This is a genomic window from Brevibacterium sp. ACRRH (genome assembly GCF_022346365.1).
Lineage (GTDB): Bacteria > Actinomycetota > Actinomycetes > Actinomycetales > Brevibacteriaceae > Brevibacterium > Brevibacterium paucivorans.
The window spans coordinates 229,904-286,339 of sequence record NZ_JAKRMN010000002.1; the positions used below are offsets into that span (position 1 = coordinate 229,904).

The 56,436-nt window shown below is 60.9% G+C and carries 58 protein-coding genes and 1 pseudogene (2 of these 59 only partly in view); 32 read left to right on the forward strand and 27 right to left on the reverse strand.

Translation table 11 applies throughout. The features are described 5' to 3' along the window. Positions 1 to 479: the 3' portion of a hypothetical protein gene (locus MHX53_RS03290; protein WP_005882727.1), read on the forward strand. It extends 640 nt beyond the left edge of the window; 479 of the gene's 1,119 nt are visible here — the last part of the coding sequence; its start codon lies beyond the left edge, outside the window; it ends in the stop codon at positions 477 to 479. Positions 480 to 510: 31 nt separating this feature from the next. Here MHX53_RS03290 and MHX53_RS03295 read toward each other — a convergent pair whose 3' ends face one another. Together MHX53_RS03295 and MHX53_RS03300 are read right to left on the reverse strand one after the other, a co-directional pair. Further along, positions 511 to 1,008, reverse strand: a complete 498-nt coding sequence (locus MHX53_RS03295) for a DUF1772 domain-containing protein (protein WP_005882729.1) — start codon at positions 1,006 to 1,008, stop codon at positions 511 to 513. Further along, positions 1,005 to 1,874 carry an NmrA family NAD(P)-binding protein gene (locus MHX53_RS03300; RefSeq protein ID WP_040347804.1) on the reverse strand — a complete coding sequence of 290 codons (870 nt, stop codon included), beginning with the start codon at positions 1,872 to 1,874 and terminating at the stop codon, positions 1,005 to 1,007. Before MHX53_RS03300 ends, MHX53_RS03295 begins: the two co-directional genes overlap by 4 nt. A gap of 145 nt (positions 1,875 to 2,019) precedes the next feature. On the opposite strand from MHX53_RS03300, the gene MHX53_RS03305 reads away from it, so the two are divergent. Beyond that, positions 2,020 to 2,976: an AraC family transcriptional regulator gene (locus MHX53_RS03305; RefSeq protein WP_005882732.1), complete on the forward strand. Its 957-nt coding sequence runs from the start codon at positions 2,020 to 2,022 to the stop codon at positions 2,974 to 2,976. A 15-nt stretch (positions 2,977 to 2,991) separates the two neighbouring features. Here the strand turns inward: MHX53_RS03305 and MHX53_RS03310 are convergent, their stop codons facing one another. Both MHX53_RS03310 and MHX53_RS03315 read right to left on the reverse strand, forming a co-directional pair. Beyond that, positions 2,992 to 3,573: a CDP-alcohol phosphatidyltransferase family protein gene (locus MHX53_RS03310; RefSeq protein WP_005882733.1), complete on the reverse strand. Its 582-nt coding sequence runs from the start codon at positions 3,571 to 3,573 to the stop codon at positions 2,992 to 2,994. Then, entirely contained in the window at positions 3,570 to 4,178 is a 609-nt protein-coding gene (locus tag MHX53_RS03315; RefSeq protein WP_005882734.1) for a VTT domain-containing protein, read from the reverse strand. The genes MHX53_RS03310 and MHX53_RS03315 overlap by 4 nt, the downstream gene beginning before the upstream one ends. A gap of 108 nt (positions 4,179 to 4,286) precedes the next feature. On the opposite strand from MHX53_RS03315, the gene MHX53_RS03320 reads away from it, so the two are divergent. Together MHX53_RS03320 and MHX53_RS03325 are read left to right on the forward strand one after the other, a co-directional pair. Continuing rightward, positions 4,287 to 5,708, forward strand: coding sequence for a histidine kinase (locus MHX53_RS03320; protein WP_239271272.1), 1,422 nt, complete (start codon positions 4,287 to 4,289; stop codon positions 5,706 to 5,708). Continuing rightward, positions 5,705 to 6,382, forward strand: coding sequence for a response regulator transcription factor (locus MHX53_RS03325; protein ID WP_005882736.1), 678 nt, complete (start codon positions 5,705 to 5,707; stop codon positions 6,380 to 6,382). Before MHX53_RS03320 ends, MHX53_RS03325 begins: the two co-directional genes overlap by 4 nt. A 764-nt stretch (positions 6,383 to 7,146) precedes the next feature. Here MHX53_RS03325 and tet(33) read toward each other — a convergent pair. After that, positions 7,147 to 8,370, reverse strand: a complete 1,224-nt coding sequence (gene tet(33) / locus MHX53_RS03330) for a tetracycline efflux MFS transporter Tet(33) (RefSeq protein ID WP_074436872.1) — start codon at positions 8,368 to 8,370, stop codon at positions 7,147 to 7,149. 38 nt (positions 8,371 to 8,408) lie between these two features. Between tet(33) and MHX53_RS03335 the strand changes: the two genes are divergently transcribed. Next, positions 8,409 to 8,978, forward strand: coding sequence for a TetR/AcrR family transcriptional regulator C-terminal domain-containing protein (locus MHX53_RS03335; RefSeq protein WP_005882738.1), 570 nt, complete (start codon positions 8,409 to 8,411; stop codon positions 8,976 to 8,978). 320 nt (positions 8,979 to 9,298) lie between these two features. On the opposite strand, the gene MHX53_RS03340 is transcribed toward MHX53_RS03335, so the two are convergent. Further along, a complete protein-coding gene (locus MHX53_RS03340; protein ID WP_165489949.1) occupies positions 9,299 to 9,565 on the reverse strand; it encodes a hypothetical protein in 267 nt (88 codons plus the stop codon). A gap of 55 nt (positions 9,566 to 9,620) precedes the next feature. Between MHX53_RS03340 and mobF the strand changes: the two genes are divergently transcribed. After that, a complete protein-coding gene (mobF, locus tag MHX53_RS03345) occupies positions 9,621 to 12,170 on the forward strand; it encodes a MobF family relaxase (RefSeq protein WP_005882740.1) in 2,550 nt (849 codons plus the stop codon). 56 nt (positions 12,171 to 12,226) lie between these two features. Next, a complete protein-coding gene (locus MHX53_RS03350) occupies positions 12,227 to 12,643 on the forward strand; it encodes a recombinase family protein (protein WP_005882741.1) in 417 nt (138 codons plus the stop codon). Here the strand turns inward: MHX53_RS03350 and MHX53_RS03355 are convergent. Both MHX53_RS03355 and MHX53_RS03360 read right to left on the reverse strand, forming a co-directional pair. Continuing rightward, complete coding sequence (locus MHX53_RS03355) at positions 12,632 to 13,633, reverse strand: IS481 family transposase (protein ID WP_040347806.1); 1,002 nt, start codon at positions 13,631 to 13,633, stop codon at positions 12,632 to 12,634. The genes MHX53_RS03350 and MHX53_RS03355 overlap by 12 nt on opposite strands. Beyond that, on the reverse strand, positions 13,630 to 14,805 hold the full coding sequence (locus tag MHX53_RS03360; protein WP_239271273.1) for a Cmx/CmrA family chloramphenicol efflux MFS transporter: 1,176 nt from the start codon (positions 14,803 to 14,805) through the stop codon (positions 13,630 to 13,632). The genes MHX53_RS03355 and MHX53_RS03360 overlap by 4 nt, the downstream gene beginning before the upstream one ends. Before the next feature lie 251 nt (positions 14,806 to 15,056). On the opposite strand from MHX53_RS03360, the pseudogene MHX53_RS03365 reads away from it, so the two are divergent. From MHX53_RS03365 to mmsB, 3 genes and pseudogenes are all read left to right on the forward strand, one after another. After that, positions 15,057 to 15,497 (forward strand): annotated as a pseudogene (locus MHX53_RS03365) (MFS transporter); the annotation flags it as partial. 166 nt (positions 15,498 to 15,663) lie between these two features. Next, a complete protein-coding gene (locus tag MHX53_RS03370; protein ID WP_005882745.1) occupies positions 15,664 to 16,548 on the forward strand; it encodes a LysR family transcriptional regulator in 885 nt (294 codons plus the stop codon). A gap of 70 nt (positions 16,549 to 16,618) precedes the next feature. Then, a complete protein-coding gene (gene mmsB, locus MHX53_RS03375; protein ID WP_239271274.1) occupies positions 16,619 to 17,527 on the forward strand; it encodes a 3-hydroxyisobutyrate dehydrogenase in 909 nt (302 codons plus the stop codon). Positions 17,528 to 17,542: 15 nt separating this feature from the next. Here mmsB and MHX53_RS03380 read toward each other — a convergent pair whose 3' ends face one another. The 5 genes from MHX53_RS03380 to moaA all read right to left on the reverse strand — a co-directional run bounded on the left by MHX53_RS03380 (position 17,543) and on the right by moaA (position 21,885). Further along, on the reverse strand, positions 17,543 to 18,259 hold the full coding sequence (locus MHX53_RS03380) for a YggS family pyridoxal phosphate-dependent enzyme (RefSeq protein ID WP_005882747.1): 717 nt from the start codon (positions 18,257 to 18,259) through the stop codon (positions 17,543 to 17,545). Further along, a complete protein-coding gene (locus MHX53_RS03385) occupies positions 18,256 to 19,533 on the reverse strand; it encodes an aminotransferase class I/II-fold pyridoxal phosphate-dependent enzyme (protein ID WP_005882748.1) in 1,278 nt (425 codons plus the stop codon). The genes MHX53_RS03380 and MHX53_RS03385 overlap by 4 nt, the downstream gene beginning before the upstream one ends. Further along, complete coding sequence (locus MHX53_RS03390) at positions 19,530 to 20,375, reverse strand: fumarylacetoacetate hydrolase family protein (protein ID WP_005882749.1); 846 nt, start codon at positions 20,373 to 20,375, stop codon at positions 19,530 to 19,532. Before MHX53_RS03390 ends, MHX53_RS03385 begins: the two co-directional genes overlap by 4 nt. 72 nt (positions 20,376 to 20,447) lie before the next feature. Then, a complete protein-coding gene (locus MHX53_RS03395; protein WP_343212351.1) occupies positions 20,448 to 20,717 on the reverse strand; it encodes a MoaD/ThiS family protein in 270 nt (89 codons plus the stop codon). A 25-nt stretch (positions 20,718 to 20,742) separates the two neighbouring features. Further along, positions 20,743 to 21,885: a GTP 3',8-cyclase MoaA gene (moaA, locus tag MHX53_RS03400; protein WP_239271276.1), complete on the reverse strand. Its 1,143-nt coding sequence runs from the start codon at positions 21,883 to 21,885 to the stop codon at positions 20,743 to 20,745. Positions 21,886 to 21,924: 39 nt separating this feature from the next. On the opposite strand from moaA, the gene MHX53_RS03405 reads away from it, so the two are divergent. Next, on the forward strand, positions 21,925 to 22,908 hold the full coding sequence (locus MHX53_RS03405; RefSeq protein WP_239271277.1) for a molybdenum cofactor biosynthesis protein MoaE: 984 nt from the start codon (positions 21,925 to 21,927) through the stop codon (positions 22,906 to 22,908). Further along, positions 22,905 to 24,110 (forward strand): ThiF family adenylyltransferase, encoded by a 1,206-nt coding sequence (locus MHX53_RS03410; protein ID WP_239271278.1) that lies wholly within the window; start codon positions 22,905 to 22,907, stop codon positions 24,108 to 24,110. Before MHX53_RS03405 ends, MHX53_RS03410 begins: the two co-directional genes overlap by 4 nt. Here the strand turns inward: MHX53_RS03410 and MHX53_RS03415 are convergent. Genes MHX53_RS03415 through MHX53_RS03440 form a run of 6 tightly spaced genes read right to left on the reverse strand, consistent with a single transcriptional unit; the run spans position 24,107 to position 28,667 of the window. After that, entirely contained in the window at positions 24,107 to 24,766 is a 660-nt protein-coding gene (locus MHX53_RS03415; protein WP_239271279.1) for an ATP-binding cassette domain-containing protein, read from the reverse strand. The genes MHX53_RS03410 and MHX53_RS03415 overlap by 4 nt on opposite strands. Beyond that, complete coding sequence (locus MHX53_RS03420) at positions 24,763 to 25,578, reverse strand: ABC transporter permease (RefSeq protein ID WP_239271280.1); 816 nt, start codon at positions 25,576 to 25,578, stop codon at positions 24,763 to 24,765. The genes MHX53_RS03415 and MHX53_RS03420 overlap by 4 nt, the downstream gene beginning before the upstream one ends. Then, positions 25,575 to 26,324, reverse strand: coding sequence for a molybdate ABC transporter substrate-binding protein (gene modA / locus MHX53_RS03425; protein ID WP_204515151.1), 750 nt, complete (start codon positions 26,322 to 26,324; stop codon positions 25,575 to 25,577). Before modA ends, MHX53_RS03420 begins: the two co-directional genes overlap by 4 nt. Positions 26,325 to 26,363: 39 nt before the next feature. After that, positions 26,364 to 26,765 carry a TOBE domain-containing protein gene (locus MHX53_RS03430; protein WP_204515150.1) on the reverse strand — a complete coding sequence of 134 codons (402 nt, stop codon included), beginning with the start codon at positions 26,763 to 26,765 and terminating at the stop codon, positions 26,364 to 26,366. Next, on the reverse strand, positions 26,758 to 27,306 hold the full coding sequence (moaC, locus tag MHX53_RS03435; RefSeq protein ID WP_239271281.1) for a cyclic pyranopterin monophosphate synthase MoaC: 549 nt from the start codon (positions 27,304 to 27,306) through the stop codon (positions 26,758 to 26,760). The genes MHX53_RS03430 and moaC overlap by 8 nt, the downstream gene beginning before the upstream one ends. Positions 27,307 to 27,350: 44 nt before the next feature. Further along, positions 27,351 to 28,667 carry a molybdopterin molybdotransferase MoeA gene (locus tag MHX53_RS03440; protein ID WP_239271282.1) on the reverse strand — a complete coding sequence of 439 codons (1,317 nt, stop codon included), beginning with the start codon at positions 28,665 to 28,667 and terminating at the stop codon, positions 27,351 to 27,353. Positions 28,668 to 28,789: 122 nt separating this feature from the next. Here MHX53_RS03440 and MHX53_RS03445 point away from each other — a divergent pair, with 122 nt between their 5' ends. After that, on the forward strand, positions 28,790 to 30,706 hold the full coding sequence (locus MHX53_RS03445) for an NHL domain-containing thioredoxin family protein (protein WP_239271283.1): 1,917 nt from the start codon (positions 28,790 to 28,792) through the stop codon (positions 30,704 to 30,706). Between the two features lie 43 nt (positions 30,707 to 30,749). On the opposite strand, the gene MHX53_RS03450 is transcribed toward MHX53_RS03445, so the two are convergent. Next, positions 30,750 to 31,703 (reverse strand): hypothetical protein, encoded by a 954-nt coding sequence (locus tag MHX53_RS03450; RefSeq protein WP_239271284.1) that lies wholly within the window; start codon positions 31,701 to 31,703, stop codon positions 30,750 to 30,752. Positions 31,704 to 31,812: 109 nt separating this feature from the next. On the opposite strand from MHX53_RS03450, the gene MHX53_RS03455 reads away from it, so the two are divergent. Beyond that, positions 31,813 to 32,832 carry an acyl-CoA thioester hydrolase/BAAT C-terminal domain-containing protein gene (locus MHX53_RS03455; protein ID WP_239271285.1) on the forward strand — a complete coding sequence of 340 codons (1,020 nt, stop codon included), beginning with the start codon at positions 31,813 to 31,815 and terminating at the stop codon, positions 32,830 to 32,832. Positions 32,833 to 32,844: 12 nt separating this feature from the next. Here MHX53_RS03455 and MHX53_RS03460 read toward each other — a convergent pair whose 3' ends face one another. Beyond that, positions 32,845 to 33,873, reverse strand: coding sequence for a hypothetical protein (locus MHX53_RS03460; protein WP_239271286.1), 1,029 nt, complete (start codon positions 33,871 to 33,873; stop codon positions 32,845 to 32,847). Positions 33,874 to 33,880: 7 nt separating this feature from the next. Then, entirely contained in the window at positions 33,881 to 35,908 is a 2,028-nt protein-coding gene (locus MHX53_RS03465) for an LPXTG cell wall anchor domain-containing protein (protein ID WP_239271287.1), read from the reverse strand. Positions 35,909 to 36,083: 175 nt separating this feature from the next. On the opposite strand from MHX53_RS03465, the gene dcd reads away from it, so the two are divergent. The 16 genes from dcd (at position 36,084) to MHX53_RS03545 (ending at position 50,871) form a co-directional block, all read left to right on the forward strand. Further along, the gene (gene dcd, locus MHX53_RS03470) at positions 36,084 to 36,674 is read left to right on the forward strand and encodes a dCTP deaminase (RefSeq protein ID WP_102239500.1); all 591 of its coding nucleotides are present in this window, start codon (positions 36,084 to 36,086) and stop codon (positions 36,672 to 36,674) included. Beyond that, entirely contained in the window at positions 36,671 to 37,537 is an 867-nt protein-coding gene (locus MHX53_RS03475; RefSeq protein ID WP_239271288.1) for a hypothetical protein, read from the forward strand. The genes dcd and MHX53_RS03475 overlap by 4 nt, the downstream gene beginning before the upstream one ends. 113 nt (positions 37,538 to 37,650) lie before the next feature. Then, positions 37,651 to 40,677 (forward strand): Na+/H+ antiporter subunit A, encoded by a 3,027-nt coding sequence (locus MHX53_RS03480; protein ID WP_239271289.1) that lies wholly within the window; start codon positions 37,651 to 37,653, stop codon positions 40,675 to 40,677. Then, positions 40,674 to 41,174 carry a Na(+)/H(+) antiporter subunit C gene (locus tag MHX53_RS03485; protein WP_204515140.1) on the forward strand — a complete coding sequence of 167 codons (501 nt, stop codon included), beginning with the start codon at positions 40,674 to 40,676 and terminating at the stop codon, positions 41,172 to 41,174. Before MHX53_RS03480 ends, MHX53_RS03485 begins: the two co-directional genes overlap by 4 nt. Next, positions 41,171 to 42,748 carry a Na+/H+ antiporter subunit D gene (locus MHX53_RS03490; protein ID WP_204515139.1) on the forward strand — a complete coding sequence of 526 codons (1,578 nt, stop codon included), beginning with the start codon at positions 41,171 to 41,173 and terminating at the stop codon, positions 42,746 to 42,748. The genes MHX53_RS03485 and MHX53_RS03490 overlap by 4 nt, the downstream gene beginning before the upstream one ends. Then, positions 42,748 to 43,347, forward strand: a complete 600-nt coding sequence (locus MHX53_RS03495) for a Na+/H+ antiporter subunit E (RefSeq protein ID WP_204515138.1) — start codon at positions 42,748 to 42,750, stop codon at positions 43,345 to 43,347. Before MHX53_RS03490 ends, MHX53_RS03495 begins: the two co-directional genes overlap by 1 nt. After that, positions 43,344 to 43,745: a monovalent cation/H+ antiporter complex subunit F gene (locus tag MHX53_RS03500; RefSeq protein ID WP_204515137.1), complete on the forward strand. Its 402-nt coding sequence runs from the start codon at positions 43,344 to 43,346 to the stop codon at positions 43,743 to 43,745. The genes MHX53_RS03495 and MHX53_RS03500 overlap by 4 nt, the downstream gene beginning before the upstream one ends. Positions 43,746 to 43,756: 11 nt before the next feature. Continuing rightward, on the forward strand, positions 43,757 to 44,149 hold the full coding sequence (gene mnhG / locus MHX53_RS03505; RefSeq protein ID WP_338028627.1) for a monovalent cation/H(+) antiporter subunit G: 393 nt from the start codon (positions 43,757 to 43,759) through the stop codon (positions 44,147 to 44,149). Next, entirely contained in the window at positions 44,146 to 44,877 is a 732-nt protein-coding gene (locus MHX53_RS03510; RefSeq protein ID WP_102239508.1) for a response regulator transcription factor, read from the forward strand. Before mnhG ends, MHX53_RS03510 begins: the two co-directional genes overlap by 4 nt. An 8-nt stretch (positions 44,878 to 44,885) precedes the next feature. Continuing rightward, positions 44,886 to 46,352 (forward strand): HAMP domain-containing sensor histidine kinase, encoded by a 1,467-nt coding sequence (locus MHX53_RS03515; protein WP_204515136.1) that lies wholly within the window; start codon positions 44,886 to 44,888, stop codon positions 46,350 to 46,352. Then, positions 46,349 to 47,026 carry a hypothetical protein gene (locus MHX53_RS03520; RefSeq protein ID WP_239271290.1) on the forward strand — a complete coding sequence of 226 codons (678 nt, stop codon included), beginning with the start codon at positions 46,349 to 46,351 and terminating at the stop codon, positions 47,024 to 47,026. Before MHX53_RS03515 ends, MHX53_RS03520 begins: the two co-directional genes overlap by 4 nt. Before the next feature lie 12 nt (positions 47,027 to 47,038). Beyond that, on the forward strand, positions 47,039 to 47,428 hold the full coding sequence (locus tag MHX53_RS03525) for an isochorismatase family protein (protein WP_204515134.1): 390 nt from the start codon (positions 47,039 to 47,041) through the stop codon (positions 47,426 to 47,428). Positions 47,429 to 47,496: 68 nt separating this feature from the next. Further along, complete coding sequence (locus MHX53_RS03530) at positions 47,497 to 48,066, forward strand: hypothetical protein (RefSeq protein ID WP_239271291.1); 570 nt, start codon at positions 47,497 to 47,499, stop codon at positions 48,064 to 48,066. Further along, complete coding sequence (locus MHX53_RS03535) at positions 48,029 to 48,778, forward strand: copper chaperone PCu(A)C (protein ID WP_239271292.1); 750 nt, start codon at positions 48,029 to 48,031, stop codon at positions 48,776 to 48,778. Before MHX53_RS03530 ends, MHX53_RS03535 begins: the two co-directional genes overlap by 38 nt. Beyond that, positions 48,771 to 50,039, forward strand: a complete 1,269-nt coding sequence (locus tag MHX53_RS03540) for a Dyp-type peroxidase (RefSeq protein ID WP_239271293.1) — start codon at positions 48,771 to 48,773, stop codon at positions 50,037 to 50,039. Before MHX53_RS03535 ends, MHX53_RS03540 begins: the two co-directional genes overlap by 8 nt. Positions 50,040 to 50,064: 25 nt before the next feature. Beyond that, on the forward strand, positions 50,065 to 50,871 hold the full coding sequence (locus tag MHX53_RS03545; RefSeq protein ID WP_239271294.1) for a type I 3-dehydroquinate dehydratase: 807 nt from the start codon (positions 50,065 to 50,067) through the stop codon (positions 50,869 to 50,871). On the opposite strand, the gene MHX53_RS03550 is transcribed toward MHX53_RS03545, so the two are convergent. From MHX53_RS03550 to MHX53_RS03560, 3 genes are all read right to left on the reverse strand, one after another. Then, a complete protein-coding gene (locus MHX53_RS03550; RefSeq protein WP_102239516.1) occupies positions 50,868 to 51,164 on the reverse strand; it encodes a DUF4235 domain-containing protein in 297 nt (98 codons plus the stop codon). The two genes, MHX53_RS03545 and MHX53_RS03550, sit on opposite strands and share 4 nt — an antisense overlap. Positions 51,165 to 51,215: 51 nt before the next feature. Continuing rightward, on the reverse strand, positions 51,216 to 52,115 hold the full coding sequence (locus tag MHX53_RS03555) for an aminotransferase class IV (RefSeq protein WP_239271295.1): 900 nt from the start codon (positions 52,113 to 52,115) through the stop codon (positions 51,216 to 51,218). 247 nt (positions 52,116 to 52,362) lie between these two features. Then, a complete protein-coding gene (locus tag MHX53_RS03560) occupies positions 52,363 to 53,436 on the reverse strand; it encodes a VIT1/CCC1 transporter family protein (RefSeq protein WP_239271296.1) in 1,074 nt (357 codons plus the stop codon). Between the two features lie 125 nt (positions 53,437 to 53,561). Here MHX53_RS03560 and MHX53_RS03565 point away from each other — a divergent pair, with 125 nt between their 5' ends. Beyond that, entirely contained in the window at positions 53,562 to 54,014 is a 453-nt protein-coding gene (locus MHX53_RS03565) for a DUF3817 domain-containing protein (protein ID WP_204515127.1), read from the forward strand. Positions 54,015 to 54,075: 61 nt separating this feature from the next. Further along, positions 54,076 to 54,570, forward strand: a complete 495-nt coding sequence (locus tag MHX53_RS03570; RefSeq protein WP_239271297.1) for a hypothetical protein — start codon at positions 54,076 to 54,078, stop codon at positions 54,568 to 54,570. 64 nt (positions 54,571 to 54,634) lie between these two features. On the opposite strand, the gene menC is transcribed toward MHX53_RS03570, so the two are convergent. Both menC and MHX53_RS03580 read right to left on the reverse strand, forming a co-directional pair. Beyond that, positions 54,635 to 55,759 carry an o-succinylbenzoate synthase gene (gene menC, locus MHX53_RS03575; protein ID WP_239271298.1) on the reverse strand — a complete coding sequence of 375 codons (1,125 nt, stop codon included), beginning with the start codon at positions 55,757 to 55,759 and terminating at the stop codon, positions 54,635 to 54,637. Positions 55,760 to 55,828: 69 nt separating this feature from the next. Next, a protein-coding gene (locus MHX53_RS03580) for a M20 family metallopeptidase (protein WP_239271299.1) crosses the window boundary here: on the reverse strand, positions 55,829 to 56,436 show its 3' portion. It continues 526 nt past the right edge of the window; 608 of the gene's 1,134 nt are visible here — the last part of the coding sequence; its start codon lies beyond the right edge, outside the window — the gene reads right to left on this strand; it ends in the stop codon at positions 55,829 to 55,831.

Here is a 56,436-nt window from a genome sequence, read left to right on the forward strand (position 1 = left end):
GGCTCGACCCCGAGCAGTGGTCGGGACTGGCGCTCGGGATGGGGCTCGAACGGGCGCTCATGCTGCGCAAGGCGATCCCGGACATCCGCTATCTGCGAGCCGCCGACCCGAGGATAGCCGAGCAGATGCTGACCCTGGAACCGTGGCAACATGTATCCTCGCTGCCACCGGCCCGACGTGATATCTCCGTAGTCGTCACGGACGAAGAGGACGAGGAGACCCTTGGCGATCGCATACGCACGGCGCTCGGTGACGACACTGACCTGATCGAGACCGTCGCAGTGCTCAGCCGTACCGAGCATGAGAACCTACCCGAGACCGCACGAGCGCGGTTGGGGACGCGGCCGGGGCAGGTCAATGTGCTGCTGCGGATCGTGCTTCGCCCGATCGACCGCACACTCACCGCAGATCAGGCCAACTCGATCCGCAACACGATCTACCGCGCCGTCCACGAGGGGCCGGTGATGGAACTCATCTGAACCCGATATGCCTGCGTTGCGAAGGCTCCCTTCAACTCTGACCGGATGCGGCGATCACCAGCGTTACGAGTGCGCCAGTGCTCAAGACGGTTCGGGTGTGGTTCCATCTGTTCCAGGGAGCCTCGAAACCCTTGCGCGTGTCGCGGAGCCGCTGTGCCGTGTCTGCGGGTGCCCGGTCGAGCGCGCGGTTCAGCGGCACGTTCCCGGCGGCAGTGATGCCGAAGGAGAGCACCGAGCAGGCAGCGCCCACGACGAGCCATCCGAAAGCCGAGACGTCCTCTCGGCCGACGGCCAGGATCGCGCCTGCGACGGCAGTGAGTGGTGCGACGAGGAAAACGCTGAGGAACCAGCCGTTCAGGATTACCCCGTTGATGGCGCGAAAGGCTCCGACGTAGCTGCGATCGTCGATGTGTCGGAAGCCGGGGTTGATCGCACAGGAGAACGCGAAGAACACCCCGGCCAGCAGTCCGTTGGTGACGACACCGGCGACAAGCACGGACGTGAAAATACAGTCGAACACAATCGTCACCCCAAGCCGGAGGTGAGCAGACGATCGATCGTGACCTCGAGGCTCGACTCCCCACGGATAATGCGGTCTCCGCGCGGGGCAAGCAACCCTTGCTCGTCAGCCCGGTACAGTTCGGCGAGACTCTCGGCAATATGCGGACGGAATCCCGCATTGACCAGTACCTCGATCCAGGTGTCCTCGGGCATCGTCGCAACGTGCAGCTCGCGCCCGAGGGCGGTACCGAGCACCCTGGCGACATCGCGTTCCGAGTAGGCAGGGCCGACGATATCGACGCTCTCGCTGCGAGCTGGCGGGGAGAGCAGCATCTGGGCCGCGGCGACACCGATGTCGCGAGTGGCGATCATGGGAATCGGCGCCTCGGCTGACGCTGCGAACACCGGGTAGACGCCACTGTCACGAGCGACGCCGACCACGTCGACGACCTTCTCCTGGAAGTGCCCCGAACGCAGGGCCGTCACCACGGCACCAGTGGTGAGCAGCGCCCGCTCGAGCCGATGCAACCCCACGATCGGACCGGTACCCTCGGCCAGATCCGCCCCGCCCGAGGACAGCATGACGACGTGCGGAACCCGTCGATTCACGACCGCGCCGCTGATCGAAGCGATCAGGGCATCGGCGTGCGCATCGAGGTCGTCGGCGGTCAGATCGAACGGCAGCAGCGCGAAGACCCCGGTCGCTCCCTCAAGCGCGTCGCTCAACGCCGTCTGGTCGCTCAGCTCCACGACGCGGGTCTCGGCACCCTGCGCTGTCCACGCTTCCGCATCTATCTGGCGGCGCACCAGAACACGCACGTCGGCACCGGCATCCAGCAGCCTTCGTGCAGTGACCGATCCGACCCTTCCTGTGACCCCAGCGATGATGTACATGTTGTTTCCTCCTGTGAGCATCGATTGATTGTTCTTCGACGCTATGCGGCTCCATGCGGCAGGAGCATGCTTATATATCCAGATTTCTTGCTCATTCGTCCGATTCAGTGAGCGTATTTGCTCAGAGGTGTGACACGATTGCAACATGGAGGTCATCCCACGCTTCGAACACCAGGCTCGGGTGGCGCGCGTGCTCCACACGCTGCGGATGCGCAGCACCTTCTACTGCCACGCCGAACTCTCGGAGCCTTGGGCATTGGAAATGCCCGCGATCGCCGACTCAGTGAGCTTCCACGTCGTCACGGCAGGGACTTGCTGGCTGCGCCTGCCCGAGGCCAACTCAATCGAGCTGCGCGCCGGAGACCTCGCACTCGTGCCGCACGGCCTCGGCCACCACCTGCTGAGCGAAGCCGATGCGCGTCGTGGCCCAAGAGTCGACCTTTTGCCCCAGGAGTACCTGAGCACCAACTACTCGATCCTCCAGCACGGAGGCGGTGGTCGAACAGCGCAGCTGATCTGTGGTGTCGTGTCTTTCGACGAACCCGCCGCACGAGAGTTGATGCGCACGCTTCCCGCCGTGATGTTCATCGGTGGCGACACGCTCTCGGCTGCGTCCTCGATCAAAGACACGCTGCGCCTCATGGCCGGCGAGCTCGGCCACCCGCAGATCGGCGGCGAGGCCATTGCGACCAGACTTGCCGATGTTCTCGTCGTACAGGCGATCCGCTCCTGGCTCATCAGCGACGCGACGGCCCCCACAGGCTGGTTGCGCGCACTCGAAGACGACAGGATCGGTCGCGCACTCGAAGCGATCCACCAAAACCCCGGCGACGACTGGAACCTCGGTCGTCTCGCCAAGGTCGCCACAATGTCCAGATCGTCATTCAGCAGCCGCTTCACCGCACTGACCGGTGAAGCACCGATCGCCTACCTCACCCGCTGGCGCATGAGCATCGCCTCATCACGGCTGCGCGAAGAAGACATCACCATAGCCCGCCTCGCCTCCGAACTCGGCTACCAGTCCGAGGCCGCATTCAACCGCGCCTTCACCCGGCTCAACGGCCAGCCCCCAGGCTCTCAGCGTGGACGCCGGAGAAGATAGTTGAACAACCTGAGCTCACATATCGGGCGGATCTGTGTGGCTGTCACGGAGGAGAGCACGGACATAGCCAAACCCTGCGACGGCGTGGAGGAACGCTCCTATGACGCAAAGGATTCTGCCTGCGGTTCCGACTGGAAGGAGCGCGGGGACCAGGCTGAGTCCGATGAGCGCGAGGCCTGACATGAGCACCGCGGTACGTACCTTGCCGACGCGGGAGACCTTCGGCGCTCGTGCAGGACGAGTCACCAGGTAGGTGACGGCGAGTGCAGCGTCGACGGCTGCGATGGTGAGAACGACTCCGAGGGAGAGATGCCCTGCTACGGCGAGGGCGAGTGCGATCATCGCAACGCCGATGCGGTCTGCGACAGGATCGAGTACCGCTCCCGTGGCACTGACCTGGTTCAGGGCGCGAGCGAGATAGCCGTCGATCCAGTCGCTTGCGCCGAAGACCGCCAGGAGTACGACAGTGAGGACGGGCTGGGCATGGTTGAGGACGAGGATGACAATCGGAACCACGAACCCAAGCCGCAGCAAGGTGATGAGATTGGGCAGAGTCGCCCAGTCGGGGTGCGGGTGTGCCGAGGACATGCGGTTCATGCGCGCACCCCCCGCTTGTGGCGTGCGAAGAGCCAAAGGACGAGTGCAGCGGCCACGACGATGAGTGCGGGCAGAGTGTAGCGCTCAACGACATCGAGCAGTGCGTTGCCGATGAGCGCACCACCCACGACCCAAAGCCCCGCCCAAAGCAACGCCGCAACACTACAAGCGGTTGCGAACCGCGAGTATGGCACCGCTGAGGCGCCAGCTGCAGCAGCGACGAGGGTGCGGATACCCGGAAGCAGACGGGCGAGGATCACGATCCAGAATCGGCCGGCAACGTAATATCGTGCCTTCTCCCAGCGATCCCGACCCAGGCGCTTGATCAGTCTGGTGTCGCCGAGGCGGGCTCCAAGACCGCGTCCGACCGCGAACCCCACATGGTCTCCGAGAAATGCGCCCAGCGCAGCGACGAACACGCCGGCGGCGAGCAGCTCGGCACGGTCAGAGAGCGTAACCGCGGCCAGGACGATGCCCGTTTCCCCTGGGAGGACAGCACCGATACCGAGGGCTGCGTCAACGGCCGCGAACAGGAGCATGCAGGCGAGCACGAGCGTGACGTGCTCGCCTGCCTGTGCAAGGAACATGCGGAGAAGATCGACCATGCATACGACGGTAGATTCATGGGTCAACGTGCCGATATTGCCGAATGCCCATTCATGACCTAACGATCGTGAGTTCACCGGTTGGAGCCGCGCGCATAGATTGGGAGTATGAGTGGTAGCTCCAATGATCCTGCGGCACTCCGCCGTCGGCAGACCATCGTTGGATGCGTCGTCGCGATCAGCGGCGGCATGTCGACGCGTTGGTTGCCCGATGCTCCCGTGCTGGTGCTGAGCCTTATTGCGACTGCTGCGATCGTGCTCATGTTCGCAACCCCGGCTGCGCGGGTGTGCGTGGTCCTTGCCGGTTCCGTACTCGCCGCTACCGTCGTCAGACTCCCCGAACTGCGAGTTGAGGAGATCGTCGAGGGCCTCGTGTATGGTCTGCTGACCGCCCTGGTGCTCGCCGCACCGCTGACCACGCGGCGCGCGGTGTCGCAGCGGCGAGAGTTTCACCGCCGGGGCTGGGAGCTTGCCGCGATCGAATCCAGACGACGAGCAAGCCAGACCCGTGAGATCCTGCAACGAGAGCGGATGAACCTTGCCGCGGAGATGCACGACGGCCTCGGCCACTCCTTGACGCTCATCGCCGTCCGGCTCGGACAGCTCTCCCTCACGCCCACGCTTCCGGATACCGACCGAGCAGAGGTCTCCGGTATCCGCACGATCGCAGCGGACGCGGCGGATCAGCTCGGCCTCGCCGTTCGACTGCTGCGCCAGTCCGAAGACCCGGCTGCCGGATGGAGCGCCCCGAGCATCGACGAAGCAGTGATCGGTGCTCGTCAGGCCGAGATGCACGTGGAAACGCACATCGCCGCAGATCTGACTGACCGACTCAGCGATGAAGCGCTCAACACTGTCGCGCGGGTGGTGCAGGAAGGACTCACCAACGCGTCCAAGCACGCTCCTGGGCAACCGGTCACCGTGCGCGTCGAGGTCGAGGGCGATACTGTCACTGCGATCGTTTGCAATCCGCGTGACGAGGAGGCGTCCTCAGCCCATCCGCTCGATGGTGGATTCGGACTGCATGGCCTGCGGCATCGCGCCGCGATGCTGGGCGGCGCCCTCACCGTCCATCAGATGCCGACCCAGTTCGCACTGACTCTCACCCTTCCGGCGCACGCACGCCCATCTGCGGACAGCGCAGCATCTGATGGCGACATCGTCGCCGCCGAGGACGATGCCGCGACCCTTCGATCCCGCGCCACGCGTGCTGCCATCGCCGTTCCCTCAGCCATCCTCGGCGCACTCGTGTTCATCGCGGTCGCTTACTTCGTGCTCGCCAACACGCTATCGGTGATGACCACGGCACAGTTTGCGGACATCTCCGTCGGAGACACCCAGGAGACGGTCGAGCGTTCCCTCCCCGCCCTGGAGATGCTCGATCCTCCACGCGATGAGTTCCCGCCTCGCCCCGACGAGACCTGCCACTATTACGAGGCGGAAATCAGCTTCTTCGAACGAGTCGACGTCCACGTCGTCTGCTTCGCCTCCGACCAGGTCAGCAGGATCGGAACGGTTCCTGCGCCATGACCCCGGAGGATCGCACCGACACCCCACCGATCCGTGTCCTGATCGCGGATGACGACCAGCTCGTCCGCACCGGCGTCGCCGCTATTCTCGCCTCCGCCACTGACCTTGACATCACCGCCCTCGCCAGCAACGGCCACGAGGCCGTCGACGCCGCGGCAACACACCGCGTCGACGTCGCACTGCTGGATATCCAGATGCCACGACTCGACGGCATCGGAGCTCTCCGTGAGATCCGGCACCGACAGCCCGAGCTTCCGATCGCCATGCTCACCACCTTTTCCGACGACCATCTCATCGCCGATGCGATCAACGCCGGCGCCCTCGGTTTCCTCCTCAAATCCGACGAGCCTCAGCAGCTTATTGCCGGCGTCAGGGCCCTCGCGCACGGCGGCGGCGCGTTCTCCCCCCGAGTCGCCCGCTGGCTCGCCACCGAGCAACAGGCGGGCCACCGCACCCGAACCGCGCGAGACGAACTCACTGCCCTGCTCACCGAGCGCCAGATCGAGCTCCTCACCCACATCGCTCGCGGACTCTCCAATGCCCAGATCGGCCGGGCCATGCACCTCTCCGAAGGCACCGTCAAGCAGTACGTCTCCCAGCTCTTCAACACCCTCGGCATCGACAACCGTGTCCACGCCGCCATCACCGCCTACCGACACGGACTCATCACCTGAAGCCGACCCTGACCGCGCTAATGCTGGGTAGTGGAACACTCGAGAGCACGGTCACCGTCGGGATCCAGATGGCGGTCGTCTACAGCGGCGCAATCTTTCAACCAGAGTGGACAGCGCGTTCGCAATCAGTTCCCGCTCACCTGACCTCGAAGGCAGTGGCGTCGTGACGGTTTCGATGCGCGTGATGATCGCGAGGGATGGCTACTAGCACCTTCTGCGCACGGTCGCGGCTCAAAAGCAGTTGCGTTTCGATCGGGTGGTTTCTGCGGTTCCTAGATTACGGACTCAAGAGTCGCTCATGCTGTCCACAGAGGCCTTAGCCAACCTACGTCTCGATACAGTAGCTTCGCAGTTCTGCGAACATCGCGGTCTTCGGGTGCTAGACGAAGCGGAACGCATGGCTGAAACGGACGTGCCTTCCTACAGACTCGAGGTATCCATCGTAGGAAGCGCGTCGTCCGTGGGCGATGACCGAAATGACTTCCACCCGCTCGGGAGGACGGCGGGCGCACCTCTCGGGCTGCACTGGGGCCGCTGTGTGTGGATTTCTCGATGAGCGTCCAGCTCATGTCATCGGCAAGCTACTCGGAGAGGGCCTCCGGCTCTCCCTTGGCCTTCTCCGCGATCGGCACGCACACTTCAATGGGTCTTTAGACTCCCAGCTGACCTATCCTTGGCAGATGATGCCGAGTTGCCCGGTGGCACCGACTCGCTCGTCGGCCGTGGCGAAGACGTGTCGCCGTCATGTTGCTCCTGCTCACAACTCACATCGAGTCGCCGCTCGCCCATGAGCCGAACTTCGGGGACGCCGCTGTACCACGCACGATGAGAATCACGCAGGGCACGTAGAGTGCTGCGGCGCAGAGCCAGAGGAAGCCGTCGGCGTTGATGTAGGTGAACGCGAAGATCGTTGTGAAAGCGACCGGTCCGAAGATCGATGTGACGCTGTTGATGCTGGCGAGCACACCCTGGAGGCGCCCTTGCCGCTGTTCATCGACGCGCTGGGAGAGAAGGGTTTGCAGAGCGGGGAGGCCGATGCCACCGATCCCCAATGCCGCCAAGATAGGCGCCATGGACAATCCGTCAGTGACTATCGCCAGGCCTACGAGACCCAAGGCGTCGGTAACACACCCGATGATGACTGTTTTTGCCTCACCGATCCACTCCACGATGCGGCCAGTAAGGAGGGCCTGCACGAGAACCTGTACGATCCCGAAGACGGACAGGGAGATTCCAACTTCGACGGGACTCCAGTCGAGGCGGTGTTCAGTAAACAGCACCCAGGTCGCACCTGGAGCCTGCCCAATGAATTGAACAAGGCCGAATGCGACTAATAGGAAGGTAATCCCAGGCACCGCGCTGAGGCCGGGGCGACCACGATGCTGAGCGAGCGACGCAGAGCGCGCAGGGGAATCAGGACGGGTCTCGCGTAACAGGATAAAGGTGAGTGCCAGATTGCTCGCTGAGAGAAGAGCAGCGAGCAAAAACGGCAGATGTGGCGAGATGGCACCGAACAGTCCACCCATGGCTGGCCCCGCGATCATTCCGCCGCCATAGCAGGCACTGAGTAAACCGAAACGCTTGGCGCGCTGGTGGGGTGGCGTGATGTCGGCGATCACGGTGGCGGTGACCGCATTGGTCGCTCCGGTTATCCCAGCCACTGCGCGGGCGATATAGAACACCGACAGAGCGGACGTCGTGGCGAGCACGAGATAGTCGACGGTCGCACCGGCTAGGGAAACAAGCAGCACCCGGCGGCGGCCGAATCGGTCCGACAGCGTTCCCAGTACGGGGGCAAAGATGAACTGCATTACCGCGTAGAGCGCGATCAGCACTCCGACGTTCAGCGGAACCGCATCAGCGGTGACCCCTGCCTCGTGTAGCAGTGCGGGAAGAATCGGCATCACCAGGCCCATGCCGGCGGCGTCGAGGCTAGCCGTGATGAGGACCGTGGCCAACGAGCCACGAGCGGAAGTGAGAAATGACACCTTATCAACGATAAAGTTATCGATGATAAAGTGCAAGCATGGCTCAGAAACAAGCGCGACTCGATCGTGCAGCAGTCTTGCGCGGTGCGAGGCATGTGCTCAATAACACGGGGATCGACGGTTTCACCACGCGGGCGCTGGCTGCGCATCTGCGGGTGCAGCAGCCAGCGCTCTACTGGCACTTTCGGACAAAGGCCCACCTGCTCGGATCGCTCGCAGCTGATGTGCTTGATCGCGAACACCACGCCTCACTCCCAGAGTCAGGGGAGCGCTGGGACGACTTTCTCCTGCGCAACGCGCGGAGCTTCCGGACAGCGCTTCTGGCAGTCCGGGATGGAGCACGGCTGCACGCAGAGTTTCACCGTCAAAAGAGTGACCAGATGCCAGCGGGCTCGGATGCCCCCGAAAGTCAGATCGAGTTTCTCGTGTCCGAAGGATTCGCTGAGGGCTCTGCGGTCCGAGCTCTCATGGCTATCAGCCGCTATACGGTCGGTTTCGTACTAGAAGAACAAACAGCGCTCGACAACGGATGTGAGCCTGTCGATCAAGACCTAGATTTCGAGTTCGGGTTAGTTGCAATGGTTGAAGGGCTGGCATCAAAGCGATGAGGGATGCTCGCACTTTGGGTCTCTGCGTCAGTAAGGTCAATCCTTTCCCGCTCCCGCAGCACCTCCTCCGCGATACTGACGATTCGCTCATGGCTACGGGGCTCACAAACGAGCAAATCAGGGACCGTGTGTATGTCGCGTCGCGATCGCGGAACGGCACATCAGCAGCATCTTCACCATGCTCGACCTTAACGAGCGCACAGGGAACAAGCGCGTCATCGCCGTCCTCGAGTACCTCAAGAACTAAGCGTCGAGTGCGCGACCGGCGCGATGACCATAGGTAACGGCGGTTTAGCATCGGTGCCGCATCTTGACCCGACTCAATCCGCGACAGCTAACCTCCGCATATGGAGTTCGACGGAATGGAGATCCCCGACGATATCGAGGTCACGGTCTGGGGGAGCAACGAGCACCGGCTCTGTAACGTCTGCCGCGCAGAATGCGACCCCGAGCCGAGCGGCGCCGACGGGTACGGCGTGCGAATCATCTACGTCTGCCGCGACCACGGACTCCAATCCGTCGTGGACCCATTCGAGCATCTCCGTTGAAGCGCGCTCTTCGCTATCTCCCTGCATTGACGCAAACATCGCGCTCTCCGCCTTCCGAGGGTAGATCCCAAGATCTGCGGCGCACCTGCCCAGTGTGACGATTTCGATCAGGGTCATGACCGCTGGGGACGGGTACCGGTACCTGCTGAACGCAGTTGTCGCTGGCGACGGGGATCGCGATGCGTCGTCAGCGCTGACAAGGTACTACCTTGAAGCAGGAACGCCTCCCGGCATCTGGCTCGGGGCCGGCCTCCCAGGACTCGCCGGAGAGATCGCCGTCGGTGCCTCGGTGAGCGAGGAGCAGTTACGGCGCCTCATGGGGCACGGGCAGGATCCGAACAGTGGCGAGCAACTGGGGCGCCCGTACCGGAAGTTCGCGACCGCGGGCGAGCGGACGCAGCGCCGCCTCGATCAGCTCCCGAAGTCCCTCACCGCAGGTGAGCGTGCCGCGCAGCAAGCGCTGATCGAGGCGGAGGAGGCACAGAAGCCGACCAATGCGCCGGTCGCGGGGTTCGACCTCACGTTCTCGGTGCCGAAGTCCGTGTCGACCCTCTGGGCAGTTGCCGATGGCGGAACTCAGGCACTCGTCGCTCAAGCCCATCACGCCGCGATCCGAGACGTGATCGCCCTGCTTGAGCGCGACGTCGCGATGACCAGGGTCGGCGCGAAAGGGCCGCGCGGAGCTGTCGCGCAAGTCGACGTGCGGGGTGTGATTGCGACCGCCTACGATCATTACGATTCCCGCGCCGCGGATCCGCAACTCCACACGCACGTCGTGATCGCCAACCGCGTCCAAGCCGTCGATGACGGGAAGTGGCGCACGCTCGATTCCCGCGCTATCCACGCCGCCGTCACGGGCCTATCGGAGCATTACAACGCCGTCCTCTCCGACCATCTCACCCAGATCCTCGGCGTCGGGTGGGAAGCCCGCGACCGCGGAGCCGGACGCTCCACTGCGTGGGAGATCGTCGGCGTGCCGCAAGAGCTGATGGATGAGTTCTCTTCCCGCACACGCGATATCGAGCAGGTCAAAGACCGGCTGGTCGACGAGTACGTCTCGAAGCATGGCAGGCAGCCATCCCCGAAGCTGGTGTGGCAGTTCCGGCAGCAGGCCACGCTCGAGACCCGGCCCCCGAAGCAGCAGCACTCCCTCAGCGACCTCACCTCCCAGTGGCGAGAACGCGCGACCACGTTGCTGGGTGAGGACGCGCCAACCTGGGCGTCGGCACTGCTCGCCGGTAGTGAGCAGGAACCGTTGCTGCGGGCGGACGATATCCCGTTGGAAGATCTCGAGCAGGTCGCCGAGGTTGTGGTGCAGCAGGTAGGTGACCGGCGGGCGACGTGGAAACGGTGGAACCTTCACGCGGAGGCGATACGGCAGACGATGGATCTTCGCTTCGCGTCCGCGAACGACCGGGACGCTATCACCCAGCAGATCGTCGATGCCGCTGAACGGGTCTCGCTGCGTCTCACCCCGCCCGAGCTCGCGACGAGTTCATCGCGGTTTCGCCGTGCGGACGGGTCGAGCGTGTTCCGACCCAAAGGCGGAACGGTGTTCTCCTCCGAGCAGGTGCTCGCGGCAGAAGACCGGCTCCTTGCCGCGTCGAATGATCGATCGGCGCCGACCGTGCCGCTGGCATGGATTGAGGACGCCGCCAGAACGAAGAACCGCGACGGGCACACCCTGTCGGTGGATCAGGAGCAGGCGATCGCGAAGATCGGCGTCTCCGGCCGCGTCCTCGACGTCCTCGTCGGCCCCGCAGGGACCGGGAAGACCACGACGATGCGTGCCCTGCGCCGCGCCTGGGAGCGACGCTACGGGCAGGGCTCGGTGACCGGGCTCGCACCCTCTGCCGCTGCCGCCGACGTCCTCGCCGGGGATCTGGAGATCGGTACGGAGAACACGGCGAAGTGGCTGCATGAGCATCGCCTCGGGAAATGGAACCTCACGCGCGGGCAGCTCGTCATCATCGACGAAGCCTCGCTCGGTGGCACGTTCGCGCTCGACGCCATCACCAGCCACGCCCAGCAGGTCGGCGCGAAAGTGCTGCTCGTGGGCGATTGGGCGCAACTCGCCGCCGTCGACGCGGGCGGCGCGTTCGGGATGCTCGTGCGTGATCGCGGCGACGCCCCGGAACTGGTCGATGTGCGCCGCTTCAAGAACGACTGGGAGAAGCAGGCGTCCCTGCAGTTGCGGATCGGCGACACCGACGTCATCGATACCTACATTGCGCACGAGCGCGTTACGCCGGGCGGATATGACGAGATCCTCGAAGCCGCCTACCAAGCCTGGCGCACAGACCTCGCAGCGGGAAAGAGTACGGTGCTGATCGCGGAAACCCTCGACACGGTCTCCGCGCTCAACACCCGCGCCCGCACCGACCGAATCCTCCAGGGCGACGTCGCCGTGGACGGTATCAAGCTTCACGACGGCAATGAGGCGTCTCGCGGAGATCTCATCATCACACGGGAGAACAATCGGCGCCTCTCGCTCGGGCGAAGCTGGGTGAAAAACGGCGACCGCTGGAACGTCGCCCATGCGAACGACGACGGATCCCTCACCGTACGGCGGGCAGGGTCACGGCGTCGCACCACGATCACGCTGCCCGCGAGCTACGTCGTCGAGCACGTCGACCTGGGCTAGCCGAGGTTCCCTAAACGCACCTACCTCTCACACGAGTAGGAAGGTGGGGCCGAAGCATGGGCCACAACAAGCAAGAACAAACCACGGAGCCTTTGCGGGCAGTGGTGTACGTCAGGATCAGCGACGATCCCGAGGGTAGCGAGCGTGGCGTTGACCGGCAGGAGGTCGACTGTCGCGCTTACGCCGCTGCGCACGGGTGGGAAGTAGCGGCGGTGTTTCGTGAGAACGACACGTCAGCGTTCAAGCAGCGTACGATCACGTTGCCGTCGGGTGAGCGGGTGCGGCGAGTGATCCGGCCCCAGTTCCGCGCCATGCTCAAACACTTGGGCACTGGTGAGGCGCAGGTGATGGTCGCCTACGACCTGGATCGTGCGGTACGCGACCCGAGAGACTTGGAGGACTTGATCGACGCGAAAGTCCTCGGCGGGTTCACTGTCCGCTCGGTAACCGGCTCACTACGGTTAGATGTATGAGGCCAGGACGTTGTTGACGCGTAATGGTGTCGCGGATGCGGGCGGCTTCCCGTCATGCACACCGTGGGGCCGGTGGTAGTTGTAGTGCAGGTTCCAGGTTTCCAGCGCTTTCTCGCGCTGGTCTTCTGAGTTCCAGGTCCTTGCGTACAGGAACTCTTCAGCGAGGATGCGGTTGTAGCGTTCGACTTTCCCGTTGTGCTTGGGCGTGTAGGGCTTCGTACGGCGGTGCTCCGCGCCATTCAGAGCGGCGGCGAATGCCGCGGAGCGGTAGCAAGCGCCATTGTCGGTGATGATTCGCTCGATCCGGGTGATGCCGTGAGCGGCGAACCACACCCGGGCGCGGTTCAGGAACGAGACGGCGGTGGTGGCCCGTTCGTTCTCGAGCGATTCAGTGTATGCCAGGCGGGTGTGCCCGTCGATTGCGGAATGGAGGTAGGCGTACCCGGCGCGTGCCCCGCGGGTTCTCGCTCGGGCGGCGGCACGAGCCTCAGGGCTGCCTTTGCCATGAGCCCGCCAACCACCGCCGTTGGGGATGCGTCCGACTTTCTTGACGTCGAGATGCACCATGTGCCCGGGATGCTTTGCCGTGATCGTCTGCACTTGCCGGTTCGTCTCGCCGTTTGGGTCGATGAATCGACGGCGGTTCAGGCCGAGCTCGGCTAGGTGCCGAGTGACGGTGCGCCGACTGATCGCAACGCCATCTCCATGCAGTTCGAAGGTGATGCGGGATGCTGACCACTTGTGCTCGCGCCGTAGTTCCTCGATTCGCGCTAGCGTCTCGCCAGGTGTCGCGCTTGGCTGCCGGATTGGAGCAGATGAGCGGTCAAGCAGGCCGAGTTGACCGAACTTGCGGTACCGGGTTACCCACTTCGATGCGGTTGCGCGGGAGATGCCCATCTCTGCGGCGACATGCGCGAGGGGTCGAGAGCGGCAGCGCTCAATGAGTCGGCGACGGCCTTCGACTGTCAAGGGCGAGTTAGCGTGCGTCACTTGACCACTTCGCTCTCGGCGGGCGCGATCAGCCGGAGAAGGGGAATGGTGAGCAGCAATGCCGCTGCGGTCGTGGTGACGGCCACCCAAACGGGCCCGAGCGCACCGGGTATCACGCCGAGCGCGGCAGCGGCAAGTATGGGACCGACTGCTGCGCCGACGTTGAGTGCCGCGGTCGCGTACGAACCCGCCATGGTGGGTGCACCCGCCGCCGCATAGAGCACTCGCGTGATCAGCGTGCTGCCGACAGCGAAGCCCAACACTCCCTGAGCGAAAACGAGACCGAGCAGGGCAACGGGGTTCGTCGCGAAGAGCGCCAAGGCGACCCAGCCGAGTACAAGGACGCTTCCACCGCCCATGATGACGACGCGAGGTCGGGCGTCAGCGAGCCGTCCCGCAACGGTGACGCCGATGAAGGAACCGACGCCGAAGAGCACAAGCGCCACCGACACCCACCACTGGCTCAGGTCGGCGGTTCCCGTAACGATCGGCGCAAGGAAGGTCAGCGTTGCGAAGGTGCCGGCATTCACCAGGGCAGCCAGCATCATCGTCAGAACGAGGCGCGGAGAGGCAAGCTGCGCCAACTCCATCCGCAGCGAGGACGAATCCTTCTCGGACGTGTCGCCAGCTTGAGTGGTGAAGCCCGCGGCAATGCCGATCGCAGCGGGGACGCAGAGAAAAGCGATCGCCCAGAACGTCGACTGCCAACCGAGTGCCGTACCAAGCAGAGCGCCCGCGGGGACACCGGCGACGGTGGCGACGGTGGTACCCGCCAGCAGAACCGCCACGGCCCGACCTTTGGCGTTGGGTGCCACGAGTTGCGTCGCCGCTCCCAGCGCGACCGCCAAAAAGCCCGCATTGACGATCGCGGCGATCACGCGCGTGACGAACAGAACAGTGAAGTCCGGCGTGAGTGCGCCTACGACATGGGACAGCGCGAACACGATCACGCAACCCAGGAGTGTCCCGTTCACGGGGAGGCGACGAGTGAGCGCGGCCATCGCAGGTGCGCCGATCACCATGCCCGCGGCGAATGCCGAGGTCAGGAGACCAGCTGTCCCCACGGGAACGCCGAAGTATGTGGAAATGTCGGGCACGAGGCCAGCGAGCATGAACTCGGAAGTACCCATGGCGAAGACCACCAGGGCAAGAAGATAGAGAGAGAAAGGCATCGAGATAGCTCCGAAGCGAGAGTACGAACAAGAGAACGTCTCGTCACCACGGTCAGCGCCCGAAGAAACACCCGAATGTCGTGCTGCACACAGCACAGGGCAGCAGAGAGCTGAGGGCTCAGCGAAGGTGAGGGGCTGACGGCGTGACCGAAAGCCCCTGAGTGTCCGATTCAGGGCTCGACATACGGCTCAGCTTACCCGTCTGCGCCGCAGTTCCCAAGAAACGTCAACAACCTCATGGCCAGCAACACCTAGCTGACATCTTTGGCCGTAAACCTCCGTACTTCATCGGGATCGTGTTGACGGCAACTTGGGGCTTTTTCGCCTTCCCACTGTATGACACTGGGCAGCCACTCAACATCTTCATTGCCCTGGTGATCGGCCTGTTGTTCCACGCTCTGATGTACTCGGGCCAGCCTGCAATCATGGCGGAAATGTTCCCCACCCGCATGCGCAACTCAGGTGTGTCCACGGGCTATCAGGTCACGTCGATTGTTGCGGGATCCTTCGCCCCCATCATTGCGACGTTCCTGTTGCGCGAATTTGAATCGTCCGTACCTATTGCGGTTTATCTGCTTATCGCCTGTGCAATCTCCATCGTGGCGTTGGTATTCACACGTGAAACCCGAGGTGTCGACTTTGCTGAGATTGACGCCGCAGACCGGGAAAACCGTGAGGTGCGAATCGGATGACCGGTAGCCGACCTCAACGGATCGGCACATTCGATTGACGGGGGTTGGGTCGCACAGTAGTCGGCACGTAAACATGCGCCCAGCAGGCGGCAAGGCACGTACGTCATACACGCGGAAGGCACTTGCTAGGCCACAGTTCGAGCCACCGTGCCGATAAACTTTGGGCATGATCAGCGCTCGCAGTCGGATTGCTCCCGACGACCTTCTCACCCTGTTGACTGTGGCCCGTTTGGGCAAGTACACGGCTGCTGCTCAAGTGCTGGGAGTGAATCACACCACCGTGTCTCGGCGCATTGCGGCGCTGGAAAAATCGGTTGGCGAGCCTGTGTTGGCAAGTTCGCCTGACGGGTGGGAAGTCACCCAGGCGGGGGAGCAGTTGATTTCCGCGGCCGAGGCCGTTGAGACCGCCCTGGAAGAGGCCGGCAAAGTGCGTGGAATGTCGGGGGTGAGCGGTGTTGTTCGGATCGCTGCCCCGGAAGGGTTCGTGGATTATGGGGGCTTTGATCGAATCATGGCCCTGCAGAAGGCGTATCCGGATGTGCAGATCGACTTGGTGACGGCCACGCAACGAGCCAGTAAGTACAGGTCGGGTGTTGATATTGAGATTGTGGTGGGAGAACCGTCTGCGCCTCACTCGCAGTTACAACGGATGGGCAATTATTCGTTGGGGCTATACGTCTCCCAGGAATATGCGCGTGAGCGAGGAGTCCCTGAAACGATCGAGGACTTAAGCCAGCACCGGTTTGTGTTTTATCCGGAGCACTCCTTGGGTGTTGAGGGGCTCGAAGGGGCACCGGCGGAATTTCCACGACCGGCCGGGTTCTTCCGGTCGAATTCGGTGCGGCTGCACGTGGCCGCCACCCGAGCTGGAATCGGTGTGGGTCTGCTCCCGGACTTCGCATCTCAGGGTCTGGTGCGGGTCGTTTCCGAGTTTTCCGCGCCTATGGAATATTGGGCGGTTGTGCGGAATGAATCGGCGCGGCGCCAGGTGGTCGTCGAGGTGGTTCGTGCACTTGCGCACACACGTAGTGCGCAAGTTCCGCCGGCCTGATAAGTCCCAGGGTGTGACCTACGGCATAAGGTAGTCGTCAAAAGAAGAAAGTCACTGCAAGGAGGCAATCATGGCAGTAATCGGATGGATCGGTCTGGGGCGCATGGGTGGTCCTATGACCAACAACTTAATCGCTGCAGGTCACACGGTAAACGGGTTCGATGTTGTCCCAGCTGCGGTTGAAGCGGCTGCTGGTCACGGTGTTGTGGCCAAGAGTTCAATCGCAGAAGCCGTTGAAGGCGCAGATATTGTTTTTTCGATGTTGCCCAAGGGTGAACACGCCAAGACCGTGTACCTAGGTGAGGGCGGCGTTTTTGACAACGCGTCAACATCGACGTTGCTCGTTGACTCGTCCACGATCGACTTCGACACTGCGACCGAACTGCACCAAGCCGCACGTGACCGTGGCTTCAAGTTCGTCGACGGACCAGTGTCCGGTGGCGTTTCGGGTGCGGCTGCCGGAACTCTGACGTTCATGCTCGGTGGGGATGACGTCGACGTTGAAAACGCTAAGACCTTCATTGAACCGATGGCCGGAAACATCTTCCACGCAGGCGGTGAAGGCGCTGGTCAGGCAGCCAAGATTGTAAATAACATGCTTTTGGCAATCAGCCTACAAGGTGTTGTCGAAGGTGCCGTTCTGGCGCAGCGCTTTGGTCTTAAGCCAGAAGTGTTCTACGACATTGCAAAGGTTTCATCGGGTGACTCCTGGCCACTGCGCACCTGGTACCCAGTGCCGGGCGTGGTCGACACGGCCGCTGCAAACAACAACTTCGAGGCCGGGTTCTCCACCATGCTCATGCACAAGGACGTGGGCTTGGCGCTCGACGGTGCGAAGACCCAGGGCGTCACCTTGTCAGCAGCTGAACTGGTCTACAGCCGACTCCAGCAGCTCATTGACGACGGAAACGGCGACCTCGACTGCTCCGCGATTATCGGGCTGGTCGACGAGAACGCTGAAGGCCTGCCCCAGGACTAAACCGTGTGCGCGGGCTTAGGCCCGCGCACCAAAAACACTCGAGCCAATCCGCACCATGGTGGCGCCTTCGGCAATCGCAAGCTCGAAGTCGTTGCTCATGCCCATGGACAGTTCGGTCGCGTGTTCTGGTAGAAGCCCGGAATCAAGGTGGGTGTCGCGGAGGTTCCGAAGGTCGGCATACGACGGACGCACCTCGGCCTCGGTTGACCCTGGTAGCCCAATCGTCATGAGCCCGCGCAACCGAATCCGCTCTAACGGCGCAATCTCCGTGAGCAATTCGCCCAGCTGCTCCGGCGCCACCCCTGATTTGGTGTCCTCACGACTGGTGTTGACCTGCACAAACGCCTCGACGGTCTGGTCTAAAAGCTCCAAACGGTTGTGAATCTTGGTGGCGAGCTTCATCGAATCGATCGACTGAATACACGACGCTTGACCCAGCGTGTGGTTGACCTTGTTGCGCTGTAACGGGCCAATGAGGTGCGTTTCGTGCGGGATATCCGCCAGATCATCGAACTTCTCGTTGAGTTCCTGCACCCGGTTCTCACCAATCAACGTGAACCCGTGCTCCAACGCAACCCGGATTTTGCTCGCCGGCTGCGTTTTCGTGGCCAGCAGGATCTGCACGCGGTCGACGTGTTTCGACGCTTCACTCGCCGCCCGCACACGCTCTGCCACATCGTCTAGTTTGCTCCGAATCTGCTCAGCTTCGTGGGCACTTACCGGCTCACTCACGCGGACCCCTCCCCAGCGTCCCCAGCCTGACCGGCCTCGGAACCGTCTGCCACCTCGGCCACGGAACCAACCGGCGCAACTGGGGTGCCGGCGACAGCCGCGCCCAGTCGCTCCACAATCTCTTCCAGGATTGGAAGCGACGTCCCCATGTTGAGTCGGATGAAGCCTCGGCCAGCTTCTCCACACAACGCCCCGTCAATGATGGACACGCGCGCCCGGTCCACAAAGAACGACGTCAGGTCATCGCCCAGGTCGTAGGCACTCAGGTCAATCCAGGCCAGATACGTCCCCTCTGGTGGTTCGTACACGGCCTGTGGCAGGTGGCGTTCCAAAAGGCCGGGCAGTGCGTCGCGGTTGCGTTCTAAGTACGCCGAGGTGTCCGCCAGCCAGTCTCGCGAGTCACGGTAGGCGGCCACGGCTGCCAGCAGCCCGGGGTTGGCCGCCGATTTTCCGGTGAACATGCCGTGCGTGGCCCATATGGCGAAATCGGCTTCGTTGGAGAAGATGATCTGCGCGCATTTGAGCCCGGGGGTGTTGAAGCTCTTGGAGTGCGAGGTGACCGTGACGGTGTGGTTCGCGGCTGCCTCGTTGATGGACGCATAGGGCACGTGGGTGTGGCCGGTGAAGGTCAGTGGCGCGTGGATTTCATCGGAGAACACACGGGCCCCGTGTTTTTCAACAATGCGGGACAGTTCTTCCAGCTCACCACGGGTGTACACGCGACCAATGGGGTTGTGCGGGTTGCACAGCACAAGTAGGCCACCGGACCCGCCGTCGGCACCGGCGGTGGACAGTGCGCGGTCGATCGCCTCGAAGTCCATGGTCCACGTGGGCTTAGCGTCGCCAGACCCGGATTCATTCCGCAACATGGGAACTTCGACGATTTCGCGACCATGAATCTTAGGCATGGTCAAGAACGGCATGTACGCAGGAGTGGGTAGCACCAGTTTGGCGCCCGGTTCGGTGTAGAAGCTCAGCACCGCTTGCATACCGGTGAGCACGTCTGACACGGGCGAGACCCATTCGGGATTGACGTCCCAGCCGTAGGTGTCGTTGTAGAACTGTGCGGTCGCCTGTGCCATGTCGCGCATGAGCGCAGGTGTGGAGTAGCCGTACAGGTCGCTGGCATCCAACTGTTCAAGAGTGGCGCGGATTGCTGGCGCTACCCCAAAGTCCATTTCTGCCGTCCAGGCGCCAATCGTGCCGGGGTAGGCAGACCATTTGAAGCTTCCCTTTTCAATCAGGGAGTCAATTGTGATGTCGTCGTAGCTCATGGGGCCATTATGCCAATCTGTGTGCGTTGTGTACCTAGTCCTTCGATCGCTACCTCGACGACATCGCCACTTTCCAGGTAGGGGTACTGCCCGGACATGGCGACACCTTGAGGCGTTCCGGTCGCGATCACGTACCCGGGTTCCAGTCGCATGTACTGCGACAGGTCGTACACCAGGTGAAACACGTCAAAAACCATGTCAGCCGTGGACGAGTCCTGCCGAGGCTCCCCGTTCACATGACTGGTCAGGCGGGCGTTCGTGGGGTCGAACACGTCGGCGCTCACCGCGACCGGCCCCAGCGGTAGCGCCCCGGGGAAGCACTTGCCTTTGGACCATTGCCCGCCGGATTCCTGGGTTTGAAACACCCGTTCGGACAGGTCGTTGGCAACCGTGTACGCGGCAATGTGCTCCCGCGCCTGTTCGGGGGAGTCAAGGTTGTGGGCGGCCCGGCCAATGATCACGGCAAGTTCAACTTCCCAGTCCAGTTGAGAAAATCGCCGAGGTGGTTCCAACTCATCGTAGGGGCCGGCGACCGTGTTGGGGGTTTTGAGGAAAACCACGGGGTGGGTTGGTGTGGGGAGGTTCGCTTCGGCGGCGTGGGCGGCGTAGTTGGTGCCGATGCAGATGATCGCGCCCGGCTGGGCTACGGGGGCTCCGATCCGCCTGGCGTCAATGTTGATTTCTTGACAGTCTTTGACTTGGGCCGTGGTCAGGGTGTTCATCCCGTGCGCCCAGAACTCAGCGTTGAAGTCGCCGGTGAGAGGCCGCACATCGTAGTGGCGGCCGTTGAGCCTCACTACAGGGATTTCCTGGCCACGCGGGCCAACACGCATGAGTTCCATGAGTTCTCCTTCACGAGTACGGGGTGGGGTAGAGGCATCAGGGCGTCGATCGCCGGCGGGCACGGCGGGTGCTCAGCCGCCCGCAAACGGGGGTAGAACATCGACGCGGTTCCCAGGCGCCACGGTGCCGTCGGTCAACGTGACACCGTCAACCAGGAACGAACATTGCGGCAGAACTCGTGACAGTGGCGGTTCGCCGGCGGGCACCTCGGGGTGAAGGGAGACGAGCAGTTCAATGAACTGTTCACGGGTTGCGCCGCTACTCAACTGACCATCCAGAATAACGTCTTCCTGTTCGACGCCAGTTGCGGCCCGGGCGGCGGCGAAGTAGCGAACTGACACCTGATTTTGGGCACCTTCACTCATGTCATCCTCCAATCGCGCTCATGGACCTGTTGGGCTGTTCGTATGCGTCCGAATCTAGGCCAGCCTCACCCATTCCGTGAGCCTTGGGTTTGAGCCACATGGCTTGCCGCCACGCTTGCGCAATCTGGTCGTCGCTGGCCCCGGAGCGCAGTAGCGCAGCCAGGTCGAACTCTTCGTGGGAAAACAGGCACGACCGGATCTTGCCTTCGGCCGTGATGCGCGTGCGCGTGCAGGCTGAGCAGAACGGACGAGTCACCGACGCGATGATCCCCACCTGCCCGGCAACTCCACAGGAGTCCACCAGGTCAAAGAGTTCCGCAGGTGCGCTCCCGCGCCCTGCCCGAGGTTGTAGCTCCCACCGCTGTTGTAGCTGGGTGGCGATGTCGTGGGCGGTGACCATGTTCTGGCGGGTCCATCCGTGGTCGGCGTCGAGCGGCATCTGTTCAATGAACCGCACCGTGATTCCGTGGTCGATTCCAAACTGGGCGAGGTCTACGGCCTGGTGGTCGTTGACGCCTCGCATGAGCACGCTGTTGATTTTCACCCCAAATGGAGCGCTATCCTCGGCGGTCTGGTCGCGGAGGCGAAGGGCCGCGTTGAGCCCGTCCATGACTTCGGAGAACTTGGTGCGCCGGGACAGTTGCGCGAAGGTCGCGGGGTCCACGGTGTCGAGCGACACGTTTATGCGGTTTAGGCCGGCTTGGTGAAGTGTGGGCAGGTGTTTTTCAAGGCTAATCGCGTTGGTGGTCATGGCGATTGGCAGGTCCGGGTGGTTGCCACGAATACTCGCAACTATGTGCTCCAAATCTTGACGCAACAGCGGTTCTCCGCCGGTGAGCCGAAGCTCACGCACCCCCAGAACGTCTACTGCGACACGGACAAGCCGAACCACCTCGGCGGCGGTGAGGACAGCGTCCTTGGGCAGGAACGTCATTCCGGACGCGGGCATACAGTACGTACAGCGCAGATTGCACAGATCCGTGAGCGAAACCCGCAGGTCAGTGCCTGTGCGCCCGAAGGTGTCGGCCAGTGGGCCCGAGGTGGGGGCGTCGTGCGCCCGTCGCTCCAAGGTGTCCCGGGTGTGCGAGGCGCGGTCGGCGACACTTTCTGTGCGGATCGACGGCATTCCCAGTGACACGTTCATCTCACTAGGGTATCGGCGAGCGCAGGTAGTGTTAAGCGCATGAGGAAAAATGACGCTGCGTATGTTCTGGTGGTGTCGAGTTCAGTTGCTCGCGGTGATGCGACTGATGCCACGGGTCCCGAACTCGTCGAATGGTTGCGCGGGCTTGGGTTTGCGACTCCTGACCCGGTGTGTGTGAGCGACGGGCATGCGGTTGCTGACGCGCTTGAGCGGATCCTGCGTGACGCGCCTGCCGTGGTGATCACGACGGGTGGAACCGGGCTGACCCCGGACGATGTGACACCTGAGATGACGGGCCGTTTTGTTGAGCGCCGGGTTCCTGGGATTGAGCAGGCGTTGATCGCGCAGGGTCTGGAGCACACTCCTCATGCTGCTTTGAGTCGAGGAATCGCCGGGGTCGCGGGGTCGACGCTGGTGATCAACCTTCCGGGTTCGCGGTCGGCTGTTCGCGACGCCATGGTGACGCTTGCGCCCCTGGTGCCGCACGCGTGTGAGCAGATTGCGGATGTGCGCACCCACGGCCGAGGTGTCGACGAGGCCGCGTTGGACGCACCTGGCTCGGTGGAGGCTTCCGGGGGCGCGCCCGCCGAGCTGGCAACCACCTCGGCGGTGGTGGCAACCCGGATCACCCGGGACCCGTGCCTGACCGACGCGGCCAGCACGGTCGTCACCCCAGAGTGTGGGGCGGTCGTGGAGTTCAGCGGAGTCATCCGTAACCACGACTCCGGCCGAGGTGGCGTCGTGGGCCTGGACTACACGTGCCACCCGGATGCGGTAAAAGTGCTCGCCCAGGTGGTGGGCGAGGTCGCTCAAGCGCACCAGGGGACTCGGGTTTTGTGCGAACATCGGGTGGGATCGTTGCAGGTGGGCGACGTGGCGATCGTGGTTGCGGTGGCCGCTGCGCACCGGAAGGTCGCGTTCGACTGTTGCGAAGACGTTGTCAACCAGGTCAAGGCGCGCGTGCCCATCTGGAAGCAGCAGCACTACGACACCGGCGGACACGACTGGGTGGGCCTGCAGTGACAGAAGGCGTGACGCATGGTCTGGGAGGTCCACGTGGCTTGGGCGATGACCGGGGCCAGACCCGTGTGAGCGGGCGTTACATGCGGCAGCTCAACGTTGTGGGCCTGACCGGGCAGCAGGCGATAGCGCGGGCTCGCGTGCTGGTCGTCGGTGCTGGTGGCTTGGGCTCCCCGGCGGCGATTTACCTGGCCAGCGCGGGTGTTGGCACGGTGGGGCTCATCGATGACGACGTAGTTGAGACGTCGAACCTGCACCGCCAGCCGCTCCACATGACTGAGTCGGTGGGGGAACCTAAGGTCGAATCAGCGGCGGCGCATTTAACGGCCCTGAACCCAGACGTCCACGTGGTGACGTACCGTGAACGGCTCACCGCGGACAACGCTCGTCAGATTCTGCAGGGTTATGACGTGGTCCTGGACGGGGCCGACAACTTCGACACCCGCTACGTCATCTCAGACGCCTGCCGGGACGTAGGGATTCCACACGTGTGGGCGGCCGTGCTGACGACCGGCGGGCAAATGTCGGTGTTCATGCCTGACGGGCCCACGTACCGCGACCTCTACCCTGTTGCCCCTAATGATGTTCCCACGTGCGCCGAGGCCGGGGTTCTGGGGGTTGTTCCCGGTCAGCTGGGGGTGGCTCAAGCGGCCGAGGCCCTCAAACTCATTACCGGCCTGGGTCAGCCTTTAGTGGGGCAGGTGGGAGTCTACGACATGCTCACAGGCATGTGGGAATATGTGCCGTTGGTTGGCTCCGGTGGGGCGTCACAGTCCGAGCCCCATTCAACGCGTCAGTCTGAAACCCACTCAGTGGGCGTGGAGGAGCCTGGCTGGTTTGAGCCCGCCGAGGTGGTTCCTGCGGAAATTCCTGACGGCGCCTTTGTTCTGGACGTGCGGGAAGAATCCGAGTTCGATTCGGGGCATGCACCCGGTGCTCGTCTGTTGCCGTTGTCGACGATCATGGATAACCCGGAAGGGTCGGCACACGCACTTGCGTTAGAGGTTGAACACACGCCGGACCCGCACGTTTATGTCATGTGTCAGGCCGGTGTGCGCTCGCAGTATGCGATCCAAGTGTTCCACTCTCAACCGAGCGTGCGGCACGTCCGCCTCACCAACGTGATCGGCGGTATGTACGGGTGGATGGGGGCCGGGCTACCGGTTGTGCAACCCACTCCGGGTGAAAACGAAACTGGGGACTAACCCACGAGCTCGGTGGCGATGCCGCGGGGCTGGGCGGCGACCTCGGCGGTGGTGCCCACTTGCACAACCTTCCCGGCCTCAAGAACCACGATGTGATCTGCGAGTTCAATATCGGCTCGGTCGTGGGTGATGAGAAGCACGGGAGTGCTGAGCGAGCGCAGGTGTGTGCGAAGCTCGGTTCGTGCCGGTGCGTCCAAAGCCACGAACGGTTCATCCAGCAACAGCAGTTCCGGACGTGGAGCAAGTGCGCGGGCCAGGGCAACTCGGGCTGCTTGTCCGCCAGACAGGGTGCTGGGCATGCGTGCGCGCAGGTCGTCTACGTGAAAACGCTTCAGTTCCTCAATCGCGCGCGCCTTCTCACCACGTGGCAACCCAAAAGCCACGTTCGCCTCCACGTTCATGTGGGGAAACACATGTGGGTCTTGCATGACATAGCCGATCCTGCGCTTATGCGCCGGGACCTGGGCGGAGGTGAAGTCCCGTTGCCCCACACGCACGGTGGCACCACGCACCGGAAGTAGACCGGCGATCACGTCGAACGTGGTGGACTTCCCCGCACCATTGGGCCCAATCACCGCAGTGATACCGCTAAGCGGGACGTCACAATCAATGTCCATACCCCGCTGGGGCAACGAAAACGCAACATGGAGGGTCACTGGCGGACACCTCGGGACGTCTTGCGATACATGGTGGCCACCACCACGAACGCCACAACCATGAGAACCACGGACACCGCTACCGCCCCGGCCGTGTCACCGGAGTCGGCCAGCAAGTACACCTCGAGCGGAAGCGTGCGCGTCACCCCCTGGAGGGAACCCGCAAACGTCACGGTGGCACCGAACTCGCCCAGAGCACGCGCAAAAGCTAACACCGCGCCAGAAATGAGTGCGGGACGAATGAGCGGCAACACAATCCGAAAAAGTGTGCGGGTTGGGCCAGCGCCCAATGTCGTCGCGACTTTGGCGAACCCAGGGTCCAGCGAGGTGAGCGCGCCTTCGACCGTGAGCACCACGAACGGCATCGCCACAAAGGTTTGGGCCACAACCACCGCAACCGTGGTGAACGCGATCGAAACACCCGCAGCTTCCAACGAAGAACCAATGAGCCCCGCGCGCCCAAACGTCGAAAGAAGAGCAATGCCTCCCACAACCGGCGGAAGAACCAAAGGCAAAAGCACCACCGTGCGCAACAACCGCACACCCGGAAACTCGCGGACCGTCAACAACGCCAAGGGAATGCCCAATAGCACCGAAAACACTGTTGCGCACGTGGCTGTAATGAGCGACAGGCGCAACGCCTGAAGTGCGGACGGGGCCGTGATCAGTGAGAAAAACTCCGGCCAATTCGCCCGAACCACCAAGCCCACAACGGGGAGCACCACGAAACTCGCCGCAACAACAGCCGGCACCCACATCCACCGAGGAAACGGTGTTTCAGTGTGCGTCTGCAGGTCAGTCTGCGATTTCACCGTTGCCCAAAACCGTTCGCGTGAAGCACCTGCTGAGCACGATCAGACAAAACAAACTCAACGAACTGCGCAGCGCTCGCAGTCTTCTTACCGTGGGAGGTGACGGCGATAGGGTAACGGTTGACGACCTCGGCGGCCTGCGGAAAATCCACCGCCTCCACCTTGTCTGACGCGCGGGCGTCAGTCACGTACACTAGCCCCGCATCAACCTGACCAGACTCCACTTTTGTGAGCACGGCCGTCACCTTGGACTCTTCCGTTGCCGGGGTCAAAGTCACGCCAGCACGATCAAGCACCTGCTTGGTGGCGTTGCCACACGGAACGGCGGGGGCACACACGGCGACCTTGACGCCCGGCCGTGTAAGCGTCTCCAGGCTCGCGATGTTCGCAGGGTTGCCTTCAGGCACGGCGATCGTGAGCGTGTTCGTAGCGAAAATCTGGGGCTCCTGAACAAGCCCGGCTTGGGAAGCTGTGTCCATGGTGGGCTCATCGGCGGAGGCGAAAACCTGGGCCGGAGCCCCGGACTTCATCTGCTCAACCAACCCAGACGAACCAGCAAAGCTGAAGGTCACATCGGTGCCGGTTTCCTCTTCGAAATCCTTCCCGATTGTTTCAAACGACTTCTTCAACGAAGCTGCAGCGAAAACGGTGAGGGACGTTTCTGGATCTGCCTTACCGCATGAAGTGAGCGCGCAACACGTCAGCGTGAGGGCTACTACTGCAGCAAGTGGCTTCATCATTGTCATGCTTCCGATGGTACGGCGCGGGTACACGCCAAGCGCACCTTAAATCCGTTCCAGTGCAATCACTTGTGCCAGGGCGCTGGCGATCACAGCGTTCCCCGGGGTTAGTTGCATCCGATCAATCTCGTCGGTGCCCACCAGGGAAAAGATCCGGTGCGGGCCAGCTTGGATTTCCACCATCGACATGACATCACCGCGCTTCACGTCGGTGACAATGCCATAAAACCGGTTCGACACGCTCGTGGACACGTGACGCGGGTCTTCGGGCAGGGCCGTGATTTTGCGGGCGTGGCGAGCCAGCTCCACCCCGTCGACAACCGTGCGCCCCGCTGAGTCAGTGCGGTGGGTGAGCGTGCCGGCTGCGATCCAGCGCCGTACCGTGTCGGTACTCACGTCGAGGAAGCGGGCAGCTTCGGAAACGCGGTACATAGGTGTGTCAGTCATGTGAATCCTGGGGTAGTGATGGGTGGTTGTGCCCGAGGTGGTGCTCGGTTTTACGGGACCAGTCGCCCGATTTACCACCGGACTTCGCGTCAACCTTGATGTCCGTGAGAACCGCGTGCTTGTCAACGGCTTTGATCATGTCGTAGATGGTCAGCGCAGTGAGCGAAACAGCCGTAAGCGCCTCCATTTCGACGCCTGTTTTACCAGAAGTCTTCACCACAGCCTGAATATGCACCCGGTCGTGCTCAAGGCTGAACGCCACATCGATACCCGAAAGATCCAGCGGATGGCACAGCGGAATGAGGTCCCATGTGCGTTTTGCCCCCATGATTCCAGCAACGCGAGCAATGGGCAGGGCTTCTCCTTTAGGAAGGTTTCCTGACGCAATCAGCTCCAAGACCTCGGGCGTGGTGATCACCGTGCCACTTGCTACGGCCCGGCGGGCTGTCACGGGTTTGCCGCCCACGTCTACCATGCGCGCGGCCCCGGATTCGTCTACGTGGGACAACTGGGGTGCGCTGTGCTCAGAACTCCCTGTCATGTGGCACACGCTAGCAGGTTCCATTGCCTGCAAACCCCGGCAGCTTAAAGCGCGAGAGCCTCAAACGTGTCACCGTCTTCGATGACCGAGACATCTTCCGGGATCATCACCAGCAGGGTCGCATCGGCCTGCATGTGCAGCAAGTGAGAACTGTTGCTCCACTCCAAGAGCGCGCTTCCATCAGCATCAGTGCGCGCGAATCGCAACTGGGTTTTCCCCGCCGGACTGCTCACCGGCTCACCGTCGGGAGTTCGCACCGTGACGCTCATGCGGTTGCGGGGCCGTGCTCCAAACAGCGAAGTGCGCAACAACACTTCGATGCTTACCAGCGTGGACACCGGATTTCCGGGTAACGCCACCCATGGAACCCCAGCCAACTGGCCCACTGCCTGCGGGCCACCCGGCTGCATGGGAAGGCGGCAGAACTCCATGCCACTGTTGGGGAGCACGGGGGACTGCGCGCCGCCGTACGAGTTTTCGACTCCCCTCTGAACTTCCAGCTCTGAGGCCAAACGAATGACCTCGCGTGCCCCCATGGAAATGCCGCCCATCGACACGACTATATCGGCGCGGCGTGCTTCATCCGCTTGCCATGAGCGCACTGCGTCCAGCAGCAAATCTGGGTTGTCGGGCGCGTGCAGGGTGCCTACCACGTGAGCTCCCGCTGCTGACAGTGCTGCCACCGCCGCCGAGGTGTTGGAATCGTAGATCTGCGCCGCCCCTGGGTGCTGACCGGGTTGGCACACTTCATCTCCCGTGGACACAACCAGGACTCGAAATGGTTTAAACACGGCAACCTGCGTGAGCCCCACGGATGCGAGCGAACCGAGTCGCGCCGGTGTGAGGTCGTCACCAACGGCGCACAGTGCTTCCCCGTAGTCGATGTCGCTACCTCGGTGCCGAACAAACCTGCCGGGCTCGAATGTGGCCCGGGGCGTAAACGTCACATGTGAAAGGTCATCAAACCCAGACACGGTTTCTTCCACCGGAACCACACACAGGTCGACACCATCTTCGGCGCATTCGCCTACAGTCGGTCCCGCCCAGGCGGGGATCTTCGCGCCCGTCATAATGGGCATCGCGAAGCCCGGTTTGAGCGGTTCGGGATTGTGCCCGGCGGCCGCCATTGGAAGGAGAGGCACGGGCTTACCTGCCACCACCTCGGGGTCGTTGGGGTGCACAACAAACCCGTCCATTTGGGAGTTGTCGAACCGGGGGACCTGCTCAGTGGACCAAACTTGCTGGGCTGCCCGCAACGGCATGGGGTGGGTAGCAACCTGAGCGAGATCGCGGTGCTCCCAACGACTCATGAACAAGAGGAAGTCGAAAAGCTTTTCGTGGTAATCCGCAATTGAAACCATGCCAGTAGACTACGGCCCGCGTCGCCTGCGCGCCACAGCCCGAACCCTAGAGAGCGCGCCCCTCCATGTCCATGTGTGACACCCGCACACACGCACACTCCAGAGTTTGGAACAATGAGAGCATGAGCAATGCAAACCGCGTAAAACTGCGTGCCCCCGAACTCGTTGGCCGACGCTGGATCAACACCGGCGGAAAAAACCTAAGCCTGGAAGATCTGCGCGGGAAGATCGTCCTCCTCGACTTTTGGACGTTCTGCTGCATCAACTGTCTGCACGTGCTCGACGAACTGCGCCCACTCGAGGAAAAATACGCGGATGTCCTGGTCACGATTGGTGTCCACTCACCCAAGTTTGAGTTTGAACGCGAAATCGAATCCGTCGACCGGGCAGTCGAACGCTACCAAGTCGAACACATCGTGCTCGATGACCCCAACCTCGAAACCTGGAAGGCCTACACCGCACGCGCCTGGCCCACCCTGGTCGTCATCGACCCGGAAGGCTACATCGTCGCGTCTATGTCGGGGGAGGGGCACACCTCGGGCCTCATCAGCCTCATCGAAGAAGTTGCCGCGGAGCACGAAGCCAAAGGGACTCTCCGCCGAGGTGACGCGCCGTATGTGCCTCCCGCACCTCGGGAAGGTGACCTGTTCTACCCCGGCAAAGTGGTGCGCCTGGACGACGGCCGCTTGATCGTCGCCGACTCCGGCCACCACAGCTACGCGCTCTACGACAGCGAAGGCGCGAACCTGCTGGGACGCATCGGCTCCGGTGAACGCGGAAACGCCGACGGCAACTTCGCCACCGCCCAGTTCTCAGAACCCGGTGGTGTGGCCCAACTTCCGCCGGAAATTGCGCAACACGTGGGCTATCACCTGGTCGCAGCAGACACGGTCAACCACACGCTGCGCGGAATCAACCTAGAGACCCAAACCGTAACCACCGTGGCCGGAACTGGCGAACAATACATGGTGGGCGCCAGCGACAACGTTCCTGATCAGCCCGGTTTTTCCGGACGCTACGACGGTCCAGCCACGGCCGTGAAACTCTCCAGCCCCTGGGACGTGGTGTACGCGCCCAAGACGTCCAATGTGGTCATCGCCATGGCAGGTAACCACACCATGTGGACCTTCGACCCGGTAGCCGGAACCGTCGCGCACATTTCCGGGTCTCTTAACGAAGGGCTGCGGGACACCTCGGACGCGGCAACCCCGTTTGACTTAGACGAATGGTTCGCCCAACCGTCCGGCGTGCGGCTGGCCAGCGACGGTGACGTGTGGGTGGCGGATTCCGAAACCTCGGCACTGCGCAAACTCGACCCATCGACCGGAGCCGTCACGTCATACGTGGGCGTGGGGCTGTTCGACTTCGGATTCCAGGACGGGCCAGCCGAATCCGCCCGTCTGCAACACCCGCTGGGTGCGCTCGAACTTCCAGACGGCACCGTCGCCATCGCCGACACCTACAACGGCGCCATCCGTCGCTTCGACCCCCAGGCCAACACCGTGTCCACCCTGGCGCGCGGCCTGAAGGAACCCTCGGACATCCTGGTCGTGCAGGGAGACGACACCACCTCGGGCTACCTGTTGGTCGCCGAATCCGCGGCTCACCAACTCACCGCCGTGCCCATTCCGGAAGAGGCGCTGGAGGTTAACGAAGGGGCTCAGCAGACCAAGAGGCCGGTCACGGAGATCGGTCCCGGACCGTTGGACATCACTGTCGCGTTTACCGTTCCCGCAGGTCAGAAGCTCGATGACCGTTGGGGTGACCCCACGTTTCTGCAGGTGTCCTCGACCCCTGAGAACCTCATTGTCGACGGGGCAGGTGGCAAGGAGGGCACCCAGCGTACGGTGACCCTCAACCCCGAGGTGACCTCCGGTGTTCTGCACGTCACCGCCCGCGCGGCGGCCTGCGATGGCGAACCCGGTGGCGAGATTCCACTCCACGCTGCGTGCCACCTGTACCAACAGGACTGGGGAATCCCGGTTGCGGTGGTGCCGGACGGGCCAAACGACCTGGCGCTGGACTTGCGCGGGGCGTAAGGCGGGGCTTAGGCGCGCCGGCGGGGTTTTTGTGGGCCGGCGCCTACTTCGCTTCTTCCTGTATCACGGTGACGTTGTTACCTTCGATGCGGACCTTGGCGCTCATGCGAGTGGTGACCGTGTCGGTAAACGTGGATTCAAACGCCGTGACGGCGTCGCGTTGCTTTCCACTCACGGTGAATTCCACGTTGGTGGGCGCCATCTCGATTCCTGAGGCACCGTTTTCTAACGTGACGTGAGGGTAGGACTTCACCTTCCACTTCACGTCGCCCAGGATCTGGTTGTTGGTTTCTTTCCCAAAACCGCAGCCGGCGGGCATGAGAGTCGTGGCTTTCATACATTCGTCAATCTGCTTATTGACAATGTCAGCGACCTTCTTGGTGAGTTCCTTCGTGGGTTTGCCCGTCAAATGGACGTCCGAGGTGGTAGCAGGCTCCGTGACATCGACCGTTTGGTAGTCCGAACGTAGGTAGGTGCTGTTGAAGCCCACCGTGTAGGTGACGGGGAACAGGACGCGTGTTTCTCTCGCGGGAATGGATACGCCGTTGAGTTGCGCGGTGGGTGCGCCACCAGCGTCGATCGCGATAACGGGCCACTGATCGACTTTGATGGACCACTTTTGGATGGTGCCAAAGGTGCGCGCGTCACGCTTCACCCGGAACGTGGTTTCACGTGTGTCGGAACCTTGGACATACGAGACTTTCACGTCGTATTCGTTCTCGTTCACACGCTTTGAGTCAAGGACTTTCGCCTGCTTAGGCACACTGGCCGCACCGGAAAGAATGTCGTCGCTGACACCGTCCAACATGCGTTCATGCGGGATGTCCAGCATGGTCAACGCTCGGTTGGTGTCGTGTTTTTCGAGTGCTTTGAAATACGTGAGCACGGCTCTGCCAGGCACGTGAACCGTGAAGTTGAGGATGGGCACGGAGAGCATGGTGCTCAAGCACAGAACGATTCCGGTGCAGATCAGTGCGATTGGCCATTTCCGCCGCATGCTCACCCCCTCCGAAAGCTGTGTCTGCGGGCCTGCAGTAATCCTTTAGACCATCAGGTAGAGCTTACAGAACAAATGCATAACCGCACGAGAAACCTATAATGAGCGTGTGAAGTTTCTGAAGTGGACGGGTCGTATTGCTGGAGGCGTGGTGCTCACCCTGGCGGTGTGTGGTGCCACCATTTTTGGTCTTCGCATGTACAACACAAAGAAGTACCCAGTCACTCAGGCAAGCGCTGACCTCCACAACAAAAGCAGTTACCCCACGAATGACCGCATTCGACCAATACAAGGCGAGTACCTCAACGGATTCCACTTCAAACCCCAAGAACGTTCGCATAAGGGCACTGTGGTGGTCTACGGCGGGTCCGAAGGATCGCCCGCATACGAACAAGCGAAAGCTCTTAGCGAACAGGGCTTTGAAGTCCTGGCTCTCTACTTCTTTGGGCAAGACAACCAGAAACCGTCGCTTGCCCAGGTGCCTCTTGAGCAGTTCAACGAAGTCGTTGAGTACGCCCAAAACTCCATCGAGAACCCAACCCCCATTACAGTCATTGGCACGTCTAAAGGCGCAGAGTTCACGGCGAACCTGGCCGCTCATGGCTACCCGGTGGACAACCTCATCAACTTCACGCCGGCTCACTACAGTTACTCCGGGCTGGACTTCAGCTCTCAAAAGGAACAGCCGTCATTTACGCACAACGGTGAACCGGTTCCCTTCGCAACCTTCAGGAGTGGCGACGCCTCAGTGGGGATGAAAATGATGTGGGACATGATCACCGCATACCCACCTGAGTACCGCCCCACCTACGAAAACGCGGCCGAACATGCCCATGACCACGCGGCAATCGACCTGTCTTCATTTGACGGCAACGCGCTGTTCCTTGCCGGTGACCAAGACAAAATGTGGCAGGGCGAAGTAGCTTCTAAAGCACTCGCTGAGCAGTCGCCTGCATTCGAAAGCGTCATCTACCCCGGCGCCGGACACTTGTTCGTGGAAAATATTGAATCCATGGGCAACGGCTGGCAGATCATGTTTGGTGGCACCGTCGACGGCAATGCGAAAGCAGCCAACGAGTCGATGGATTTAGTCATCAAGAAGTTGTCGGAGTGGCACGCGGGTAAGTAACGTCGCGCAACGTCACGTCACGGCGGTAGGTGCCGCGTCTTCAACTGGGTACGCTTCCATGCGCTCCGTATCGACCTGCACAAAAACGTGCGTGCCGGCGCGCACACGCGTGGCTTGCTCGCTCACCTCGGTACCTAAAGCGGGGTGCAAGACCGAGGACGACTGACCCTGACCCGAGAAATCCCACAGATCGGCAGTCATAGCAAGACCCACCTCGGTATCCACAGGGGACAGGACCACCTGGACGCGCTCGCCAGCGTCACGCACCTGCGTAATGAGCGCTTCGAATACCGTTTCGTCAGTAAAAATCGGGTCAAACTCGTCGAAAGACATCGCAACAGCGTTGACCGGGATGGTGACAAACACCTTCCCATCCAGCTGGGTACGGGCCCGGACCTGCGAATGCCCAATAGACAGCCACCCTTTGCGCGCCAAACCTGAAAACACGTTCACCCGCCGGTGCGCGGCCGCCAGGTTCGACCTCGGCGTGGCCAGCTGGGCCTCTAACGGCCCCTGATCGGCCACCTGGTCCTTCTCCACCACGATCGTCCACCCGCCGATAACATGCGCGTCGGTGAGTGAAGACGTCGACATGATCAGCCCCAGGTGCAGCCGTTCGCACGTGTCAAGAATGCGGTTACGCAGGGACGTGCGAGCGCTCGACGTGAGTCCGTGAAGTGGGTCGGCGAGTAACACATGGGTCGCGCTCGTCGCTTGCGCATGTGCGAATCCGGCGATCAATGGAAGCAACCGGGCGTCGACGTCGCGCACCCGCGCCCGAGGTGGAACGCCCCACAGCGTGCATGTCGCGTCGATTGCGCGGTCGAGTTGGGTGCTGGCGGACCCGTGTGCGCGACACGCGTCACGGATGACGCGCGCGACACGGGCCCCGGAATACCGAGGTTTCTGAGTAATCGCGGGGGTGACATACGGGCGCTCCCCCAGGAGCGTCGAAGCGACGTCAACGTCCTCACTTTGCCCCATGAGAACGATTCGGTTGAGGTCGCTAAGGTCCTGGGGGAGCCCTTCAGAAATGGCCACTGTTGGTTTAGAAGGTTCCGTCCGTCGCGGCCTTGCGGCGAGTCACAACGACAGCCGCCCCACCTACGACGATCAGACCAACACCCAATGCCAGGCCGGTCAGTTCAGTACCGGTGCGTGGCAGGTCATTGTTCGACTCTGGCGCTGGCGTGTTCTCGCCGTGACGTGGCGCGCGTTCTTCCGCAGGACGGCGCGAGGTGTCAGTCGAGTCTTCGCTTTCACCTGAGTCCGAGCTCTCGTCGCTGTCAGCTGCGTCGGTGTCTTCACCTGAAGAGTCGTCTTCAGCGGGAGCTTCCGAGTCTTCCTGCTCGTCTTCTGACGCGTCACCCTGGTCATCCCGAGAGTTGTCGATTTCGGTGGAGTGCCCACCGTCATCTGACGTTCCGGGTGTGTCTTCGGGTGCGTTGTCTTCAGGCTTGCTGTCCTCAGGTTTGTCGTCTGGCGCGTCGTCCTGAGGAGGAAGCACCGTGAACGAACCAGTGAGTGGCTTGTCGAGGTCATCCCCGGTCACCGTCACGGTGTACGTTCCTGGGTGTACCTCTGAACCTTCTCCAGCGGCCACACCGGCAGTAGCTACACCCTTCTCATCGGCAGTCTTGGTGACTTCGTAAGCGGAAGTCTTGCCTTTACTGTGTTCGAACTTAAAGGTGTACTTCGAACCTGCTTTCAAGCCGGTCACAGTTGCGTTGACACCCTTGTTCTTGTCACCAAAGGCTTCAGCCGAAATCTTCGACGGCGAGATCGACAGTGAAGCGTCAGCAGCTGGTGCTTCTGGGGTTGCTTCCGAGGTCGGTGTCTCTTCTGGAGTTGGTTCCGGCTTTGGAGTTTCGGAAGGTTGTGCAGACGGTGTTTCAGTTGGTGTCTGCTTAGGTTCCGGTGTCGGTTCCTGGGTTGGTGTCTCTTTCGGGGTTGGTTCCGGTTTTGGAGTTTCGGAAGGTTGTGCAGACGGTGTTTCTGTTGGTGTCTGCTCAGGTTCCGGAGTTGGCTCCGCAGTTGGTGTCTCTTCCGGAGTTGCCTCTGGAGACGGGGTCTCGGTCACTGGCGCTTCCGGCGTAGGCTCCGCGGTTGGCGTCTCTTCCGGGGTTGGCTGCTCGGTTGGCGTCTTTTCTGGAGTAGGCTCCGGTTTTGGAGTTTCGGAAGGTTGTGCAGACGGTGTTTCTGTTGGTGTCTGCTTAGGCTCCGGTGTTGGTTCCTGGGTCGGAGTCTCTTCCGGAGTTGCCTCTGGTGACGGGGTTTCGGTCGCTGGCGCTTCCGGGGTTGGTTCCGAGGTCGGAGTCTGCTCCGGCGTTGGTGTTTGTTCTGGTGTTGGTTCCGGCTTAGGCGTTTCGGAAGGTTGTGCAGAGGGTGTTTCTGTTGGTGTCTGCTCAGGTTCCGGTGTTGGTTCCTGGGTTGGAGTCTCTTCCGGAGTTGCCTCTGGTGACGGGGTTTCGGTCGCTGGCGCTTCCGGGGTCTTCGTCTCTTCCGGGGTTGGCTGTTCGGTCGGTGTCTGCTCCGGTGTTGCTTCAGGCTTAGGCGTCTCTTCCTGCGTTGGCTCCGGAGCTGGAGTTGCCTCTGGAGCAGGCTCTTCGCCGTCCTGAGTCACGCTGAATGTTGCAGGATCAGTGTTCTTTTCGTCTGCCATCGAACGCAAAGCGATCGAGTACCGACCAACGGGTACTTCAGCACCTTCTTCGACGGTGAAGTAGTAGGTTCCGTTGACTTCGCCCTTGTCGTTTACGGACAGTTCGGTGTTGGCAGGGTACTGCTGGCCGTTAGGTCCGGTAGCAAACACGCGGGCGGTCGTGTTGGGCTTGAAGTTTTCGCCCTTGAACGTCACACCCTTTTTGGAGTCTGAAATGTCAGCAACAGACACTGTGGTGTCAGTGACAGTGATCTTTTTCGGCGAGGATTCATTCGACGCTGCTGATGCGTCGTCACTCGTTGGATCTTGGTTTGGTGCAGGACTCGTAGAAGTAGCGACAGCGGGCGCGGCAATCATGCCGGTAACCGCGGCTGCAACTGCGGGGGCAAGCACAAGACTCGGTAAAGTCTTCACAGTATTGGCCTTTCGGTTGTAGAGTCGACCGCAAAGCCAGTGCACTACCCACCGAATCCGCGTTGGCTAAGGGGGAAGGCACCGAAAGCGCGGGCGTAGTACACGACAACTGTAGAGCACACCCGGCTTCGTGTCCAAGTGTTTTCCGCGCATGTCGAAGCAAAAACGGTACTCTATGGTTGTGAGTTTGCTTTCAGATCGCGACATTATTTCCCAGATTGAAGCCGGCCGGATCGCGTTGGATCCGTTCGACCCCGTGCTTGTTCAGCCGGCCAGCGTGGACGTGTGCTTAGACAGATCGTTTCGTCTGTTTGACAACCACAAGTACTCGTTCATTGACCCTTCGGTCGAACAGCCCGAACTCACCCGGCTCGTCGAAGTTGAGACCGACCAGCCGTTCATCCTGCACCCGGGCGAATTTGTGTTGGCCTCCACGGCCGAGGTGGTGACACTTCCCACGGACGTCGCCGCCCGCTTGGAAGGCAAGTCGTCGCTGGGTCGTTTGGGTCTTCTCACCCACTCAACGGCAGGTTTCATTGACCCTGGATTCTCGGGCCACGTGACATTGGAACTCTCCAACATGGCCACGTTGCCCATCAAACTGTGGCCGGGCATGAAAATTGGTCAGCTGTGTTTCTTTAACTTGAGCTCGCCCACAAACAACCCGTACGGCTCCAACCCAGCCACCGCTAACCGGTACCAGGGTCAGAGGGGCCCCACCGCCTCGCGCAGTTTCCAGAACTTCTACCGGAGCCCATCGGTATGACCTACACGTCTGCCCACGTGTTGATCGCAGACGCCCATACTGAACCCACGGACGTCTTCACACTGATCCGGAACGTGCGCCCGCGTATAGACGTCGACGCGGACACGGGAACAGTCCATTTGTCGCGTCACTCGCGCCTCGAAGGGCCCATCGCACTCAGTGAACAGGACTGTGCCCAGCTTGGGTGCGAACCTGACAGCGTGGTGTTCGCCCTGTGGGGACCCACTGACCGTGAGGCCACACCTCCCGTGGGTGACGGCCCCCTCGACACATTCTTCCCGCACGGCTTGCCTGTCAAAGAAGAAGAACGCAACATCGACCTCCTCATGGCACTTGCGCGCCGCCTCCACGGGTCGGTGCGGTTGGCGGGGGACACCTCGGCGCCCCGAACGGTGACCCCAGACCCTGACCAACACCCCGTCTACACCGTGTTTTCGAGCTACTGGCTGGACCCGGGAGTGTGCGCGGACACGGTGCGACAGGTGATGCCGGACGTCCAATCCCACGAACAGTTCACCCTGGACACGTCCACCATCGCGGCTGATGAACCCATTTTGCTGGACGGATATTCGGTGACGGCCACCACCTCGGCTGGCCCGGATTACCCCGCCGAGGTCGTCGTCCTGGTGGAAGACCGGTTACCTCCCGCTGTGGACCAGTACGCGCAGGCGCCCCTGATTTCGTACCTGGTCAGGTGGATCTCACCGGACTCCATGGGGGATCCCCAGCTGGAGCCGCACGTGAGGGCCCAAGTAGTGGTCGAACTGGAGCGGATTGCCGGGGCGCTCATGCGTGCAACGGCCGGAATTGGAATCGACGCCGACGGCTTTTTGGTGACCGAATCACAACTCAGCGGAACTTGAACGTGACGCTTATTTCGAACATCTATTTCACGCCTCGCATGATGAACGAGTCAGTTGGTCGTAAGGAAAGTGTGAAAAAATAGGGGTTCGACGAGTTGAGAGGAGGGTGACACGTGGGCGCAATCCTTTCGACCTTCTTTGTCGCCGCGTGCTTCGCTCCTCTCCTGTTTCGATTTCTGGGCCGTAACGCGTTCCTGCTTCTGGCGGCGGTGCCACTTACTGGCCTCATGTTTTCGATCATCCAAGCGCCGGCCGTTTTGGCAGGTCGGCCACCGTGGGAGCTCTACGACTGGCTCCCCGTTTTGGACATGAGCATCATCTTCCGCATGGACACGCTGTCTTGGATCCTGAGCCTCATGGTGACCGGTGTGGGGACGTTGGTGTTTGTGTATTGCGCCCGCTATTTCAGCGAGCGCGATCCGGGGTTGGGTGAGTTCGCCGCTAATCTGACCGCGTTTGCCGGCATGATGTACGGGCTCGTGCTCGCCGATGAGCTTCTTGTCTTGTTCATGTTCTGGGAAGGCACCACGGTGTTTTCCTATCTCCTCATCGGGTTTTCATCGACCCGTCAGCAAAGTCGTCGTGCCGCACTTCAGGCTCTCGTCGTCACCACGTTCGGTGGGCTCATCATGTTGCTGGGAATGCTGATGCTCAGCCATGAGTACGGTACGGGTCGCATTTCAGACATCACGACGCGCGGTTATCTCGAGGGCAACGTGGTCGTCGCTATTGCCATGTACCTGATCCTCATTGGCGCGATTTCGAAGTCTGCGCTTGTTCCCTTCCACTTCTGGCTTCCAGGTGCCATGGCAGCGCCCACCCCGGTCAGTGCGTACCTTCACGCCGCTGCCATGGTGAAAGCCGGAATCTTCCTCATTTTGCGGTTCTCTCCCAGCTTCTACACCATGCCAGGGTGGGTGCCTGTGCTCGTCACAGTAGGTGTTGGAACCATGCTGATTGGGGCGTGGCAGGCGCTTCGAGAGTTCGACCTCAAACTCGTATTGGCATACGGGACCGTGTCCCAACTGGGATTCCTCACAGCGGTGTCTGCGTTTGGTACCCGAGGTGTGACGATTGCGGCTCTTGCGATGCTCGTGTCACACGCGCTTTTTAAGTCCACACTGTTCCTCACGGTGGGAATTATCGACCACGCAGTAGGTACGCGTGACTTGAGGAAACTGTCTGGGTACGGCAAGCGTGACCCGTGGCTTGCGGGCGTGGGAATCGTGGCAGCAGCCTCGATGGCTGGTGTCCCGCCCCTGTACGGTTTCGTAGCAAAAGAAGCAGTTATCGAAACCATTTTGGCTACACAGTCGAAAGCCGGATACATCGCGCTCGCCGGTATCCTCCTAGGCTCAGTCATGACCGTGGGCTATGCGTGGCGTTTTGTCTACGGAGCCTTTGCCACCAAGGAAAACATCGAACCCGTATCCGGGCACTCGACCAGTAAACTCCTCATGGTTTCACCCGTTTTCCTCGCAGTCGCGCTTACTGTTTTGGGTCCCTTGAGCTTTGTTCTCAACGGTCCGTTTGCAGCGTACACACACGATTTTTCCGGCCACAGCTATCACTTGGCTCTGTGGCACGGTTTCACACCAGCACTCGCGTTGTCTGGTGCCATTTTTGCGGTAGGTGCAGTGCTCATTTATGCGGGACCGTACGTTTCACAGTTCCAAAGCCACATGCCCACCATCATCGACTTTCCGCGGGCGTATAGCAGGATTATCCAGGGACTTGTGTCGACGGCCGCCTATGTCACCTCACGTACCCAACGTGGTTCAATGCCGTTCTACCAATCAGTGATTTACGCGGTAGCGATCGCTGGAATGGGCATCACGCTTCTTGCAAACAATTCGTGGGGTGTGGTGCCTGAATTTGCGCAGTCGTGGGGGCAGGTTGCAGTCGCGGCCATTATTGTTCCAGCAGCGCTTGCTGCGACCATCGCCAGGAAGCGGTTCCAAGCCGTTTTGATTGTTGGGGTCACGGGGTACGGGATGGTCGCATTCTTTGCTATGCAGGGTGCGCCGGATCTCGCTTTGACACAAGCACTGGTCGAAACCATCACGATTGTGGTGTTCATTCTGGTCTTGCGGCGCCTGCCAGTAAACATGGCCGGTGACCCTGCGAAGAACTTCTCCCCGCCAGTGCGTGCGATCATCGGTGCCTCATTCGGGATTCTCATGATGGTGGGCGTGGTCGTAGCGATGGGCAACCGCATTCACACACCGGTGTCCGATGTGTGGGGTGAACTCGCATATAACGTGGGTCACGGAAAGAACATCGTCAACGTCGCGCTGGTCGATATTCGCGCTTGGGACACCATGGGCGAACTATCCGTAGTCGTCGTTGCTGCTACGGGAATTGCGAGCCTCATTTTTGTTCAATCGCGTGAACGAAAACTTCAGCGTGTCGACTTCCCAACCGATATCCCATCAGGCTTTCGTCGGTTTACCGTCCCGGTCGCAGAGGACATCCTGCCAAAGAACTCAGACGACACAGCCGACGACAAACCAAGCAATAGCGACCAAGAATCCAAACGCAACGCCTGGCTCATGGCCGGTCGAACGCTAGCCCCGCGTAACCGGTCCATCATGTTGGAAGTTCTTGTGCGCCTGATCTTCCACGCCATGCTGGTAATCAGCGTGTACCTGCTGTTTGCAGGACACAACGCGCCAGGCGGAGGTTTTGCTGCCGGACTGGTGGCTGGCCTGGCGTTCACCGTGCGGTACTTGGCAGGTGGGCGATATGAGTTGGCTGAAGCGGCAGTCTTCGACGCCGGCCGGCTACTGGGTACGGGCCTCGCAATAGTCATGCTCACGGCTCTGGGAGGACTTTTCTGGGGTGAGGCGGTCCTGCAATCGGAATACTGGTCAGCCACTCTGCCGGTTCTAGGAGAACTGTCGTTGGGCACGTCGACTCTGTTCGACATCGGCGTGTACTTTGTGGTCATGGGTCTCATGCTCGACATCCTGCGTTCCTTGGGCGCTGAAGTCGATCGCCACCAAGAAGCAGATGAGCAGCGCTTGGCCGAGGTTCTTGCCGAAGGCGACGAACAGGCAGACAGGCGCAAGCTCTCTGCGATTATGGGCCGAATCGACAGTTTGCGTGACCGGATCGATCGACGAGGTGATGGTCTGTGAGCACCTCATTGATTCTCCTCATCACCATGGGAGTCCTCATGGCGTGCGGTGTGTACCTCATGCTGGACCGTTCACTCACGCGCGTTCTCATTGGGTTTCTTCTCTTGGGGAACGGAGTGAACGTCCTCATCATGCTGACGGCAGGACCACCGGGAAACCCGCCAATTACCGACGGTGTTGACTTATCTACCGTCGGTATGAGTGACCCACTTCCACACGCGCTTATCCTCACCGCGATCGTCATCACGTTCGGAATATCAGCGTTCATGCTCGCGCTCATCTACCGGTCATGGCGTCTGGTGCGTGCCGAAACCATCGACGACGACATCGAAGACTTGGCAACGGCTCAAGAACAGAGTCTCCGCCTTGCTGAAGAAGCACAGACCAGCGAGAACCAGGACGACACCGAATTCGGTGACGAAGCCGACCACCCGGTTCCTGGTGCGGTTGATTTGGACGATGACGGAACACCGGAAGAAAGAGGTGAGAGCACATGACAGCTTTAGTGCCTCTTCCAGTTGTTCTGCCACTCTTAGGAGCCGGACTCTCACTTCTTCTGCTGGGCAAGACACGAGTCCAAAACATCGTGACGGTTCTTACGATCGTCATCACCTTGTGCTTCGAAATCAATATGATGTTCCACGTCGACGCGCACGGTACTCAGGTGGTCGCCGTGGGCGGATGGGGAATTCCCTTTGGAATATCCCTCGTCGTAGACCGTTTGAGCGCCATCATGGTGGTGGTGTCCTCGATCGTGACACTGTGCGTTTTGGTGTACGCCATCAGCCAGGAAATGGCAGACACCAACCGAGAATCGCCCGTGAGTGTGTTTAACCCGGCGTATCTCATTCTGTGTGCGGGTGTATCCAACGCGTTCATGGCAGGGGACTTGTTCAACTTCTACGTTGGCTTTGAAATGCTTCTGTCCGCGTCCTATGTTCTACTCACGCTTGGAGCAACCCCCGGTCGTATTCGAGCCGGAGCCACGTACATTGTGGTGTCACTGTTGAGTTCAATCGTGTTCCTGGCTGCGATCGGTTTGATCTACGGTGCCACCGGAACAGTCAACATGGCGCAGTTGTCACAGCGCATTGCGGAACTCCCGCCGGACGTTCAACTGTTCCTTCACGTCACGCTGCTCATTGGGTTTGGGATCAAAGCCGCGGTGTTCCCGCTGTCCTTTTGGCTCCCCGACTCGTATCCCACAGCACCGGCACCTGTTACCGCCGTTTTCGCCGGACTGCTTACAAAGGTGGGGATCTACGCGATCATCCGAACAGAAACCCTTCTGTTCCACGAGTCATCGATGAAGGTGCCACTCCTTGTCGTCTCAGCGTTGACCTTGATCGTGGGAATTCTGGGTGCCATTGCGCAAACCGAAATGAAGCGCATGCTGTCGTTTACCCTCATTTCCCACATCGGGTACCTGCTCTTTGGGGTTGCGATGGGAACGGTCGAATCACTTTCGGCCACCGTCTACTACACGGTTCACCACATCATTGTGCAAACAGCCCTGTTCCTTGCCGTGGGCTTGGTCGAACAGCGCGTATCAACGACGTCTACCCGCAAACTGGGTGGGCTCGCACGGTTGGCTCCATTTATCTCACTTCTCTTCTTTATCCCAGCGCTCAACCTGGGTGGAATCCCGCCGTTCTCAGGGTTCCTGGGCAAGATCGGGCTCTTCACTCCCGCGATCTCCGGTGGAAACTGGTTGGAAATCGTGGTGGTGATCGTCGGTACCCTGACGTCACTTCTCACGCTGTACGTGGTGACTCGAACCTGGAGTCTGGCGTTCTGGAACGACCCTGCCGAGGTCGAATCTCCAACCCCCGAACTGGTTACCGAATTCCAACAGGTCACCTCAGCCATCCAGAAGAACGAGAAACGACCTCGGGGTCCGCGCCTTCCCACCATGATGGTGGGAGCCACGGCCACCATAGTCGTCGTTTCCTGCCTGCTCACCGTGGTGGCCGGGCCGCTGTGGGACTTCTCGCAGCGAGCCGGGGACAATATGCGTGACGCCGGGAACTACGTATCGACCTCACTCACGTCCCACGTAGAGGAGCGGTAGTGAGCAAAGTACGAGAAATCGTCAGGCAGCTTCTTCTTGTCGTGCTTCTGGTAGCACTGTGGATCTTCTTGTGGGATTCGTTCACCTTCACGCACGTGGTCACGGGTCTGCTTGTGGCCATCCTGACTACGCGACTGTTTTACCTGCCACCGGTCGAACTTCCCGCACGATTTAACGTTTTCCACTTTGTCTACTTGCTGGGCTGGTTCATTGTGTCCATGGTCCATGGATCCCTTCAGGTCGCGTGGGTGGCGGTGCGACCTAAGCCGGTAAACCCGGGCAGTGTTATCGCAGTGGAACTGCACACCCGTTCAGATCTACTCACAACACTTGTCGGACAGATCTCCGGGCTCATCCCGGGCACCTTTGTCACGGAAATTGATCGCGCTCACTCAGTTCTGTACCTGCATGTGCTCAACTGCAACACCCCTGAAACGATCGAAGCAAACATTCAACAGACCCGAAAAATTGAAGTCCTACTCATCAAAGCAATGGGCTCGCCTCACGACATCGAAGTGATGAACGACTACTTGGTGAGCGAAGGCAAAGAACCAATCCTTAAGAGCTGGTCGCTGGCAAACCGCAGGAGGCGTTCATGATTGATCCGGAAGTAGCCAAATTTTTTGGGCCCGTGATAGGCATCCTCTTCTCTGTTGCGGCCATCACTGCAGTCATCAAAATCATTCGTGGCCCAGCCATTCTGGATCGTGTGGTGGGAACAGACGTTCTGCTGGCCACCATCATGTGCGGGCTGGGCGGATATATCGCGTTCACTGGCAGGCACGACCTCTTGGTGGTGTTGCTGGTGTTCTCGCTCTTTGGATTCGTTGGATCCGTTTCAGTGTCACGCTATGTGAGTCGTACACCCACCTCGGAACTCACCGACTTCGCCGGAGGGACGGCGCACGACGCCCTTGATGCTGACGAATTCGACCACAGCGAATCGCCCCATCACGCATCTGCTCGTGGAGCCGACGGAAAGCAGGTGCGCTTGTGATACTGGACATCGTGTCAGCTGTTTTGCTGGTGCTCAGCGCGTTGTTGAGCATTGTTGCGGCCATGGGACTCTTGCGTTTTCCCGACTTCCTGTCGCGTTTGCATGCCGGTTCCAAGCCACAGATTTTGGGGCTCGTGTTGGCAATGATTGCAATTGCCATCCAAGCGCCCGTGTTTGGGGTTGTCACCACTTTATTTCTTATTGTTCTATTTCAGATGGCGACAACACCTGTTGGTACTCATATGGTAGGAAGAGCAGGGTACAGGACAAAGCACTTGCGGCGTTCCATGCTGTACCAAGACCAATTAGCGGAAGCTGTTGCGAAAGCAGATGCTCGTGACATTGCTCAGCGGTCGCCTAAGTCACGCGATCGTGCAGCAGAGAAATCAGAGGGAGAGCGATGAGCGAACAAGATACTCGACCACTCGTGTTGGTGGCCGACGACGAACCCGACGTTCTGGGGGCTGTCGTTCCCTTCTTGAGCCGTTCTGGTTTCCGTGTGATCAGTGCCAGCGATGGAAAACTCGCGCTTGACGAGATTCGTCGGCACAACCCAGACGCCTGTGTTTTGGACGTCTTGATGCCCGGCGCTGACGGTCGTGAAGTCTTACGTACACTGCGCCGCGAAGAAAACTGGGTGCCTGTGGTTCTTCTGACCCAGGTGGGCGAAGCGGTTGAACGCGCAATGGCGTTGGAAGAAGGCGCGGACGACTACATCAACAAGCCGTTTGACCCGCATGAACTCGTGGCTCGTGTGCGTGCTGTTCTCCGTCGTACCCGGGCAGGTGAACCACCGCTTGCCACGGCAAGCATCCTGACGTCAACGTTTGGGCTCAAGATTGACCGGGTGAGTAGGCGTGCATGGTTGCGTGACCGCGAACTGGTCATCACGCCAAAGGGTTTCACGCTTCTGGAATACCTCATGGTTCACAAGGACGAACTTATTGAGCGGTCACGCCTCTTGGAAGTTCTGTGGGGCTTCGACGACGCCGTGGGTACACGCGCAGTGGATTCGCGTGTCGCAGAACTCCGCCGTGTCCTGGGCGAAGATGCCACCGAGCCTCGTTGGATCGCTACAGTTCAGGGTCGTGGGTACAAGTTTGTCGCTGACGTCACCGGATCGCACGAGTAGGACTAAGCATGGGACAGTTCCTTGTTTTTGAAATCCAGATTTGGCTCTTTCTGCTCCTTCTGTTTTTGGGGCTGATAGCACTTGCCGCGGTCGTCTTCTTCGCGTGGCGCTGGTGGAAGAAGCGGGAAGAAAACATTCGTGCTCAGGCGCACGAAGCTGCCGAGGCCGAGGCCCTTGCCAACCGCAACCGGATGCTCATCCGCTTGGACCACGAACTGAAGAACCCGCTGACAGCCCTGCGCACCTCGGCAGCAACCGTGCGGTCCCTTGTCCAGGACGAGCCTATAGACCGCGACGCCACCCTGGACTCCGTGAAACAGCTTGACGTGTCGTCCAGGCGGGTCGCTCGTCTGCTTGCTGATCTGCGCAAACTCGCTGATGTCGAGTCGCGCCACATCGACTTCCAGCGCATCGACATGGACCGTCTGGTGCATCAGGCGGTGGAAGACGCGCGGACCGCCCCAGGTGCGGAAGACCGCATGATTGTGGTGACAGTTGCGCGTGCGCCGTGGAAGCTTCCCGAGGTGGCAGGTGAGGAAGATCTGCTGCTGTCGGCAATTCTGAATTTGCTTGCGAACGCTATCAAGTACTCGTCTGACACCGATGTCGTTGAGTTGCGTGCAAATGAACAGGTGATCGATAACCACCGCTGGGTCGTCATTGAAGTTGCCGACACCGGGGCTGGAATCCCTGTGGACGAGCAGGCGAACGTGTGGGAAGAACTGTCGCGTGGAAAGCACGTGCGGTCCGTGCCTGGTTCCGGTATGGGCTTGGCGCTTGTGCGGTCGATCATTCAGCGTCACGGCGGGTCGGTTGAACTGTACAGCCAGGAAGGCGTGGGGACTTCAGTTCGCGTTATCCTTCCGGTCTTGGCACCCGATCAGTCCACGCACGGCGTGGCACAGGCAGTTGCAGGGCAACGCAACGCGCGTGCTGCGAAGAAGGCCGGTGAGGTTCTGGGTACTCCGCGCCGTACGTCGAAGCGTCGTCTGCAGATGATCGACGGGCAGCTCACCGATACCAATACGGGTGAGACGTTTGGAACCCCTGACGATCCGCACCCGGTCATTCCTGATTCGCAGGCCCCCGGTGCACCTGGAGGGCCCGGTCCTCAAGGTGCCCCGGGTGGACACGGCGGTCCAGGCGTCCAAGGTCATCCCGGAAGCCACGTCGCCCACCCAGGTGCGCAACCCGGCCCTCATGCCGGTGGCCAGCCTGGCCCACAAGCCGGCGGGCAACCAGGAGAGCAGCCAGGTGCGCAACCCGGCCAACACCTCGGCGGGCCTGAGCAACACGGTTACCACGGGCAACAGGAGTGGACGCAGCCCAGCCAGCAGGACTATGGGCAGCATCCTCGCGGGCCACAGGGACCAGCGCACGTTGAGCGTGAGTACAGCAACCGGACCGACCCGCACTTTGCGCCACCAATGCCTTCGAACCCGCCCCAGCCACGGTCGAATGAGGAGCAGCAGTGACTAAACGAATCGTGAGGTCTGCCTTAGCGCTTACATGCGCGGCCCTTCTAGCTGGCTGTGGAAGCCTCGGCATACGTGTCGCAGAGAACGACGGCGGCCCTGTCAAAGTGGGCGTTTCCGCGCAGAAGGGCCCTGCTTCGAACTCAGAACCAACCGAAGAACCAGTTCCGGACGGGTTCGAAAAAGTAACCTATGAGGGTGACTGCCCGTTCGATGTCTCAATGGTGATGCCCGATGACTACAAATCGACTGGCGGAGTGACAGGCTTGGCGGTCTACACCGACGATTTCACCAAATTGGACGAGAAGATCGTTGTTAACTGTAAGAAGTCCTTTGGCCGATCGCTGAACGAGGCCCGCGACAGTCACATGGACTATCTGGTAAATAAACCGGAGTCAGACGTACTTTTGCAGAACAGGTACGATGTCGACGGTGCGGCTGCTGGTGTATTCCAAGTGAAACTGGCTAAAGGTGAAATCTACGCCACGTCCTCAGACGTGCAGATGGTGGGCACGATCTACGTGGGTTATGCCGACGGCGCGCTATGGGAATTGAAGGTCGAGGGGACCAGCATTTGGGGCGACCAGGCGCGAACCAAGAAACACCAAACCGTCATTGACCACATTTCCGTCGATGGGCACAAGCTCAAGACTCTCGACTGGAAAGATATGTGACATGCTGTGAGCATGGACGCTCTCATGCTCATCAATGTCACTGATTCCACGTCTCCACTTCTCAACAAGGCGGTTGTCGCCGGAGGTGTGGTCGTCGAAGCCTTCACAGGCGACCTCGAGCCACAAAGCGTGACTGACGAGGACTTCGACACTCTGGTGGTACACAGCAAGGTCCCCGATGTTTTCGACGGCGTTGATGACCTTGCTCCTGGCCTGGAGTCGATGGGCGTCGACCGTGTGATTTTTGTTGGCGATGTTGCTGATGAGGCGATAGACCAGACTGCAACTGCGGCGATTGTGCTTGGTTTTGAAGCCGTCATCGTGGCAGAAACCAGCGAACACGTAAAGCAGGCCGTTGAGTCGGGTGCGCAAATCAGCACTGACGTGTGGCTACGCATGTAACAGTGTGGTGCCGGTGACAGTGAGCCCGGTGCCCTACGTTTAGTGCGACATCAAGTAGAATTCGCTGTGTGAACCAGACCCGAATTGTGCGCGCAACGGTCGCAGCGATGACTGCGACGATCGTTGCGTGGGCGTTTCACGCTTCGGGTGGAGGAGCCTCCAGCGTCCTGTCCGTAGCCGTGACGTTTGTGGTGACTCTGTGGTTGAGTGTCCTGCTTGCCGGGCGCGCATGGGGGACCGTCGCCCTCACGTTCATCGTGGGTGTCGCGCAGTTCGCGATGCACTGGCTCATGAGTTTCATTCCTGCGCATGCCGCTGGAACCGGCGCAATTATTGAGAGCAGTCACCTCTTCCACGATCACATCCTGAGCAACGCAAGCCACCACGCGGGTGGCGGTAATGCCATGCTGTTCGCACACATTTTCGCAACAGTCGTGACAGTTGCGATTTTCCGTTGGGGTGAAAAGCTCCTTGCCACTGTAGCCGCCGAGGTGGCAGGTACCGCGCTCTCGTGTGTTATGTGGGTACGTCCCGCAGTGGGAGTAGCGTACACGGCGGTTGTCAGTGTAGTGGCGGTGTTGCGTTCGCAGGCCAGCTCATATGAGCTCCAGCCTCGCGCTCCACCTGTCTCCGTTTAACCCTCACATTCCTGACGCGGATCAGTTCATCCGCACTCTCATGCGTGGATCACGAATCCGCGCAACCTCAACATACGGAGACATCATGTACCTTAAAAAACTTGCCCTCATTCCTGTTGCCGTCGTTGCCGGATCGGCCCTTGCGTTGGCTGGATGCGGTTCGTCGAAGCCGGAAGATCAGGCGTCAACGAGCGCTCACGAAGACGCGAACTCTTCGCCAGTTGAAACAAAAGACATGTGGATCAAAGCCGCCAAAGACGGCATGACCGCCGCTTTCGGAACGGTGACAAACACCTCGGGCGAAGATCTGACTCTCACCGGCGGAAAGTCTGACCATGCGGACGTCGTGGAAATGCACGAAACCGTGTCGGACGGTGCCGGTGGAATGGAGATGAAGCACAAGGAGGACGGCTTCACCATCAAACCGGGGGAATCAAAGACGTTTGAACCCGGCGGGGATCACATCATGCTCATGAAGATGACCAAGGCGATCGAGCCTGGTGAGAAGGTCACGATTACAGTGACGTCCACGCAAGGCGACATCCCGCTCGAGTTCACGGCGAAGGAATTCGCGGGGGCTAAAGAGAACTACGCTCCTGGCGATCACAGTGAACATGGCGGGCACGGTGACCACGCTGGGCACGACCACGGTGACCAAGGGGATCACGCTGGGCACGACCACGGCGAAGGTGGCGACGAGCACAATGGCTAATCAGCCCACACCTAACCGTCGCACCCTCATGGGTGCGACGGTTGTGGGGGCCGTGGGCGTTGCCGGGGCGGTGGGATTCGGAACTGGACGCGCAACCGCACCGGCAGAACCCCAGCGCCCCCGCCCGGATACCCGCGGTTTAAACGGTGAAGAGACCGTCCCGTTCTACGGTGAACATCAAGCGGGAGTGGAAACACCTCCGCAAGCACACGGCATGTTTATTGCGCTCACACTTCGCGAAAACGTGGACCGTGACGGTGTGCGTCGCTTGCTGACCTTACTGTCGGATGATGCGGCGGCCCTCACGCAGGGGAAACCGCCACTGGGAGATACCGAACCGGAACTGACAGAACGGCCGGCGCGCTTGACCGTCACGTTCGGGTTCGGGAAGCGTTTAGTGGAGCGCGTGCGTTCTGCACCCGACTGGCTAAAACCCCTACCGCGATTCGACTTTGACCGGTTCCAACCAGGTCGCACGGACGGGGACTTGTTGCTGCAAGTGTGCAGTGACGACCCAGCCACTGTGGCCCACGCAGTGCGCATGCTCATGAAGGACGCCCGCGCCTTTACCGATGTGGCGTGGACGCGCGAAGGTTTCCGTCGTGCGTATGGCTCGGACCCACAGGGAACCACGGTGCGCAACCCGTTTGGGCAGGTCGACGGAACCGCGAACCCCGGTCCCGGCTCAGAAGACTTCGCCCGTCTTGTGTGGGGCACAACTACTGGGGCAACCCCGGCGGTGTTTTCCGCCCGCGGGGAACCACCTCGGGACCTTGCAGACCATTACCCCGCATGGCTAGAAGGCGGAACCACGCTGGTGATCCGCGACATCGAAATGAACATGTCTACGTGGGACCAGGCTGACCGTCCAGCCCGCGAGTTCGCCGTTGGCCGAGACATGGCGCGCGGCGCACCGCTGACGGGTACGGACGAACACGACATCCCTGACTTGGACGCGAAGAACGAGCTGGGCCTGTCGGTGATTTCGCCCGTGAGCCACGTGGCGCGGTCACGGAACACACAAGACCCGGCAGAGCAGATCTACCGGCGCGTCTATTCCTACCAGGAAGGATTGGGTGCGACCGGGCTGATTTTTGCGTCATACCAGGCAAACATCGACCGCCAGTTCCTGCCCATCCAGCAACGGTTGGCGCAAGCGGACCTGCTCAACGAGTGGACCACGCCTGTGGGCTCTACCGTGTGGTTGATTCCGCCCGGTGCCAGCGAGGGCGGATTTGTGGGGCAGACCCTGTTTGCGTAGTTGCGTCGCCACGTAGGCTATGGGTATGAAACCGCTCCCGTTCTGTTCGCGCACGCCCGCAATCATTTCGTCAGTTACGTGCATGAGTGTGGAGGACGTTCACGCCGTGGATGGAAAGTGGTTCACTCCCGGCACCACCAGTCCTGACGTTCTGGAGTGGCGGGTTGATCCTCTGGTGAGCGCGCTGACGGCAGGTGGGGGTGACCTCGGTGGGAAAATCGCCGAGGTGGCCACAGCCCTGCGTGCCCGCACCCAACTTCCGCTGATTCTCACCGTGCGGTCGGAAGCGGAAGGTGGGCAGTGTCCGGAAGGGGCGTACACCTCGGCGGTGGAGGCACTCATACAGTGCGCGGGTGAGGGTAACGACTCACGCGGGGGCAACTCCGGAGCAGCGGACGTCCAGATAGCGCTAGACGTGGAGGTGGCGCGACCCGATTCGCGCGCTTTGATCGAGAAGGCACGCGCACAAGGCATACATGTGATCGCGTCATTTCACGACTTCTGTGCCACGCCACCGGACCTGTTTGAGCGCATGCACGCCATGGAGCAGGCCGGTGCGAGCGTAGCGAAAATCGCGGTTACACCCACCAACATGGACGATGTGCTCAGCGTTTTGCGCGTGGCTCACCGGGCGCAGGCAGAGCTGGCCATCCCCGTAATAGCGATTTCCATGGGGCGGATGGGCGCCGTCACGCGCCTCATGGGTGCCGAATTTGGGTCCTGCGCAACGTTTGCAACAGGACCGCAAGGGGCTTCGGCTCCTGGGCAGTACTCAGTTGCGCAGGTGCGACAACTAGCCCAGGTGCTGAAGCCGCAAGATTTGGAGGCTTAAGCCTCGTCTTCGTTCTTCTTGCGCAGCTTCTTTGGCAGTGCGCTTTCGCCAAAGTTGTTACGCACAGTCTGGACTGCGTAACGCTGAACGACCAGCTGAGCCACGGCAACGCCCACACCGGAAACGATGGTCCAGGCGAGTGCTTCAGCCAGGGTCGAGTCGTCGTCGGTGTCCTGGTTAGGAGTTGGGCGGTCCATGGTCTTTTCCCACACGACCGTGAGCGCTTTACGTGCAGCCAGAGCTGCCAGCGCGCCTCCACCAACACCAAGCAACTGATACGCAAGTTTTCCCATGAGAGACCTTCTTGAATCGATGTCTGTACAAACCCAGGCTATCGCGTTCTGTCAGCTGGACAGAACCCACTGCAGCATGTGTTCAGTGAGGTCGTGATCCACGGGGATGTGGGTGGCTGTGCCCGAGGTGTTGGTCAGGACCGTTGAGATGGGCCGGCATCCGCGGATTGAAGATACGAGCCACGCTGCCTGGGCCCTGCCGAGGTCGTCCATGCTGACGTTGCTGTATTGGGTGAGGAGGCCCTGTTTGCTCGCGTTTTCAAAAATGCACCGTTGAGTGGTGCCGTGCAGGATTCCGATTTTGGGGTCCGGGGTGATGAGCTGGTCGCCCATGCGCAGGATAAGTGTGGAATTGGGGCCTTCTAAGGCGTAGCCGTCGCTGGTGTGGAAGAGTGCGTCGTCAGCGCCGTTGTTGAGTGCGTACCGTTTTGCGGCCTGGTTGGTGGCGTACGACAGGGTTTTTGCGCCGTGGAGTAGCCATGGTGCGGTTCCTGCAATGTCCGAGGTGAAACCAGAGTTCAGTGCGACCACGGTGATTTCCGTGGGTTCGGGGCGCGGTACATGGGACGTGACTGTCCAACCGTGAGGAGTGTGGGTTGTGGTGTCGCTGTCGTGGCCACGGCTTAGGGTGTAGCGAATCGATGCGGTGTGGGCGTCTGGGTTGAGCTCCTTGAACTGCTTGGCTGTGGCGCGTAGGGCTTCTTCCCACAGTTTGGGGTCTGGAGTGGGGAGTTCGAGCATGCGGGCCGACTCAATGAAGCGTTCAAAATGTAGTGCTTGGTTGTGAATGAGCGTGTTGTCATCGCGATACGTCACCAGGACAGTTTCAAAGATGCCGTCACCGCGATGGGCGGCCAAATCGTCAAGAGAAAGCAACAATTGTGACGGATCGCTGAGGATGAAGGTGTTCGCTTCAACGTCGATGAGTGCAGCGGTGTTTTTCACGGTCATACGCCTCATTTAAGCAGGTGAAGGGCTGATAGACGAGTGGGTTTGCGGGTTGATGGCGTGAGGTGTGCCGGGTGAGGTTTGTCTTCGGGTGCGGTCTTTTTTGGGGCGTTGACGCGCGAGCTTGTGTGGTCGTTAGTGTCCAGATGGCGCAAAGCGAGCGATATGGCGCGTTATATTGCGTAGTTTTGTTCGCTTTGCGCCGTCACACTTTGCGCTTTTGTCCCGTTGCTGTGTTGTCCCTACTGTCTTATCCCGCTACGGTTCCAAAAAGCATGCCCAGAAGAATCGTCACCAGGGCTGCGCCATAGCCAATCGCAAGTTGGCGGAATGCCCGAGGTGTGGGTGCCTTCCCGGACAACACGCCTACCGCTCCACCTGTGAACATGAGCGCAATTCCCACCAGAACAGCGGATACGACCATCGCCGGGATCCCTTGCATGCCAAAGATATAGGGCAGGATGGGGATGATTGCTCCGGTTGCGAAAAACACGAACGAACTCATTGCTGCACCCATCGCAGTGCCCAAGTCCTCAGTGTCATTCGATGTCATGTTTTTCGGTAGAAACGTTGGGTTGCGGTGCGAGTTCGCTTTGCTGATCGCGGTTCGCGCTGCTAGGTCAGATTCCTCGGCGTCCATGCCTCGCGCGCGGAACACCAATGCCAGTTCATTCGCGTTAATGTCTAGACTGGTCAGACCGTCAGCAGCCCGTGGGTCAGGGTTTCCCGCTTCGATGAGTTCACGTTGTGAAGACACCGAAATATATTCCCCGGCCGCCATTGAAAGCGCGCCTGCCAGCAAGCCGGACACGCCCGTGAGCAGAACGATGTGCGGGCTCACGCCGGCGGCGCCCACACCCAGCACCAAGGCCACATTGGACACTAGCCCATCGTTAGCTCCAAAGATTGCCGCTCGAAAGTTTCCCGACATTCGGGCGCGCGACTTGGCTGCGAGAGCCCGAACGACCTCGGCGTGCACCCTCTCATCAGCAGTCATCTGAGGTGTGGCGCCGGATTCACTTTCATAGGGCGAGCGGGTTTCTGCCTGCTGAGCAAGGGCGAGCACGAAAATCGACCCAAACAGCCTCGCCATGAGGGCAAGGAGCTGAATGTCGAGTGACGGGCGCACCGTGTCATTCGCGTGTTCGCCCAGTCGGGAGATCCAGTGGTCTTGGTGACGCCGTTCGGCGTCGGCTAGCTCGAGGAGGATTTCACGTTCTTCACCCTGGCGCTTTTGGGCTAGGGAGCGGTATACGCGCTCTTCGACGCGTTCATTGGCTAGGTGTTTTTTCCATCGACGAATGTCTTGGGCTTGAGTGCTCACGGCATAACTGTATGAGCATTGGTTAATGATTTCAACATTTGCGCAATTGATTAAATGTGGTGGAGTTGCGGAGATCAACCGTTTGGCTGATCCGGTTGTCAGGCAGGTCCGTCATACTTATCTGCGTGACTCCGAAAAAACTGTTTTCTCTTTTCGCTTTTGCTGAAGCCGTAACGTGGACGCTGTTGATCGCCGGGATGATCCTGAAGTACACCGGCGTGACGGAAGTGGGCGTGCGAATCGGTGGAAGTATCCATGGTTTCGTGTTCCTGGCCTACTGCGTGGTGACGGTTCTGGTGGGAACCTCGCAGCGCTGGAAGCTGGGGCGGACCCTGCTTGGACTGGTGAGCGCGATTGTGCCGTACGCAACCATTCCGTTTGAAATCAACGTCAACAAGGCTGGCGTTCTAGATGGCGACTGGCAACTGCCCCACAACCGGCAGGCGCGCAACTGGTTTGAACGTCTGTGCGGTTGGGCAATCACCCACCCATTCCTGGCAGTTCTTGTTGGGTTCGTGGGTGTTGCCGTTCTGTTTACCGTTCTGCTCATTCTGGGGCCACCCATTCCGCAAAACTGATTCGCGTTAAACGGAGGAAAACTGCATCGCGAGTGCCGGGTGCATGTGGGAGCCTTGAGGCATGGACTCCAACGACATCATGTATGAACTCACGCACATCCGAGCAGAACTGCAGTCACTCCGTCGCGAAGTAGCCTCCCTGCGACGCCACTTGGGAGACGTGGATCAGGCAGATAGTGGCGAGAAGTCGGGCGGGGCAGGCAAGACGGGCGAGTCAGTCGCAGACCAGCGCGAACCTCAAACCCACTCAGATTGGTGTACGCCGTCGGCACACATGCAGGAACTCCTAGGTGATTTCCTGCGAGACTTCCCGTTTGCCCAAGGAGAAGACCCGCGCCCATCACGCAGAGCGGGTTTCTCCGCGGAACCCCAGGAACCACCTCGGCCGGAATCCCGCCCAAGTTCCTACCCGGGTGCGGCTGAGATCGCCAAGTTCATCAGTGACGCGCTTGCGGAACGTGACCGCCGAGGTCGCGGCGGGCAGGACTCCGACGACACCGGTCGCGCTGAGGATGGTCCGGAAGACGAACCGGACGACTCAGACGACGCAAAGTGAGCGAGACGGCGCCTTATAACGCGCCGTCTCGCTCACTTTGCGCCGTTTCGCCTCGCTTACACGGTTACTTCTGAGGCGTGATGTCGATTGTTTCGCGGGTGAACTTCGCAAGGGTTTCGCGGTTGACGGTGACGCCGAACCCTGGTCCGGTCGGAACGTCGACAACGCCGTCGTGCTGAACGATTTCTTCCGTGATGTCTTCGTGGAAGAAGCGCTTGGATCCAGAAATGTCACCGGGCAACGTGAACCCGGGCAGAGACGCCATTGCCGCGTTGGCAGCGCGCCCGATTCCCAGTTCCAGCATGCCACCGTGCCACACCGCGACACCGTGGGCCGATGCCAAGTCGTGGATCTTCTTCGCTTCGAGGTAACCACCAACGCGACCAGGCTTGATGTTGATGACATCGGCGGCACCCAGCGAGATCGCGTCGGCTGCGGCTTCGGCGGACACGATCGATTCGTCCAGGCACATGGGCGTGCTCATCTGCTTGGCAAGCAGTGCGTGCTGGCGGATGTCGGCCTCGCCCAGTGGCTGTTCGATGAGCAGAAGCCCAAAGTCGTCCAGTTTCTTCAGGTGAGCGGCGTCAACCAGGGTGTACGCGGCGTTGGCGTCGACCTGGAACAGGAAGTCGTCACCGAATTCCTTTCGCACAGCCGCAACGGGTTCGATGTCCTTGCCCGGCTTGATCTTGAGCTTGATGCGGGCGTAGCCCTCTTCCATGTACCCGCCAATGACCTTGAGGAGTTCGGGGATGGAGTCTTGCATTCCCACACTTACACCAGACGGAACCGTGTCCGTCACACCACCCAGGTAGTCCTTGAAGGACAGCCCCGCCACTTGCAGTTGCGCGTCCAGGACCGCCATTTCCATGGCTGACTTGGCCATCTGGTGGCCAACGATGTGGCGCAGGTGCCAGGCGACGCGCTCGGCGCGCAGGTCTTCCACATCAAACAAGATGGGGGCGATCCATCGGCGGGTCACGTCGATCCCGCCTTCCACGTACTCGGAGGAGTACAGCGGCGCCGACATCGCTACGGACTCGCCCCAACCGGTGACCTGGCCGGCATCGGTGTCGAACGTGGCCTCGATGAGGTAGCACTCTTTTTCGGTTTCGCGCATGAACGACGTTTCGAACGGGGTGACGAGCGGTACGGCTACGTTGTGCAGTCGGATGGATGACAGTTTCACGGTTCCTCCTGAGGTGTGGGTGCTTGAGTAGGTGGTTAAGTGGGTGAGAAGTTCTGGCGGTCGTGCCCGTTAGGCGAGCTGGTCTGCGATCAGGGTGGCCAGCAGAGCCGTCCGAGGTGCAATCTGGTCGACCAGCGCGTGTTCGTGTTCAGCGTGGGCGCCGTCTCCTACCGCGCCCAGGCCGTCCAGGGTGGGGACGCCGGCTCCGGCCGTGAAGTTTCCGTCCGAGCCTCCTCCCACGGCAACCGCAGTTGGTGTTTCGATTCCCAGTTTTTGGGCCAGCTCAACTGCCCGGTCGAACAGTCCTTGCGCCATGTTGCGTTCCATTGGGGGCCGGTTGATGCCACCTTCGAGTTCGATCCGCGCGCCTTCCATGGACGGCGTGAGCCCGCGCATGAGTGCGTCCACGCGTTCTTGTTCTTCTGCGGTCTTCGCGCGCACGTCCACGTTGACTTTCGCGTGTGCGGGCACGGTGTTGGTGGTGGTCCCGCCGGAAAATACGGTGGGTGTCACGGTGGTGCCGGCCTCGGGGTTGGCAAATCCTGCGATGACCTGCATTTGGTGGGCAAGTTCGAGTCCGGCGTTGATGCCCTTTTCTGGTTCGAGTCCAGCGTGGGCTGCCTTTCCGCGGACGTTCACCGTGTAGATTGACGAGCCTTTGCGTTCCACCTTGAGTG

Bases quoted from the DNA above. Each gene is read 5' to 3' on its own strand.
- MHX53_RS03300 (WP_040347804.1), bottom strand. From the start codon at position 1,874: ATGTACATCATCGCTGGGGTCACAGGAAGGGTCGGATCGGTCACTGCA.
- MHX53_RS03305 (WP_005882732.1), top strand. From the start codon at position 2,020: ATGGAGGTCATCCCACGCTTCGAACACCAGGCTCGGGTGGCGCGCGTG.
- MHX53_RS03310 (WP_005882733.1), bottom strand. From the start codon at position 3,573: ATGAACCGCATGTCCTCGGCACACCCGCACCCCGACTGGGCGACTCTG.
- MHX53_RS03315 (WP_005882734.1), bottom strand. From the start codon at position 4,178: ATGGTCGATCTTCTCCGCATGTTCCTTGCACAGGCAGGCGAGCACGTC.
- MHX53_RS03320 (WP_239271272.1), top strand. From the start codon at position 4,287: ATGAGTGGTAGCTCCAATGATCCTGCGGCACTCCGCCGTCGGCAGACC.
- MHX53_RS03325 (WP_005882736.1), top strand. From the start codon at position 5,705: ATGACCCCGGAGGATCGCACCGACACCCCACCGATCCGTGTCCTGATC.
- MHX53_RS03335 (WP_005882738.1), top strand. From the start codon at position 8,409: ATGGCTCAGAAACAAGCGCGACTCGATCGTGCAGCAGTCTTGCGCGGT.
- MHX53_RS03340 (WP_165489949.1), bottom strand. From the start codon at position 9,565: ATGTTTGCGTCAATGCAGGGAGATAGCGAAGAGCGCGCTTCAACGGAG.
- MHX53_RS03350 (WP_005882741.1), top strand. From the start codon at position 12,227: ATGGGCCACAACAAGCAAGAACAAACCACGGAGCCTTTGCGGGCAGTG.
- MHX53_RS03360 (WP_239271273.1), bottom strand. From the start codon at position 14,805: ATGCCTTTCTCTCTCTATCTTCTTGCCCTGGTGGTCTTCGCCATGGGT.
- MHX53_RS03370 (WP_005882745.1), top strand. From the start codon at position 15,664: ATGATCAGCGCTCGCAGTCGGATTGCTCCCGACGACCTTCTCACCCTG.
- mmsB (WP_239271274.1), top strand. From the start codon at position 16,619: ATGGCAGTAATCGGATGGATCGGTCTGGGGCGCATGGGTGGTCCTATG.
- MHX53_RS03385 (WP_005882748.1), bottom strand. From the start codon at position 19,533: ATGAGCTACGACGACATCACAATTGACTCCCTGATTGAAAAGGGAAGC.
- MHX53_RS03390 (WP_005882749.1), bottom strand. From the start codon at position 20,375: ATGGAACTCATGCGTGTTGGCCCGCGTGGCCAGGAAATCCCTGTAGTG.
- moaA (WP_239271276.1), bottom strand. From the start codon at position 21,885: ATGAACGTGTCACTGGGAATGCCGTCGATCCGCACAGAAAGTGTCGCC.
- MHX53_RS03405 (WP_239271277.1), top strand. From the start codon at position 21,925: ATGAGGAAAAATGACGCTGCGTATGTTCTGGTGGTGTCGAGTTCAGTT.
- modA (WP_204515151.1), bottom strand. From the start codon at position 26,324: ATGACAATGATGAAGCCACTTGCTGCAGTAGTAGCCCTCACGCTGACG.
- MHX53_RS03430 (WP_204515150.1), bottom strand. From the start codon at position 26,765: ATGACTGACACACCTATGTACCGCGTTTCCGAAGCTGCCCGCTTCCTC.
- moaC (WP_239271281.1), bottom strand. From the start codon at position 27,306: ATGACAGGGAGTTCTGAGCACAGCGCACCCCAGTTGTCCCACGTAGAC.
- MHX53_RS03440 (WP_239271282.1), bottom strand. From the start codon at position 28,667: ATGGTTTCAATTGCGGATTACCACGAAAAGCTTTTCGACTTCCTCTTG.
- MHX53_RS03445 (WP_239271283.1), top strand. From the start codon at position 28,790: ATGAGCAATGCAAACCGCGTAAAACTGCGTGCCCCCGAACTCGTTGGC.
- MHX53_RS03450 (WP_239271284.1), bottom strand. From the start codon at position 31,703: ATGCGGCGGAAATGGCCAATCGCACTGATCTGCACCGGAATCGTTCTG.
- dcd (WP_102239500.1), top strand. From the start codon at position 36,084: ATGGTTGTGAGTTTGCTTTCAGATCGCGACATTATTTCCCAGATTGAA.
- MHX53_RS03475 (WP_239271288.1), top strand. From the start codon at position 36,671: ATGACCTACACGTCTGCCCACGTGTTGATCGCAGACGCCCATACTGAA.
- MHX53_RS03490 (WP_204515139.1), top strand. From the start codon at position 41,171: ATGACAGCTTTAGTGCCTCTTCCAGTTGTTCTGCCACTCTTAGGAGCC.
- MHX53_RS03500 (WP_204515137.1), top strand. From the start codon at position 43,344: ATGATTGATCCGGAAGTAGCCAAATTTTTTGGGCCCGTGATAGGCATC.
- MHX53_RS03510 (WP_102239508.1), top strand. From the start codon at position 44,146: ATGAGCGAACAAGATACTCGACCACTCGTGTTGGTGGCCGACGACGAA.
- MHX53_RS03515 (WP_204515136.1), top strand. From the start codon at position 44,886: ATGGGACAGTTCCTTGTTTTTGAAATCCAGATTTGGCTCTTTCTGCTC.
- MHX53_RS03525 (WP_204515134.1), top strand. From the start codon at position 47,039: ATGGACGCTCTCATGCTCATCAATGTCACTGATTCCACGTCTCCACTT.
- MHX53_RS03535 (WP_239271292.1), top strand. From the start codon at position 48,029: ATGAGCTCCAGCCTCGCGCTCCACCTGTCTCCGTTTAACCCTCACATT.
- MHX53_RS03540 (WP_239271293.1), top strand. From the start codon at position 48,771: ATGGCTAATCAGCCCACACCTAACCGTCGCACCCTCATGGGTGCGACG.
- MHX53_RS03545 (WP_239271294.1), top strand. From the start codon at position 50,065: ATGAAACCGCTCCCGTTCTGTTCGCGCACGCCCGCAATCATTTCGTCA.
- MHX53_RS03550 (WP_102239516.1), bottom strand. From the start codon at position 51,164: ATGGGAAAACTTGCGTATCAGTTGCTTGGTGTTGGTGGAGGCGCGCTG.
- MHX53_RS03555 (WP_239271295.1), bottom strand. From the start codon at position 52,115: ATGACCGTGAAAAACACCGCTGCACTCATCGACGTTGAAGCGAACACC.
- MHX53_RS03570 (WP_239271297.1), top strand. From the start codon at position 54,076: ATGGACTCCAACGACATCATGTATGAACTCACGCACATCCGAGCAGAA.